Here is a 55,353-nt window from a genome sequence, read left to right on the forward strand (position 1 = left end):
ACGTTGGGATGGCCCGAAGACACACCCGAGCTCGACAAATACTTCCCGACGTCCGTCCTTGTCACCGGCTTCGATATCCTGTTTTTCTGGGTCGCCCGGATGATGATGATGCAGCTGGCCGTCACCGACCAATCCAGGCCCGTCGCAGACCGCATTCCTTTCAAAGACGTTTACGTGCATGCGCTTGTGCGGGACGCCAAGGGTGTGAAAATGTCGAAAAGTCTCGGCAATGTCGTCGACCCGCTGGAACTGATCGACGAATTCGGGGCCGACGCCGTGCGTTTCACCCTGTCCTCCATGGCCTCGATGGGTCGGGAGCTGAAACTGTCGACGGCACGCGTCACCGGCTATCGCAATTTCTCGACCAAGCTGTGGAACGCGGTCCGGTTTGCCGGAATGTATGACGTGGAATTTGCGTTAACCAGCGGTGCGGACTTACCCCAAAACGTGAACATGACGGTCAACCGCTGGATCATCGGCGAAACTGTGCGTGTCCGCGAAGACGTCGATGCCGCCCTTGCCGCATACCGGTTCGACGATGCCTCCAGCGCGCTCTACAAGTTCGTCTGGAACGTGGTCTGCGACTGGTATGTCGAATTCTCCAAGCCTGTGTTGCAGGGCGAAGCCTCTGACGAAAAAGCGGAAACGCAGACCGTCATGGGGTGGGTTCTGAACAACTGCATGACCCTGCTGCACCCGTTCATGCCTTTCGTGACCGAGGAATTGTGGCGCGTCACCGGTCACGACGGCATGCTGGTCCATGGCACATGGCCTGAGAACGTCACCTCGAAAGTCATTGATACCGCTTCAGAAACAGAAATCCGCTGGGCCATCGCCTTTATCGAGGCAGTGCGTTCTGCACGCGCGCAGATGAACGTCCCGGCCGGAGCCTACGTCCCGGTGGTTGCGGTCGATTGGGATGATACAGCAAGAAAGTCCTATGAAACCAATGCGGTGATGATTTCTGCCTTGGCCCGGATCGAAGGCCTGACCGAAGGCGCGGCCCCGAAGGGATCGATCGCCGTGACCGCCATGGGCAGCCGCTTTGCCTTGCCGTTGGACGGCATCATCGACGTTGCAGCGGAACGGGCGCGACTGGATAAGTTATTGGCCAAGCTCGATAAGGAAATCAAAGGCATAGAGGGTAGAGTTAACAATCCGAAATTCGCCGGATCCGCCCCGCCCGTGGTGGTGGAGGAGACCAGGGCCAACCTTGCCGAACGACAGTCGGAACGGGACGCGGTGCAGACCGCGCTCTACAGTCTGGCGGAGCTGGGCTGAGGCTCGGGATGACCTTCAATATCATGACCGTCGGTCAGCGCGGCCGCCTGACCCACGAAGCCTGCCTCTTCGCCGCGACCCTGCGCCACAACGCGCCGGGCTGGGACGGAAGGCTGATCGTGGCCGAGCCGCAGCCGGGCGATCGCTGGTCAGACGACCCGCGCATACCGGCCGGGCCGCAGCGTGATCTTCTGGAGTCGCTGGGCGCTGAGATCGTGCCATTCGAGAGCCGGCATTTCGGAAGCTATTATCCCAACGGCAACAAGATCGAAGGTCTGGTAACATTGCCTGACGGGCCGTTCATGTTCTTCGATACGGATACTGTGATCACAAGTGACATCTCGACGCTTGATATTGATTTCTCGCGTCCTGCCGCCAGCATGAAGCGCGAGGGGACCTGGCCTGAAATCGAGATTTACGGGCCTGGTTACAACGATATATGGGGCGTTCTTCATGCAAGACGTGGCGGACGGCTGGCAGATACGCTGGATCTGAACTGGCCTGACGAATACTGGCAGCGCTATCTCTATTTCAATGCGGGGTGGTTCTTCGGACAACATCCGGACGCGTTTCGCAGAGCCTTTTTGGACGCCGCCCTGATGATCCGTGACGACCCGCCCGACGAGGTCGCCTGTCAGGTGCTGGATCCCTGGCTGGATCAGGCCGCGCTCCCCCTGGCGATTCACGAGTTGGGCGGCGGGCGACCCGGTGACAAGGGCGGGATCGACGATGGCCTGCTGGATGGCAGCCACAGCTTTCATTACCGCTTTCTGCCGTTGATGTACGCGACCGCGCCAGACCATGTGATCACAGCGGTCCAGGCGGCGACGGCCCCCAACCCGGTCAAGAAAGTTCTCAAGGACTACGAACCGTTCAAGCGGTTCCTGTATCAGCCCAAGGGCGGCAAGGCGCGGGCGCTGTTCGACCGCAGCGACCTGCCCCGCAAGGAACAGGCAATCCGCAACCGGCTGAAGCGCGAAGGTCTCTGGCTTCGTTGAAGCGACTGCGGGCTAAAGGTCCGACAGGGCGTTGGTTGCAAGCCAGTCGCGGGCCCGGCAGGCCGCTGCCTGATAGATCGGGCGATCGCGCTGACCCGCCGCATGGTCCCAGTCGCGCATACTTTCAGGCAGGGTTTCGTCGGCAAGCAACGCGCAGCGCTCGGGCGTCAGGTCGAAGCGTGGATCGTCAGAGGCAAGAACCGCCAGCCCTTCGTTCAGCCAGGCCGGCATATCGCCGGTCAGCAGCCGCCAGGACGACACCCGCGATGCCAGCGCCGCATGGCTGAGTTCATGGGCGATAATCGCCCGGCGCAGGTCCGCGGCCTCGGTGCTCAGCCGGGAATGCAGAATCAGAAGATACTGATCGTAGGCCTGTGCATAGGGTCCGACGCCGCCAAGCGACCCGTCGCACCCGGTATCGCCACAGATGAGGATGCGGGGCCGTTCAGTCGCGCCGCCCCACCACTCTTCGATTCTGGTTTCGGCCCAGTCGAGTTCGTTCAATACCTCAACGGGGTCGCGCGCGCCGGGCTGCATCCAGACGCGCGGCGCGATCTCGCGGAACCCGTGCGCGCCGGGCAACAGCACGGTGCGCGGAAACGAGAAGCTGGCAAGGACCAGCACCGGCAGGGCAAGGGCAATCACGCGGATGGGACGCATCAGAAGTTCGACAGGCTCGAGTTGGCGGCGGCCGAGAAACGGTCCAGCACCGCATCCCATAGGTCCGCCGTCCGGGTCGTGTCGGTATCCTGGGTCAAGGTCAAGCGTGACCCCCCGTCCTGGGGCGTGAAAACGACGGTCACGACAGAGCCGTCCACCGTCTCCAGCCGCCAGTCCAGTTGCAGGTAGCCGGGCGCACGCGCCGTGATGACCGTGGCCCAAATGCCGCGTGATCCGTCAAACAGCACCTCTTGCAGATGGCCACCGGGGCGCGCGTCCAGGGTAACGATCTGCGGCAGCGCACCACCGGATTGCGCCGACAGCGACACGCGGGCGACGGGCCACCAGATCGACAGGTCGTCGCAAAACAGGGCCCATGCCTCGGACGGTGTCAGGCGGGTTGTCAGGCTGCGGCGCAGGGTGCCGTCCGCGGTATCGGTCACGGCACTATCCGGTTGAGCATCGGCCGGATCGGTCCGCAGACTGCCCAGCCAATCGCCCAGCGGGCCAGCGCCGCCCGGCACCAATGCATAGAGATTTCGCGTCCCCTGTGCCCGAACCGACACCAGCCCCGCGTCCAGAAGAACCTTCAGATGCTGCGATACGGCGGGACGGGAAACCGGAAGATCGTCGGCAATGCGACCGACCGGCTGGGGTCCGCGCCGCAGACGGTCCAATACGGCGCGGCGCGTCGGGTCGGCCAGCGCGGTCAGGATTGTCTCGTAACTCATGTCCGATCCTATTCACCGCACGGCTGCGCGGGTCAATCGCGTCGGTCTGACAATGCCTTGCGCGGCGCATCCCCGCCCGTGATCGTCGGAACCCTGCCCACGGCCCGATCCCGGCCGATCCCGGTTGCCGCAGAAGGCCGATCCCGGTTGTCGCAGAAGTAAGACAGGTTGGACAGATCGGCTTGAAGGCCCCGCCCCCCGCGCATAGGTTCCTGCCAAGCCCGCCCGCGACAGTCGTGGAGGCGGTGGCAGAAGGGGCAGTGCCATGATCGACCCGGTCGATAATTTTCAGAACAATCTCGTGCCGATGGTGGTCGAGCAGACCAGTCGCGGTGAGCGGGCGTACGATATCTTCAGCCGTCTGCTGAAAGAGCGGATCATCTTCGTGAACGGCCCGGTCCACGATGGCATGAGCCAGCTTGTCGTGGCGCAATTGCTGCATCTGGAGGCGGAGAACCCGTCGAAGGAAATCAGCATGTATATCAATTCGCCCGGTGGCGTCGTGACCTCCGGCCTGTCGATCTACGACACGATGCAATACATCCGCCCCGCCGTCAGCACGCTGGTCGTCGGTCAGGCCGCTTCGATGGGATCGGTCCTGTCGGCGGCAGGCGAAAAGGGTCTGCGCTTCTCGCTGCCCAACAGCCGGATCATGGTTCACCAGCCTTCGGGCGGATATCAGGGTCAGGCAACCGATATCATGATCCATGCGCGCGAGACCGAAAAGATCCGCAAGCAGCTGTATGACATCTACGTCAAGCACACCGGCCAGACCTATGAAGAGGTCGAGCGGGCGCTGGAGCGGGACAATTTCATGTCGCCGCAGGAAGCCAAGGACTGGGGTCACATCGACGAGATCGTCGAAAACCGGGGCGACGCGAAACCCGACGAGAAACCGACGACCAAGAAGTGACACGGTGGGGTTTCCCAGACGACGGGCCGCGAAACGCTATTCGCGGCCCGATCCATGCCCACTCGGGGTGCGGAACAGGTTAACGTGAAGGCCACCGACGAACAGGGATTTTGCCGCCGATTTTGCCATTGTGGCCCCCGGACGATCCGCCTAGGCTTTGGGTCAGATATTCGGAATTCATGAGCGGCGGGGTGCGCCCCGCTGTCGGCGGCCACAGGCAAGGCGGCACGACGAGGAGGCTAATATGGCCAACACTTCCACTTCAGGTGACGGTAAAAATACGCTGTATTGCAGCTTTTGCGGCAAGTCACAGCACGAGGTTCGCAAGCTGATTGCGGGTCCGACGGTGTTCATCTGCGACGAATGCGTCGAACTGTGCATGGATATCATCCGCGAGGAGACCAAGGCCGCGGGCCTGAAATCCTCCGAAGGGACGCCGACGCCGCGCGAAATCTGCCAGGTGCTGGACGACTATGTGATCGGTCAGGAACATGCCAAGCGTGTGTTGTCGGTCGCTGTCCACAATCACTACAAGCGCCTTGATAATGCCGGGAAATCCGACATCGAGTTGGCCAAGTCCAACATTATGCTGATCGGCCCCACCGGCTGCGGCAAGACGCTGCTGGCGCAGACGCTGGCGCGGATTCTGGATGTGCCGTTCACCATGGCCGACGCGACCACGCTGACCGAAGCGGGTTACGTGGGCGAAGACGTCGAGAACATCATCCTCAAGCTGTTGCAGGCGTCCGAATACAACGTCGAGCGGGCACAGCGCGGCATCGTCTATATCGACGAGGTCGACAAGATCACCCGCAAGTCCGACAACCCGTCGATCACCCGCGACGTATCGGGCGAAGGCGTGCAGCAGGCCCTGTTGAAGATCATGGAAGGCACCGTCGCCTCCGTACCGCCGCAGGGCGGGCGCAAGCATCCGCAGCAGGAATTCCTGCAGGTCGACACGACGAACATCCTGTTCGTCTGCGGCGGGGCCTTTGCCGGTCTCGACAAGATCATCGCGCAGCGCGGCAAGGCGTCCAGCATGGGCTTCGGTGCCGACGTGAAGGCCCCTGACGAAAAGACCGTGGGTGAATACTTCAAGGATCTGGAGCCGGAAGACCTGTTGAAATTCGGCCTGATCCCGGAATTTGTCGGACGTCTGCCGGTTATCGCGACGCTGACCGATCTGGATCTGGAGGCGCTGGTGACGATCCTGACGCAGCCGAAGAACGCGCTGGTCAAACAGTATCAGCGCCTGTTCGATCTGGAGGGCGTGGCCCTGACCTTTACCGATGATGCGTTGCAGGCCATCGGCAAGCGCGCCATCGAACGCAAGACCGGCGCGCGCGGGTTGCGGTCGATCATGGAAGATATCCTGCTCGACACGATGTTCGAACTGCCCGGCATGGATACGGTCGAGGAAGTCGTCGTGAACGAGGAGGCCGTCCGCCGCGAGGTCAAGCCGCTGCTGATCCACTCCGACAAGAAGGTGGAGGAACCGGCCTCGGCCGGGTGATCCTATCGCTATCGTATCGACGCGCCGCCCCCCTGGGGCGGCGTTTCGGTTTGCGCGGCATCGCTTCTCTTTCTCTCGTCATCCATCCGCGGCATTGCGCCCGTCAGAACGTGGCGCCATGACCGCCATCAGCCTGGGCCCGGAGAGCAGGTTCACCCCGGCTGACCGCATGCCGGAAACCGACAGGCCACATGACCCCACGCCGCGGCGGGTCGGTTCAGTCTGAAGATGCGAGCCCCCGACATATTGGCCACGATTCCGCAAGATATGGTGGGCTGAACACAGCAGGCTTCACAGGTTTGGGAATATGCGCTAGGGTCCCGTCAAGGCAGGTCCGATCAACGAACCGCCATCGGCAGTAAACAGTCTTGGGGCAGATGACAGTGCGACAGGCATTTCACGGGGCGCTTGCCTCCAGAACCATCCGATTCACATCATCCGTCGCGCTGATCGCCCTGATCGCGGGCTGCCAGTCCGCGCTCAATGGCGGCAGCGATGCGACCCGTGCGGCCCCGGCCTTTGACAGCGTCCAGCTGATCGAACGCGACGTCGAGGCGCCCGAAGTCTTCAAGGCACAGGATCGCGCGCTCTGGGATGGACGACCCAGTCTTGGCGGCGTCTGGGTCGCGGCTCCTGGTGTGCGTGACCCGGAGCGGGTCATCATCCGCAATTCCGACAATGGCAAATTTGTCATAGGCGCTTTGTTCAAGCGTGAACGGGACAACCCCGGCCCGGCTCTGCAACTGTCGTCCGATGCGGCCGCCGCGCTTGGCATCATCGCCGGGGCCCCCACGATCATCGACGTCGTCGCCCTGCGCCGGGAAGAAGTGTCCGAGCCGGTCGCCGCCCCCGCCGCCAGTGCCCCGCTGACCGAGACCGAAACCGTGCCGTTGACCGAAGAAACGGTCCAGACTGCCGTCGTTCCCGCCACACCGCACCCCGATGCCATCGCCGCAGCCGCAACGGCCATCGACACTGACGAACCCGATACCATGGCTGTAATCGGGTCCGAAGGCGCAGAGGTGTCCGTCGCCGCATCCGTCGAACAACCTGCGCGCCGCCGCAATGTCTTCCAGCGCCTGTTCGGCCGCAAGACACCCGCCAGCACCCCCCTGTCCGCTGCACCGTCAGACCCGTCGACCACAGCATTGTCAGACGCCGGGCCCGCCGCTTCCAGCGCGATCAGCCCCACCGTGACCGCCACCTCGCTGGATGCACCGCCGGTGCGAACCGCTTCCGCCGCACCGGCACCCGCGCGCAGCACAGGCCTTGACCGGGCCTATGTCCAGATCGGCATCTTCTCGGTCGAGGAAAACGCCCGCAACACGGCGACGTCGCTGTCCACTGCCGGGGTCGTGCCGACGGTGCTGGAACAGGAAAGCCAGGGCCGCCGATTCTGGCGTGTCGTGGTCGGACCCTCGACAACCGCATCGGACCGGGCGGCGGTTATCCGCAAGGCCAAGGGGCTTGGCTTCACCGATGCTTTTGCTGTCGGCGGCTAACATCCTATATCGACCGAAGACTATTCCCAATATCCGGAGAACCCTGCCCATGCTCCGCCCTCTGATCGCGGCCCTGCTACTGTCCACTTTCACTTTCGCCAGCAGTGCGCTGGCACAGGAATTCGCGACCCAGGCCGGGGCCGCCGTCGTCGTAGACCACAATACCGGACAGATCCTGCTGTCGAAGAACGCCGACGTGCCTTTGCCGCCCGCATCCATGTCCAAATTGATGACCCTGAACATGACGTTCGAGGCACTGGCCAGTGGCCAGCTGACGTTGGAAACGGAACTTCCGGTCTCGCAGGAAGCGGCCAGCTATGGCGGATCGACGATGTTTCTGGACCCGCGCGACCGCGTATCGGTCGAGGATCTGATCCGCGGTGTCGTGGTCCTGTCGGGCAACGACGCCAGCGCCGTTCTGGCCGAAGCCCTGTCGCCGGACGGGACCGAGGCCGGGTTCGGAAGGATGATGACCGAACGCGCGCGCGAATTGGGCATGGTCAATTCGGTGTTCCGCAATTCGAACGGCTGGCCCGCACCGGGGCACGTCATGTCGATGAACGACCTGGCGATTCTGGCTGAACGTCTGATTACCGAATTTCCTGTATATTACAAATACTTCGCCGAAACCGAGTTCGCCTTCGACGGTCGATCGCCCTCCAACCGTTATAATCGCAACCCCTTGCTGCGGCTGAACATCGGGGCCGATGGCCTGAAAACGGGACACACGCAGGAAGCGGGCTTCGGCCTTGTCGGCAGCGCCGTTCAGGGTGACCGCCGCGTGACTTTCGTAATCTCGGGCCTGGACTCCGAGGCGGCACGCGCCGAGGAAAGCGAACGCATCGTCAACTGGGCGTTCCGCCAGTTCGCCGAAGTCGAGCTTCTGGCCGATCAGAAAGCAATACTGCAGGCCGATGTTTTCATGGGCGAAGCTGAGACTGTCGACCTGATCCCGGAAAATGCGGTGACACTGTTGCTGCCGGTCACGGGCCGCAAGGCGGTGACAGGCGAAATCACTTACGACGGCCCGATCAAGGCTCCGGTCACGGCGGGAACGCGACTGGGTACGCTGACCCTGTCGCATCCGGGTGTGCCACCGGTCGAGGTGCCGCTGATCGCGGCAGCCGACGTGGAGCGGGCCGGACCCATGCGCCGGCTCGAGATCGCGGGCGGGCGCGTCGCAGGCGATCTGCTGGGATCGGCGATGGAACGATTCCAGTAAAGGGTCCGTTCTCCGTGGTCGTTTTCTCCCTTGGCACGAATACCTGCCGAGCCAAGAAAAGCGGCGGCATCGCCTATCGTCTTTTCCCTTTGAACGGGGCCTGCTAGGCCGATTTCATGTTTATTTCGTTCGAAGGCATCGACGGGTCAGGCAAGTCGACGCAAGCGCGGCGGCTGGCCGATTTTCTGCGCGCACGCGGCCACGATGTCGTCCTGACGCGGGAGCCGGGCGGTTCCGACGGGGCCGAGGCCATCCGCCGCCTGCTGGTCGAAGGCGATCCTGATCGCTGGTCACCCGAGACGGAGCTTCTGCTGTTCAATGCGGCGCGGCGCGATCATCTGGAGCGGTTGATCCTTCCCGTGCTGGATCGCGGTGCCTGGGTCGTATCCGACAGGTTTGCGGATTCGACGCGCGTCTATCAGGGCGCGACGCGCGGCGATCTGCGCGAACTGGTCGATGCGCTGCACGGGTTGGTCATCCGGCGCGAACCGGACCTGACCGTCGTGATCGACATGGACCCCGAAGTCGCACTGTCGCGCGGGTTGGCACGCGGATCTGGCGAAGATCGGTTCGAGGATTTCGGCCTGCCGTTCCAGCAGAAATTGCGCGCCGGATTCCTGGCGCTGGCCGGTGATTTCCCCGATCGCATCCGCATCGTCGACGGCATGGCCGGGGCGGACGAGGTCGCACGCCGGGTCGAGGCCCTGGTGTGAGCGACATTCCCGAAGCCGACCGCTCGGGCGAGGCGCCGCATCCGCGCGAAACGACGCAATTATTCGGTCAATCTGCGGCGGAAGCTGAGTTTCTGGACGCCTGGAATACGGGGCGTCTGCACCATGGCTGGCTGTTGACCGGGGCGAACGGCGTTGGCAAGGCGACGCTGGCGTGGCGTATCGCCCGGTTTCTGCTGACAGACCCGCCCGCGCAGGCCGACACGCTGGACGCCCCTCCGGGCCACGCCGCCCTGCCCCGTATCCGCGCTCTGTCCGAGCCGTCTCTGATGCTGATCCGGCGTCCCTGGGACGAGAAGGCGAAGAAGCTGAAGACGCAGATCACCGTCGATGAAGTCCGCCGCCTCGGCAGCTTCTTCGGCCTGTCCGCCGGGGGGCGCCGCGTCGTGATCGTGGACCCGGCGGACGAGTTGAACCCCTCGGCGGCCAATGCGATCCTGAAACTGCTGGAGGAGCCGCCTGCGAAAGCCACGCTGCTGCTGATTTCGCACCGACCCGCCCGGCTGTTGCCGACGATCCGGTCGCGGTGCCGGGTGCTGCGACTGGCCCCACTGGAGCCGGATGCACTGGAGGCCGCAGTCGTGCAGGCCGGGGGTCACCCCGCCGCCGCCAACCCGTTGGCCGAAGGATCGGTCGGCGCGGCGCTGGAATTGGCCGATGGGGGTGCCGACACCTACGAGGCACTGGTCAACCTGTTGTCCAAACCGCAGATGGACCGCGCCCGCGCCCGCGCCATGGCCGATGCCTGCGCGGGCAAGGCAGGCGCGGCACGCCTGGATGCGACCGTCACCGCCATCGCCCGCCTGCTGCACCGCGCCGCGCGCACCGGTCTGCTGGGCCCGCCCCCGGATGCGCCAGACGCCGAAGTCCGCACCCTGACGCGGCTGGCCCCGCACGACGCCGCCGCCCGCGTCTGGGCGAGATTGGCGCAGGACATCGGCGACCGCGTGGCCCATGCGCGTGCCGTCAACGTCGACCCCGCCGCAATCGTCTGGGACGCACTTGCCCGGATCGACGCGCAGGCACGACAGATCTGACCGCGCGCGCCCTTGAGTCCGGACCGCCCGTGGCCTAATCCGCGCGACATGGAACCCAAAGTCACCGACAGTCACTGCCACCTCGACTTTCCGCAGTTCGAGGGCGAGCTTCCCGACCTTCTGGATCGCGCCGCGAAAGTGGGCGTCCATCGCATGGTCACGATCTGCACCAAGCTGAAGAATGCGCCCGCCGTGCGCGCCCTGTCAGATGCCCACGCCCCTGTCTTCTGGGCCGCCGGAACGCATCCGATGAGCGCCGCTGACGAGCCACTGGCCACCGTCGAAGACCTGGTCGCCCTGGCCATACACCCCAAGATGGTCGGCATCGGCGAGACGGGGCTGGACTATCACTATACGGCCGACAGCATGGCCGTTCAGCAGGAAAGTCTGCGCATTCACATCGAAGCCGCGCGCCGCACCGGCCTGCCGCTGATCATCCACGCCCGCGATGCCGATGAAGACATGGCGCGCATTCTGGCCGAGGAACATCGCGCGGGCACCTATACCTGCGTCATGCACTGCTTCAGCAGCGGGCCTGCGTTGGCCCAAGCTGCGATCGACCTGGGGTTCTACCTGTCGATGTCGGGTATCGCGACCTTCCCCCGCTCGCAGGAGGTACGCGATATCTTCGCCGCCGCACCACTGGATCGCGTGCTGGTCGAGACCGACAGCCCCTATCTGGCCCCGCCCCCCCATCGCGGCAGACGCAACGAGCCGTCGTTCGTCAATCTGACGGCGCGCAAGGGGGCGGAGGTCTTCGGCATGGAGTATGCCGACTTCGCCGCCGCGACCGAGGCGAATTTCGAACGCTTGTTCACCAAGGCGGCCTGATCCGGATCATGCCAGCGGATCGGACGGCAGGACGCACCCCTCCCGCGCCTCAATCTGGGCGATGCAGGCCGACAGGCTGCGGTCCGGGTGGGGGTCGAAGCCGTCGTCCAGCGGCTCCAGAACACCGATCCGGTCAATACGGAACATGCGGAAATCGCTGCGCAATTCGCACCACGCCACCAAGGTCCAGACGCGGCCCCAGAACCAGAGGCCCAAGGGCTGCACCCTGCGGTTCGTATGATTTCCATCCGGCGTGACGTAGACCATTCGCACCAGACACCGGTCCCGAATTTGACGGTCCAGCACATCAAGGCGTTCTCGATCGGACGCCGCCATCCCGTCCATGGGTGCGCTCAGACGCGACAGCGCGTCCTGCACGTCCTGCGCGCGGGGCACAACGGCTTCGATCTTCGACAAGGCGTCGCGCGCGCCACCGGCCATGTCATGTCCGCCCCAGGCCGACACCATGCGCGCGCCCAAGGCCAGGGCCGTCACCTCGGCTTCGGTGAACATCAGCGGCGGCAGGTCGAAGCCGGAGCGCATGACATATCCGACGCCCGCCGCCCCCTCGACAGGGACGCCGGACGCCTGCAGGTCCGCGATGTCGCGATAGATCGTGCGTTCCGACACCTCGGCGATTTCCGACAACCGCGCCGCCGTCCACAGCTTGCCGCCGCGCAGGGTCTGCACCAGACGGAAAAGGCGGTCGGCGCGGCGCATGGGCGTCAGCCCTCGAACAGGCCGACGGAATTGCCGTCGGGGTCGATTGCATAAAAGAAGCGCCCCACCGGGATCGGGATCGCATCGCTGACCACCTGGCCCCCGGCCCCGCGAACACGGTCCATGATCGCCTCCAGCTTGCCCGGCGCGGCCAGATGAATGGTGTTGCCCGTGCCCTCGGGCGCCGGCTTGCCGGGATAGAGATGCCCGGCCACGCCGGGATCGTCCATGCTGGTCCCCAGCGGGACCATCGGGTTCGGCCCGCTCTCGTCCAGGCGCAGTTCGCGCTCCAGCACGGCGGCATAGAACGCCCGGCCGCGTTCCATGTCAGTGACGGGTATCTCGGCCCACACGACGACATTTGTTGGATCAGACATTTTTGTTCTCCGGTTTACGGCCCCGACCGTCGGGGCACCGGACATATCCTGACACCCCCCTCCTGACAGCATACTGTCAGGAGCGTTCAGGAGGCGGTGGATTTCTCCAGCCCGCCCTCGCGCTGGATGAACGCGACGATCTGATCCACGCCCTGCCCCTGTCGCAGCGCCGCCAAGACATAAGGCCGGGTACCGCGCGCCGTGTCCAGATCAATGCGCGCGCGATCCAGGTCGACGCCGACATGCGGGGCCAGATCGGTCTTGTTCAGCACCAGAAGGTCCGACCGTGTCACCCCCGGCCCGCGTTTGCGTGGAATGTCCTGCCCGGCGGCGGTGTCGATCAGATAGATCGTCAGATCCGCAAGTTCCGGGCTGAAGGTCGCGGCCAGATTGTCGCCACCGCTCTCGATCAGCACGACATCCAGATCGGGGTGCGCCGTCCGCAAGTCGGCAATTGCGGCCAGATTGATCGACGCATCCTCGCGGATCGCGGTGTGCGGGCAGCCACCTGTTTCCACCCCCCGGATGCGGTCCAGCGGCAAGACCTGCGCGCGCATGAGGTGTTCGGCATCCTCGCGCGTGTAGATGTCGTTGGTGATGACCGCCACAGATAGATCGCGCGATAATTCGCGGGCCAGATGTTCAGTCAGCGTGGTCTTGCCCGCGCCCACGGGGCCACCGATGCCGATGCGCAGAGGGCCGTTCACGCTAATCATATCGTAATTATTTCAAGCAATTGAAATACGTTCTTCATGTCCGAAAGATCCTCGGTTGCAGCGTCTCATGCGCCATCGCGTCCATCTCGGCCAGCACCGCCGCAGACCCCGGTGGGTCAATCTCATCGCGCGCCGCCGTCACGGCGACATCGGCATGCAGGCCACGCAACACGGTCTGCGCCGTGCTCTGGCCAAGCGGCAGGAACCGCGCGGCAGCCGACACCATCTGGCCCGCGAAGCCTTGCAGAAACAACAGCGCGACGACGCCCGCGTCCATTCCCAGCGCCCGCACGCCCAAAGCTACGGGCAGCGGCAAATCGTCCAGTGGCATATCGCCCATCACGGTGGTCACTTCGCAGAAGGCCGCACCCTGGTCGCGCGCCTCCTGCCAGCGTTCGGGACTGCCCGCGCGGGCGCGCAGGATCGCGGTCAGATGGGCCGGGTCGTCGCCAGCCATGCTGCGGCGGATGGCCCAGACATCCAGCGGGCCGGTCCCGTGGGTCAGAACGGCGCGAACCCAGGCCGTCAGGCTGGCCGCGTCGGTCACGTGGCCCCCGGCCATCGCCGTCTCCAGCCCGTGCGAATAGGCATAGCCCGACACCGGGAACGCGGGCGACAGCCACTGCGTCAGGCGCAAAAGGTCAGTGGTCATGGGGATCATGGCCAAACGTGCGCCCGTGACCGTAAGCTCCGCCTTCGGGATGGAAGGGCCGTGTGTCCGCCGTAACCTGCGCCCCAAGCCCCTCCAGCATCGCGCGCAACACGTGATCGTCGCGGATTACCAGCGTGTCACCGTCGATCTGACAGGGCGTGTGCCGATTGCCGATATGCCACGCCAGACTGGGCAGATTTCCCTTGATAACAAGAACAGGCTCCGCCGCCGCCTCCAGCGCGATCTCGGTCCCGTCATCCAGACGCAGGCCCGCGTGATGCGACAGGTCGGTCAATTCAGGGAGGTCTAGCATCACCGCCATCCCCCGCTCGGTCATCAGCCGTTTACGACGCACGAGCCGCGCGTCGTAGTCGAGCCGGATCGTGTCGGTGGGGGCGTGGAGGTGGGACAGGAGGACAATCACTTTGATAGCCCGTCGAAATCAGAGCCCCGAAGGCTTCGCACCTTGGGTTCGATGATGGTCAGAAATGCAGCGAGCCAATGTTCCATCGCAAGTGAACGCAAATCCACATGTGCAGCGTTGCCTGCCGCGTCAAGAACCCAGACAAAAGGCCGATTAAGTTCGGATCGGCTGACATGGTAACGGAACAGGCCTCCGCGATAGGAGTGATGAAGGCCGTACCACTTCATCAAGTCTTTCGCAGAATTGATAGCCGACACATCTAAACTAGGACTTGTGGCTTTTCCGGAGAGCTGCTCGGCGGCTTCTTGCAACGTCAGTCCATATGGTGGAACCGCGGCGAGGGTTTGGAACATCCGGCTTTCCGCTTCCAGAGATTCCGGATGATCTTCAATACGAGCATATAACTTCGACAGGTCGTGCCCGCCCGTATGTGGTTCGAACTGTTTATCAACAGCGATGAGTAGTGCCTTCAACGCAAGTTCAACGCCTTGCGACAGGCAGTTGTCAGGGACAGCACCGTAAGACAGCCTGATTTGATCGTCTTCAACGGCACTCCGCAGGAACTGGCTGGAACGTTGGTAGTCCCCAGCCATGGTCAGGAAACCACCGGCGAGTTCGGCTCTGTTCATCTCCGACAGATGAACGCCCAAGTCGTTGAAAGGCGGTTGCGCTTTCTTCAAAACAGAAAATACCGCTGCGCCATCGGCAGCACATCCGCCGGCTCGCACGTCAACAACTCGCCATCCGCGCGCACCTCATATGTCTCCGGGTCGACCTCAATCTGCGGCAATGCATCATTCAACACCATGTCCCGCTTGCCGATGCCGCGCGTCCCCTTCACCGCGACCAGCTCCTTCGCCAGCCCCAACTGCCCACCGACGCCCGCATCAATCGACGCCTGCGAGGCGAAGATCACCGCACCGCGTTCGACACTGCGCCCGTAACTGCCCCACATGGGCCGCGAATAGACCGGCTGCGGTGTCGGGATCGAGGCATTGGGATCGCCCATCTGGGCCACGGCAATGGTGCCGCCGACCAGCACCATTTCAGGCTTCACGCCAAAGAATGCGGGGTTCCACAGGACCAGATCGGCGCGCTTGCCGACCTCGACCGAGCCGATTTCGTGTCCGATGCCATGCGCAATCGCCGGATTGATGGTGTATTTCGCGATATATCGCCGGACGCGCAGGTTGTCGTTGTCGCCCGTCTCGCCCTCCAGTCGTCCGCGCTGGCGCTTCATCTTGTCGGCGGTCTGCCACGTGCGAATGGCGACTTCTCCGACGCGGCCCATTGCCTGCGAATCCGATGCGATGATGCTCATCGCACCCATGTCGTGCAGAATATCCTCGGCGGCGATGGTTTCGCGGCGGATGCGCGACTCGGCGAAGGCCACATCCTCGGGGATCGACTTGTCGAGGTGGTGGCACACCATCAGCATGTCGAGGTGTTCCTCCAGCGTGTTCACAGTATAGGGCCGCGTCGGATTGGTGGATGACGGGATGATATGGCTCAACCCGCAGACCTTGATGATATCGGGTGCATGGCCCCCGCCCGCGCCTTCGGTATGAAAGGCATGGATCGTGCGGCCCCTTATGGCGGCGATGGTGTTCTCGACGAACCCGCTCTCGTTCAACGTATCGGTGTGGATCATCACCTGCACGTCCATATCGTCGGCCACGCTCAGGCAGGTGTCGATGGCGGCGGGGGTCGTGCCCCAGTCTTCGTGCAGCTTCAGGGCGCAGGCCCCGGCGCGCACCATTTCCTCAAGTGGCGCAGCACGCGATGCATTGCCCTTGCCCGACAACGCCAGGTTCACCGGGAACGCATCGAAACTCTGCATCATACGTCCGATATGCCACGATCCCGGTGTGCAGGTCGTGGCCAGTGTGCCGTGCGCCGGTCCGGTGCCGCCGCCCAGCATCGTGGTCATGCCGGAATGAAGCGCATCCTCGATCTGCTGCGGGCAGATGAAGTGGATATGGCAGTCGAAGCCCCCGGCGGTCAGGATGCGCCCCTCGCCCGCGATGGCCTCGGTCCCCGGTCCGATATCGATATCGACGCCCGGCTGCGTATCCGGGTTGCCCGCCTTGCCGATGGCCACGATACGCCCGTCGCGCAGGCCAACGTCGGCCTTCACGATGCCGGTGTGATCGACGATCAGGGCATTGGTGATGACGGTATCGACCGCCCCTTCTGCGCGCGTGCGTTGCGATTGGCCCATGCCGTCGCGGATCACCTTGCCGCCGCCGAATTTGACCTCCTCGCCATAAATGGTCAGATCGCGTTCGACTTCGATGAACAACTCGGTATCGGCCAGACGGATGCGATCGCCGGTCGTGGGACCATACATATCGGCATAGGCACGGCGGGAAATCGTTGCGGGCATCGGGTCTCCTGTCGGTAGACGACAGATGTCCCGCCGCCCCTGCCGCTTGTCAAACCGGGACGGCGCTAGGGCTATGCGCAAATCACATCCTGCCTAAATTCAGGGCACTGTGCGTAGCAGACTGCCGAAAAATATATCAACCGGACCGCCGGTCCCATCCCATCGGCAGTGATGCGACCGGCCACGCGATCAACCGGCGCGCAGGAATGGGCTGAATGGATGGAAACTGCACATCCGGGCGCGGGTCATGTCATGGACCGCACCTGTCACCTGCATGGTCCGCACAGGGATCACAGGTCAGAGGCGAAGGTCCGAAGTTCCTCGGTGCGCTCGACAGTCCTGCGGGCAAGGCAGATCGTCCCGACGACCGGCGCGTCAGTCCCGTCACGAAAAATCACGGCCTCGGCCTCGCAGGCGCTGTTGCGGAAGGCGATCCAGTCGCGCTGCGACTGACGCAGCGCCTCCTCCAGCGTGATCGGCCCGCTCTGGTCCAGCACCGCCACCTCCTGGTCGAAGACCTGGGCGCGGGCGATCGCCAGGCGGTAGACCTGGTTGAGTTCGGCATCCGCCTCCTCGTACGCCTGACTGGCACAAAATCTGTATTCCGGTGCCGTCAGATCGCTGGCCATGCAGTCGATCTGCGGCGCGATCTGGGCCGCGACCGGAGCGGCCAGAACAAGCAGGATCGCGATCAGGGTCTTCACGGCGATTTCCATTTCACCAGACGCCGCGAATTGGCCCGCGTCGTCCGCCCGATGGGTGTCAGCGCGACCCCATAGGCCTGTGCCGCCGATTTGCCCGCCATCAGCGCACCCATCGCGGCGCGACCCGATTCCATGAAAGCGGTCTGCTTTTCGGTCACCATCCGCTTCATTTCTCCGGCATCCGACGAGATTACCCCTGCCATGCCCAGCATCCGTATGTTGATCACACTGGAGGCCTCGACCAGCATCTGCGCGGTCCGCATCTGCAGGCGGAACAATTCCATCATCCGAGATCTCCCATTATCTTGCCATTGAAGCCGAACACCCGGCGATCTCCGGACAGCGGCACGAGTGTAACGCGCCGGGACTGTCCGGGTTCAAAACGAATTGCGGTGCCTGCGGCGATATTCAGCCGCTGGCCCCGCGCCGCGTCCCGGTCAAAGTCGAGCGCGGGGTTGGTTTCGGCGAAATGATAATGGCTGCCGACCTGCACCGGGCGGTCACCGGTGTTGGAAACTTCGATCGTCGTGACCACTGCCCCATCGTTCAGTGTGATATCACCGGGCGCGGTCAGGATCTCGCCGGGGACCAGGCCACTCATTCCGCCGCCTCCGCCACGCGGATCGGATGATGCACGGTGACCAGTTTGGTGCCGTCGGGAAACGTCGCCTCGACCTGCACATCGTGAATCATGGCGGGAATACCCTCCATGCACTGATCGGCGGTAATCACATGTGCGCCCGCCTGCATCAGATCGGCCACCGACCGACCGTCCCGCGCGCCTTCCACCACGAAATCGGTGATCAGGGCGATCGCTTCGGGGTGGTTCAGCCTGACGCCGCGCGCCAGCCTGCCGCGCGCCACCATCGCGGCCATGCTGACCAGCAGCTTGTCCTTTTCACGGGGGGTCAGGTTCATGTCGTCACCTCGCACTGCCAGACGCGTGGCATCGGTCTGCCGCGCAACGTCAAGATGGCCGAGACAAGCGCCCGACGCAACGGGGCCGGATGCCGCGACAGGAAGCGCGCGACCAGCCGTCCGTCCCAGGCGCTGGCATGAGCGGTCACGTCCTGAGCGGACAGAACGGCGCGCAGCGGTTCGAGTGCATCCGACACCGCCGGGCCGGCCATCACCAGCGTGGCCATCGCGCGGGCACCGCCCAGACAGGCCGGATCATTCAGCATATCCGGTCCCAGCGTCAGATGTTCGATATGCAACGGCACGCCGTCTCGCGTGATCCTCCGCAAATCGTCCAATCGCGCCGCACGCAGCGTCTCGCCATGCGCTTCGCGGCCCAGAACCACCGTGTCGACACCCAGAAACGTGGCATCGCCCGCCATCTCGACCTGCGTGATACGCGACAGGTCGCAGCCTTCGAATGCGATGATCTCCTGCGGCAACCAATCCAGATGCGCGCCCGCGCCCAGCTTCAGTGTCGTGACAACGCGACCGGGGCCGTCTGTCGCGCGGTACGCCCTTTCTGCCGTCTGTGTCCCCGCCGTCGCCCGCGCGCCCGATCCAAGCGTCAGCATATAATCCAGCCGGTCCCCCGATGTGATCCCTCCCGCCGTGTTCAGGAACACCACCTCCGGCTCGGGCGCATCGGTGCGCGGCAGGATCGCCTTGGCCGACCCGGCCTGCCGCAGATCGCGCAGCCCGTGGCGGCCAAGGGTGACATGCGCCTCGCCACGGACACGCTGCATAAGGGAAGTATCAGGCATCCGCGCACCCTGACCCTCTGGCCAAGGCGGCGCAAGGGGACTAGTCCGGGGCATATGAACAGCCTCACGATCCGCCGTCCCGATGACTGGCACCTGCATCTGCGCGATGGCGACATGCTGCGCGCCGTCGCCCCCGAAAGCCGCCATTTCGGGCGCGCGATCATCATGCCCAATCTGGTGCCGCCCGTCGTTACCGGCGCGCAGGCCGCATCGTATCGGGATCGCGTGATCGCCGCCGGGTTCGCGCGACCCCTGATGACGCTGTATCTGACCGAAACGACCGACCCGGCGGACGTCGTGCAGGCCCACGCCGACGGCATCATCACCGCGGTGAAGCTTTACCCGGCGGGGGCCACGACGAACTCGGCCTCCGGTGTATCGAATTTCGAAAACGTACGTGACGTGCTGACGGCGATGGAGGCGGCGGGCGTGCCGCTCTGCCTGCACGGCGAAGTCACCGATGCCGATATCGACATCTTCGACCGCGAAGCCCGCTTTCTGGACCGCGTGCTGACGCCCCTGCGCGCCGCGCATCCGGACCTGAAACTGACGCTGGAACATGTCACCACGTCCGAGGCCGTTGACTGGGTCCGCGCTCATCCCGGCGTCGGTGCTACGATCACGGTTCAGCACCTGATGGCGAACCGCAACGACATGCTGGCCGGGGGGATGCGTCCGCATTTCTACTGCCTTCCGATCCTGAAACGCGGCACGCACCAGACAGCGCTGCGTCAGGCCGCGACCTCGGGCGAGGCACAGTTTTTCCTCGGCACCGACAGTGCCCCGCATCCCACGCATGCCAAGGAATCGGCCTGCTGTTCCGCCGGGTGCTTCACCGCAACGCATGCCCTGCCCCTGCTGGCGCATGTATTCGAGGAGGAGGATGCGCTGGACCGGTTGGAGGGCTTCGTCTCGCTTCACGGACCCGCGCATTACGGGCTTCCGGTCAATGACGACACGATCACGCTTTCAAAGGGCAGCCATTTGGATTTCCCTGCCAGAATCGAGGCTTACGGTCAGTCCGTCACCCTGTTCGACCCGGGCCATCCGATCCACTGGCATGTCGTCGATTAATCAAACTTAAACGCCTGTTACTAAATCGTTATTTCCCTGCGGGGAACAGCCCCCGGAGACCCGCATGATCCCGACAACCTTCCCGCCAGCTGCCGAAATCGCCCGCCTGACTGCCCGCGCCTTGCTGGAGGTCGAAGCCGTTCACTTCAATTCGCGCGAGCCATTTACACTTGCCTCCGGCCTGCCCAGCCCGACCTACATCGACTGCCGCAAGCTGATCTCCTACCCGCGCCTGCGCTCCACGTTGATGGATTTCCTGGCCGTCACGGTGATGCGCGACGCGGGGTTCGAGGCTTTCGACAATGTCGCGGGTGGCGAAACCGCCGGCATCCCCTTTGCAGCTTTCATCGCAGAACGTCTGGCCCTGCCGATGACCTATGTGCGCAAGAAACCCAAGGGATACGGCCGCAATGCCCGCATCGAGGGGCTGATGACCGAGGGCCAGCGCGTCCTGCTGATCGAGGACATGACGACGGATGGCGGCAGCAAATTGTCCTTCGTCGACGCGATCCGCGAAACCGGGGCGACCTGTGCCCATACCGGCGTCATCTTCAGCTATGGCATCTTCCCCGAAATCACCAAGACGCTGGGTGACCATGGTGTGACGCTGCATGCGCTGGCAACATGGTGGGATGTTCTGGCCGAGGCGCGCGCGCAAGGCAGCTTCGATGCCGAAACGCTGGCCGGGGTCGAAAACTTCCTGAACGATCCGCGCAGGTGGCAGGAAAAGCACAAGAAGTGACGCCGCGGGCCGGTTTCACCACCAAGCTTGACGCCTTTGCAAAAACCCGGTCCCACTGAACAAGTGACCCTGAATCTTCTCCGCCTGCCTTCGGGAGTATCGAGATGATGCGCGTTCTTCTGCTTCTGCCATTGCTTACCGCCTGCGGTGCTTTTGTCGTAACGCCCGAGACCGCGCGCGACGAAGCGCGGCGCATAAACGCGCTGGACACCGCCACGCTCTGGCGGGTTCAGGCATCGACACGGGATATGGTCGAGCTGTCGCAGGTCGAGGCGGAGCTGGGCAGCCGGGATCAGTTCTCGTCCAGCATCGGCTATCTGGGCCGCCGGACACTGGCGCAGGCCGCGCGCGGGCGCTATCGCCGCCCGTCACAGGACGACCCGGCCCTCGACGGGGTCAACTGCGACGACTTTCTGACCGATGCCGCCGCGCAGGTGGAGTTCATGGGCTCCGGCGGGCCACGCAACGACCGCCACAAGCTGGACGACGACGGCGACGGGCTGGCCTGCAACTGGATCGACGATTTGCGTCAATCCGTGGCTCGGGCGACGCAAAGCTGATTTCCGTTCATTTTATTTCAGCACCTTACAAGACGACATTCACACCGCTCCCGCTTTCCACAGGCGACCCCCGTTGTCGTATAGCCCCCCTTGGCCTAGGGTGATGGCGAGGTCGCAGGGGCAGAACAATGAACGAGATTGCAAGGGTGGACTCAGGCGTTCCAGCCAGGATCGAGATTTCCGGCGATGCGACGTTGCCGCATAACATCGAAGCCGAACAACAGCTTCTGGGCGCGTTGCTGACCGACAACGATCTGTATGACCGGGCTGCATCGGTCATCCGGTCCGAGCATTTCTACGACCCGGTTCACGCCCGAATCTATGACATCTGCGCCGCGCGCATCCAGAAAAACGCGCTGGCCTCGCCGGTCACGCTCAAGCCGTTTCTGGAGGAGGACGAAGGTCTGCGCGCCCTTGGCGGGCCATCCTATCTGGTAACGCTGGCCGCATCGGCCATCGCGGCCTATGCGGTGCGCGATTATGCCCAGATGATCTATGACCTCGCTATCCGGCGCGAGTTGATCGCATTGGGCCGGGACATCAGCGCGCAGGCAAACGACGTGACAGTCGAACGGGAACCCGCCGATCAGATCGTCGAAGCCGAAGCGAAGCTTTATGCCCTGGCCGAACAGGGCCGGTCCGAAAGCGGTTTCCAGTCTTTTCTGTCGGCCATCAAACAGGCCGTCGACGTGGCCAATGCCGCCTATCAGCGTGATGGCGGGCTTGCGGGCATTCCGACCGGTCTGGTCGATATGGACAAGAAGCTGGGGGGCCTGCACCGCTCGGACCTTCTGATCCTTGCCGGGCGCCCGTCGATGGGCAAGACCTCGCTGGCCACGAACATCGCGTTCAACGTCGCCAAGGCCTACAAACGCGGCACCACCTATGACGGGCGCGACGGCGCGGTCGAAGGCGGCGTCGTGGGGTTCTATTCGCTGGAGATGTCCGCCGAGCAGCTGGCGGCGCGGGTCCTGTCCGAGGCCTCCGAGGTGCCATCCGAGCAGATCCGTCGGGGCGACATGACCGAGGCCGAGTTCCGCCGCTTCGTCGAGGCCGCGAAAGCGCTGGAATCCTGCCCGCTTTATATCGACGACACGCCCGCCCTGCCCATCGCGCAGCTGGCCGCGCGGGCGCGGCGGCAAAAGCGGACGCATGGGCTGGACCTGCTGATCATCGACTATCTGCAACTGGTCACGGCACCGGGCAAGGGCGACAACCGCGTCAACGAAGTGTCGGCGATTACCCAGGGTCTCAAGGCCATCGCCAAGGAACTGGATATCCCCGTCATTGCCCTGTCGCAGCTCTCGCGTCAGGTCGAATCGCGCGAAGACAAGCGTCCGCAACTGTCCGACCTGCGGGAATCGGGTTCGATCGAGCAGGATGCGGACGTCGTGATGTTCGTCTACCGCGATGAATATTATAAAGAACGCGAAAAACCGGGCGATCACCAACTGGACAAGATGGCCGAATGGCAGGCCACGATGGAAGCCGTGCACGGCAAGGCGGAAGTCATCATCGGCAAGCAAAGGCATGGTCCGATCGGCACGGTGGAATTGAGCTTCGAAGGGCGGTTCACCCGCTTCGGCAACCTTGTGAAACCATGGCAGGACGGCAATCGGTGATCGGGACCGCTTGACGGCGACGTCAGGCCTGACCATCACGCCGCATATGCCCACCGGAATCCTACATATCGACCTCGAAGCCATCGCCGCCAACTGGCGCGCGCTGGATGCCCTGTCGTCCTACGATTGCGAAACGGCGGCAACCGTCAAGGCGGATGCCTATGGCCTTGGCGTCACGCAGGTCGCGCCCCGTCTGTTCGCGGAAGGCTGCCGCGCGTTCTTCGTGGCCACAGCTGATGAGGGGCTGGAACTGCGCCGTGCGTTGGGACCGGAGCCGCGGATCTATGCGTATTACGGCCATATGACCGGAGATACGGCGACCTTGGCGCGCGCTGACGTTGTGCCGCTGATCTGTTCGCTGGAGCAGTTGATGCGCCATCTGGAGGCGTTGCCGCGTCATCCCTTCGGGCTGCAACTTGATACGGGCATGAACCGTCTGGGCCTGAAGATGGAGGAATGGGCGGCCGTCGCCGAACTTGCGCTGCGGGCCGAACCGGTTCTGGTGACAACGCATCTGGCCTCGTCCGACGTGCCGGATGCGGCACAGAACACCGATCAGCTGGCCCGGTTTCACGAAATGACCGATGGCATTTCGGTGCCGCGCAGTCTTGCGGCGACAGGTGGCATCCTGCTGGGCGGTGAGTATCATTTCGACATGACACGACCGGGCATCGGCCTGTTCGGCGGCCTGCCCTTCGCCAAGGCGGACCCGGTGGTCGCACTGGATCTGCCGGTCATATCCTGCTTCGACATCGCTGCGGGCGAGGCGGTGGGATACAGCGCGACCTGGACCGCGCGCGCACCTTCGCGCATTGCGACGGTCGGTGGAGGCTATGCCGACGGGTTGCTGCGCAGCCTGTCACAGGGGATGGAGGTGATGGTCGGCCCGGTGCCCTGTAATGTCGTGGGGCGTGTGTCGATGGATCTGCTGACCGTGGATATCAGTCATCTGGACCGCGACCCCGAGTCGGTTCGCGTTCTGGACGCGCACCGGGGCGTCGACACCTTGGCCGCCTCGGCGGGAACGATCGGCTATGAAGTGCTGACGTCGATGGGGCGGCGATACAAGCGCCAGTATCGCGGCGGCCAGTAACGCGGCAGATTGTCCTGATCTGGGCAAAGGTGGCGGCAATGCGATGCCGGTTTGCTACAATCCTGTAACAGTCCACGCGAAAGGCTCCGCCAGACGGAACTTTTCAAGAATTGATTGCATTTGTAGCGTAAGTGTCTGCTATAGTTTGAATCGAGCAGCCAAAAACCCGATCATCACCGCCAAACAAGGGTTCGGCTACATGAACAACATATCGCCTCCGGTCGCCGTCGCGACAAGCTTTCTGCAGCAGGTGAGCACTTTCTTGCTTGTCCTTATCGCCCTGAGCCTGACGGGCCTCACAGTCGCTTCACTCATGGGGCTTCTTCCCTGGCTCGACCTGCCGCTGGCCATTGGCGAGACCGAAGTGGCGCAGGCCGGGATGATCGCGCAAATCGGCCTGACGGTGCTGGTACTGTTGCTGGTCGGTTTCCTGCCCGCCAATTCCCGCGTCCGCCGTCTGGAAGTCACGAACCGTGATTTTCACCTTTCTATGGACGACGTTACGCAGGCCTATGCCATGGTTCATGCAGCCGACCGCGAAGGCACATTCCAGTTGAGCCGCGAATTCGATGCCATGCGCGACCGGATCGAATGGATGCGCGCGCATCCGGATCTGGCGGGGATGGAGCATGATGTCCTTGAGGTCGCGGCCCAGATGTCCGTCGAGAGCCGCGAACTGGCCGAAGTCTATTCCGACGAAAAGGTCGACCGCGCCCGCAGCTTCCTGCGTCAGCGCCAGAAAGAAGTCGAGGATTACCGGCAGCGTATCTCGATGGCGCAGGCAACCGTGCAGGAGATCAAGCGCTGGATGCAGGCCGTGTCGGTCGAGGAGGGTCTGGCCGAGAAACAGCTGGAGCGTCTGCAGATGGATCTGGCCGAGGTGACTGATGCACTGAAACTGACCGGCCATGACAGGCCGAAGAATGTCGTGGGCCTGTCCCGGCGCGATGGCATGGGCGACAAGATGGCGGCCCCGGCGGAATAGGCCCGCCATGCCGAAACGAAAAAGGGACGCGCCTGTGACGGGCGCGTCCCTTTTCTGTTCAGTGGCTTATGATCAGAACTTCATGTTCAAAGTCAGACCTGCGGCAACGTCCTTGGTGCCGGTGCCCAGACCGCCGACCGACATCGAGGTCCGCAGGTTCAGGCGTTGCGTGATGGCGGCGTTTACACCCAGTTCGATCCGACCCGCGAAACCGGTGTCGTCGTCGAAGCCCGCGACCAGATCGGTATCGCCGTTGCTGTAGTCGTAGTCGGCGTGCAGGCCTACAAAGGCGGTGCCCGAGTCGAAAGCCGTGCTCAGACGTGCACCCACCGACGCGCGACCGAAACTGGTGGTGTCTTTCCCGGTCCCAGCCAGTGTTCCGCCGGTGCCCTCGGACTCCTCCTCGCCATACGACAGCGATGCCATCGGCGACAGGGTCTGGCCAGTCGACAGCGCCATGTCATAGGCCCCCGAGACCGTGGCGGCGATCAGCGTCGTGTCCGCCTGCCCGGTGCCGCCCAGCGACACCTGTTCGAAATCGCCGCGTCCGTAGATCAGCGAGGCTTCAGCGCGCATCGGGCCGCTGACATAGGCCGCGTAGGGTTGCAGGAACGTCAGATCGCCCGACAGGTCGAACCCGCCCGCGTCGGAGTTCACCTGATCCCGGCCCAGCGACAGGCCAAGGGCGAGGTTCGGCGTCACATGCACATCACCACCCAGCTGGAAGCCGGTGGCGGTCTGGCGAAGATCGTTGCCGTTGACGACAAAGCCCGTGAACTCGACCCAGGTGTTGACGCCTTTGGACTTGGTGCCGCGGGTCGAGGCAGTGGTGTTGGTGCCAAGCGACAGCCCGCTCTGCGCCTGCGTGGCGGCCACGCCCCCGGCTTGTGCGACAAGGCCACGCGTGACGGCTGCGGTGCCTTGGGAAAGGGCGGAGAGCTGGGTGGTGGCGGCGGGGCCTTTTGGGGGTGGTGGTGGTGTGTAACAACTGTTTTCAAAGTCGCAGGCCCATGCAGCGCTACCCAACATTGTCGTCGCCACCAGGACCGTTGCACCCGTGATACCGGAAAAAATCGTTCTGCTCATATTTTACACTTTCTTGTCATAGCCCGTACCAAGCCGTTGTCGTGCAGCCGCTCTGACATGAACGTCACGAAGCTGCGAGTGACGCGCGGTGCCCCTAGGTCAATTATTGGATTCGCGTGGCGAAATCGTCACGGACAATGGCAGAAAGATGACGCGCCGACTTCCCACCCCGTCCCTACTTGCGCCCACCCCGCGCATGGACCAAAAGGCGAACATGGCCAAACCCGTCACCCAGTTCGCCTGCACCGATTGCGGCGCCATTCATAAAAAATGGATCGGGCGCTGCGACGGGTGTGGCGCGTGGAACACCATTCAGGAAGAAGTCCCGCTAAGCCACGGGCCGTCGAAGAAATCGCTCGGCACGGCCAAGGGCAAGCGCATGGCGCTGACCGACCTGTCGTCCGAAGAATCGCCGCCGCCGCGCACCCTGTCGGGCATGGGCGAGCTGGACCGTGTGCTGGGCGGGGGACTGGTGCCTGCCTCCGCGACGCTGGTGGGCGGCGATCCGGGGATCGGCAAGTCGACCCTGCTGTTGCAGGCCGCTGCCGCCTTCGCGAATGCCGGTCACAGCGTCGTATATGTGTCGGGCGAGGAGGCGACCGCGCAGGTGCGGATGCGCGCGCAGCGGTTGGGGCTGGCCGACAGCACCGTCAGGCTGGCGTCCGAGACCAATCTGCGCGACATCCTGACCACGCTGGAAGCGGAGAAACCCGACCTCTGCATTATCGATTCGATACAGACGATGTGGGCGGACACTGTGGATTCGGCACCGGGATCGGTTTCTCAGGTCCGCGCCTGCGCGCATGAGCTGACCAGTTTCGCCAAACGGTTCGGCACATCGGTCATTCTGGTCGGCCATGTTACAAAGGACGGTCAGATCGCAGGACCGCGCGTGGTCGAGCATATGGTCGACACGGTGCTGTATTTCGAAGGCGAGCGCGGGCACCAGTTCCGTATCCTGCGCGCCGTCAAGAACCGCTTCGGCCCCGCCGACGAGATCGGCGTATTCGAGATGACGGGCATGGGTCTGGCCGAAGTCGCCAACCCCTCGGCCCTGTTTCTGGGCGACCGGGATGCCCCCGCGCCAGGGTCTGTCGTATTCGCGGGCATCGAAGGCACGCGACCGGTTCTGGTGGAGATTCAGGCGCTTGTCGCCCCCTCACAGTTGAGTCAGCCGCGCCGCGCCGTGGTCGGATGGGATGGCAGCCGCCTGTCGATGGTTCTGGCCGTGCTGGAGGCGCGGACCGGGATAAGCTTCCAGGGTCTCGACGTTTACCTGAATGTGGCGGGCGGAATTCGTATTTCGGAACCTGCCGCCGACCTTGCCGTGGCCTGCGCGTTGCTGTCCTCGCGGGAGGACGCAGCGATCCCCCCGGAAACCGTCGTTTTTGGCGAGTTGTCGCTCTCCGGCGCCCTGCGTCCGGTGACGCAGGCGGAAAATCGGTTGAAAGAGGCGGCTAAACTTGGTTTTACCGCCGCCATGGCACCCAAAGGGTGCAAGACGGGGAATGCATCGGGAATATCGGTGCGCCTTTTGCCGGACCTGATCACCCTTGTGGGTGACGTGTTCGGTGCGGGATAAGCGCCTCAAGCGGGCGACACGAGGGGAAGCATGGACGGATTTACCATCGTGGACGGCGCGGTCGCGGCCGTCATCCTGATCTCTGCGATCCTTGCCTATTCCCGCGGACTGGTGCGTGAAACGATGGCCATCGTCGGCTGGATCGCGGCCGGTTTCCTGGCGTTCACCTTCGCCGGGGCGGCGGAACCGCTGGTCCGCGAGATTCCCTACGTTGGCGAAATGCTTGGCGACAATTGCGAACTGGCCATTCTGTCGGCTTTCGCGCTGGTCTTCATACTGGCGCTGGTGCTGACGAGTTTCTTCACACCGCTTCTGTCGGGGGCGATCCGTCATTCCGCCTTCGGTCCGTCCGATCGGGGCCTGGGCTTCCTGTTCGGTGTGCTGCGCGGCGTTCTGCTGGTGGCGGTGGGCTTCGTCGTCTATGACCGCGTGACCGTCAGCGAGGGCGTGCCCATGGTCGAGAACAGCCGCTCCGCCGTCGTGTTCAGCCGTGCCAAGACGGGCATCGAACAGCAGATCCCCGAAGATGCGCCGGGTTGGATCCTGACCCGCTATGAATCGCTGGTCGGCGAATGCGGCGCGCCCACCCAGTCGGTCGAGGCAGCAGCGGCGGTCAACTGACACGACGATCCGGCCTCAAGATGTGAAGGCCGGGTGACATCGCCGCGCGACGGGCTTATGTGACGCGCATTCGCATCGACCCATGCAGGATTCGTTCCCGATGACCGACTGGCGCAGCACTCCTTTCGACGACGACAAGCTCAAGGAAGAATGCGGCGTGTTCGGCGTCGTCGGTGTAAGTTCCGCCGCGAATTTCACTGCACTCGGGTTGCACGCATTGCAGCACCGGGGCCAGGAGGCAGGCGGCATCGTCGTGCACGACCCCGAACAGGGGTTCAACTCGGTCCGCCGCTTTGGCTATGTGCGCGATACCTTCACACAACAGGACGTGATGGACACCCTGCCCGGCCCCATCGGCATCGGGCATGTGCGGTATTCCACCTCCGGGTCCAAGGGCGCGACAGCGATTCGCGACGTGCAGCCGTTCTTCGGCGAATTCGCGATGGGCGGGGCTGCGATCGCGCATAACGGCAACATCACCAATGCCGCCAGCCTGCGCCGAGAGTTGATCGAACGCGGATCGATCTTCCAGTCCAGCAGCGATTCCGAGTGCATCATCCACCTGATGGCCCGGTCGCTGCAGCGCAACATCCCCGAGCGGATGAAGGATGCGCTGCGCCGGGTCGAGGGCGCGTTTTCCATCGTCGCCATGACGCGCACAAAACTGATCGGCGTGCGCGATCCGCTGGGCGTGCGCCCCCTGATGCTGGGGCAAGTGGGCGATGGCTGGGTTCTGGCGTCGGAGACTTGCGCACTGGATATCATCGGCGCGGAATTCCTTCGCGAGGTGGAGCCGGGCGAAATGGTCGTCATCACCGCCGATGGCGTGACGTCGCACCGCCCGTTCGAGCAGAAGAAATCGCGGTTCTGCATATTCGAGCATGTCTATTTCAGCCGCCCCGACAGCATTCTGGGCGGCCAGTCGGTCTATTCCACCCGCGAAGCCATCGGACGCGAACTGGCCAAGGAGGCCCCGGTAGACGCCGATATGGTCTGCCCCGTCCCGGATTCGGGCACACCAGCGGCGATCGGATATTCGCTGGAATCGGGCATCCCCTATGCGATGGGCATCATCCGCAACCAGTACATGGGCCGGACGTTCATCGAACCCAGCGAGTCGATCCGGAACATGGGCGTGCGTCTGAAACTGAACGTGAACCGGGCGCTGGTGCGGGGCAAGCGCATCATCCTGGTGGACGACAGCGTTGTGCGGGGCACGACCAGCCGTAAGATCAAGGAAATGATACTGGATGCCGGCGCGGCGGAGGTTCACTTCCGCATCGCTTCGCCGCCGACGGCCTGGCCCTGTTTTTATGGCGTCGACACGCCGCAGCGCGAAAAGCTGCTGGCCGCGACCATGACCGCCGAGGAAATGCGCACCCATCTGGGCGTCGACAGCCTCAAGTTCATTTCGCTCGACGGGTTGTACCGCGCGGTCGGGGAAAAGAACGGGCGCGATCCGGCCAGCCCGCAATATTGCGACGCCTGTTTCTCGGGCGATTATCCGGTCGAGCCGTCCGATCAGGTCCAGAACGGATTTCAATTGAAGGCTGCCGAATAAGACGTATGACGTGGCAAAACTTGTGTCGTGCGCTCATTTGGCAGACACAGGCGTCCATGACAGTCCGATTGCGACCTCACCACGTTCTTTGCTCCCTTGGATTCGAGGGCAAAGGCTATGACAGCGCCTTCATCGCAAATATGGCGAACATCGTCTTTGGCCAGCTCATGGCACCGGGGGGAGAGAAGGCCCAGGTTCACATCACGCTGGAGGCCGATTCGTTTTGCGCGCCCTGCCCCCACCGGATCGGTCTGGGATGCGCGTCGCAGCATGATATCGCCCGATTGGACGCGGCCCATGCCCAGGCGCTGAACCTGAGGGCGGGCGACACATTGTCGTGGGGCGAATGCGTCGAACGGGTCCGGGCGCGCATCACGCCCGATGACCTCGATGATATCTGCGTGGGCTGCCAGTGGCTGCCGTTGGGTATGTGCAAAACAGCCGTCGCCGGATTGCTGGCCCAGACGTAAAACGCCGCCCCGAACGGGACGGCGCATGACCTTGCGGTCCGGTTTTGCAGGCGGATCAGCCGTTGCGGCGCAGCGCGGCAAAGCCCCCCGACACCAGCAGCGCGGCCAGCACCGCCTTGACCGCATCGCCCAGCAGGAACTTGGCGGCAAAGGCATCGAACAGCGCCGGGAAGGCAAGATCGCTGCCCCAGACCTGAACACCGACCAGTTCGGCCAGGCCCATCGGCCAGGCCAGACCGGGAATATACAGAAGCGCGGAGGCCAGCAGGCCGATCCCCGCCATCGCGGCCAGACCGCGTTCACTGGCCAGACCGGCAAGGAATGCCATGCCGATGAAGCCGATCAGGAAGCCCGCTGTCGGACCGAAGAAGGCCGCGCCGTTCATGGCATTGGCGAAGACCGGTGCGCCGAGCGCGCCTTCCAGCAGCCAAGCAAGGACCGTCAGCGCGCCCAGACGGGCGCCATAGGCGAAGCCGATCGACAGGACGGCAAAGGTCGTCATCGTCATCGGAACCGGGTAGAACGGAACCGCCACCTGACTAGCCAGCGCCAGAACGACCGTCCCGCCCAGCACGAGGGCTGCCTGCTTCATCACGGTCATGCGGCCAAGGGCCGTTGCGGTCAGTGTCATGTCGTTCTCCAATCGGATGCCTGCTGTCGTGTATCTTTTCCGCGCCCGCCGCGCGGGTGTCAACTTGAACCCGCGCAAAGGACTGCCGACTTGATCCCGCACGCGGGACATGGCACCGGAGCGGTCATGAGTGATTACCCCCCCCTTGCGCTTGTCACGGGCGCCTCTCGCGGCCTTGGCGCGGCCATCGCCGAACATCTGGCCGCGCGGGGCTGCCACGTCGTCGCCGTCGCCCGCACCCAAGGCGCGCTGGAAGAGCTGGACGACCGCATTCAGGCGGCGGGTGGCGCGACCACGCTGGCCCCGATGGATGTGACGAAGGCGGATGCGATGCAGCATCTGTGCCGCGGCATCCACGACCGCTGGGGCGCTTTGCCGCTGTGGGTGCATACCGCTGTCCACGTGCCTCCGCTGTCGCCCGCCGACATGGCCGACGAAAGGGACTTCGCCAAATCGCTGGCCACCAATGTGACGGCTTTGCAGCGGCTGATCCCATATGTGTCGCCGCTGTTGCAGGCCGCGGCGCGCGACAGGGGGAAGGCGCGCGCGGTGTTCTTCGACGATGATCGCCCGGTCAAGTTCGCCGGGGCCTATCTGGCGACCAAGGCCGCGCAGCGTGCCCTGATCGCTGCATGGCAGGCGGAGGCGACAACCGAAGCCGCACCCGATGTGCATCTGATGACGCCCCGCCCGATGCCGACCGCCGTCCGCGCCCGGTTCCATCCCGGCGAGGACCGCGCGGCCCTGAGCGATACCCGGTCCGAGGCGGCGCGGCTGATGGGCGAGATCGGGCTTTAGTCCGGCACAAGGCCCCGCCTGCGCCTAGCCTGCCGCGCGCGCCCTGGTCCTGGCGGCCAGATCTTCGGCCTTGTCCGCCAGCGCGTTCAGGCGGGCCAGCGCGGCATCGGGCACGATCTCCTTGACGACTTCGACGGTCTTCGGCGCGGCGGCCTGGCGGGCCTGCATTTCGTCCAGAAGCTGGGTCTGCTGGGCCAGCCGCCGGTCCAGCGCGCGCAATTCCTCCTCGGCCGAGATCGACTTGTCGGCCAGCATCAGCCCGGCCATCAGCAGCATCCGGTCCTGTGTCAGACGATTGCCCGTGGACGCCAGCACCTTTGCCTCGCGGTCCAGCAGTTCGGCAGCGGCCGACAGGTAACCCTCCTCGCCGTCCTGACAGGCGACGGCAAAGCTGCGCTCGCCAATTACGATGGTCATATCAGGCATTCGACGTCTCCAGCATGGGTTCCAGTTCGGCCAGAAGGGCCTTCATCTCGGCAAGATCCTGCGCGCGGGCGGTGCGCAATTCCGCGATTTCGGTCTCAAGCGCGGCGGTGTTGTCCGAAGGTGCAGAGGACGCGGCTTCGACCGACCGGTCTTCGGCGGTCCTGGCGCGGGTCAGCGCGGTGTCCAGCGCCGCCTCCCGATCGCGGTCCAACTGTTCCAGCGTGGCGATCTTCTGATGTGCCTGCGCCAACTCGTCCTCAAGCCGCTTCACGTCCGCACCCTTGTCAGCAACCGCCTCCGCCTGCTCCAGCGCGTCGACCGCGACGGTCAGTGCCGCCTCCAGTCGCGCCAGTGCGCTGTCCATATCCGCCTGTTCTGCCATGTCCTGATCCCCAAAATACGTCTTTGCGCCCAAGGGACCGCAAATGCGCGCCCATGTCAAAGGCCGGACGTCCCGTCCTTGCACGCGGGCGACAGCCTGCTAGGAACATGACAAAGCCACAGAAGCCAAATCCGAGAGACCCAAGCCATGACCGATCAGCACCCCGACCTCGACGCCCTGCGCGCCGCGAACCCCGATCACTGGCGCCGGGCCACTGCGATCCGAGCCCTGACGCTGGACGCCGTCGCCGCCGCGAATTCGGGCCACTCTGGCATGCCGATGGGCATGGCGGACGTAGCTACGGTGCTGTTCGAGAAGCATCTGAAGTTCGATGCCAGCCGTCCCGAGTGGCCAGACCGCGACAGGTTCGTCCTGTCTGTCGGACACGGGTCGATGCTGTTGTATTCGCTGCTGCATCTGACCGGCTACCCGGAGATGACGCTGGACCAGATCCGCAACTTCCGCCAGCTGGGTTCGATCACTGCAGGTCATCCCGAATATGGTCATGCGCCGGGGATCGAGGTCACGACCGGGCCGTTGGGTCAGGGCATCGCCAACAGCGTCGGAATGGCCATCGCCGAGGAAATCCTGCGCGAGCGCTATGGCCGCAAGATCGTCGACCACTACACCTGGGTCATGGCCGGTGACGGCTGCCTGATGGAGGGTGTCAGCCAGGAAGCCATCACGCTGGCAGGACATCTGGAATTGTCGCATCTGATCGTGATGTGGGATGACAACGGCATCACCATCGACGGCAAGGTGTCCCTGTCCGACAGCACCGACCAGAAGCAGCGATTCAAGGCCGCGAACTGGGATGTGATCGAAGTCGACGGCCATGATCCGGTCGCCATCGACGCCGCCCTGACAGATGCCAAGAAGGGCAAGAAGCCCACGATGGTGGCCTGCAAGACGCATATCGCCCTCGGCTCCTCGGCGCAGGATACGTCGAAAGGCCACGGCGCGCTGACCGATGAAAAGGTGATTGCGGATACCAAGCGGGCCTATGGCTGGGATCAGGCGCCGTTCGAGATACCTGCCGATCTGAAGGCCGAATGGGAGGCCATCGGCGCCCGCGGGTCCGAGGCGCGGGCCGAATGGGAAGTGCGCTTCGCCGATCTGGGTCAGGGCAAACGCGGCGAGTTCGAGCGGACGTTGCGCGGCGATCCGGCCCGCAAGCTCTCGGCCACGATCAAGGCGATGAAGCGCCAGTTGGCCGAAAGCCAGCCCAAGGTCGCGACCCGCAAATCGTCGGAAATGGTGCTGGAGGTGGTGAACCCGATCATGCAGGAAACCGTCGGCGGATCGGCGGACCTGACCGGATCGAACAACACGCTGACCGAAGGCATGGGCATCTTTTCGGCCGAGAACCGCGCGGGCCGCTACATCTACTATGGCATCCGGGAACACGGCATGGCCGCCGCGCTCAACGGCTTGGCACTGCATGGTGGCATCCGGCCCTATGGCGGGACCTTCTTCTGCTTCACCGACTATGCCCGTCCTGCGATGCGCCTTTCGGCCCTGATGGGCGTGCCGGTCACTTACGTCATGACCCACGACAGCATCGGTCTGGGCGAGGACGGCCCGACTCACCAGCCGGTCGAGCATCTGGCGATCTGCCGCGCGACGCCCAACACCAACGTCTTCCGTCCCTGTGACACGGTAGAGACAGCAGAAGCCTGGGAACTGGCGTTGACCTCGGCACGCACACCATCGGTTCTGGCGCTGACGCGACAGGGAGTGCCGACGCTTCGGACGACCTTCTCGAACAAGAACCTCGTGGCGCAGGGGGCCTATACATTGGCCGACACGACCGAAGGCAAACGTCTGGTCATCCTGATGGCCACCGGGTCCGAGGTCGAAATCGCGATGAAGGCCCGCGACATCCTGCAGGCCGACGGCATCGGCACGCGCGTGGTTTCCATGCCATGCTGGGAGTTGTTCGAGGCTCAGGACGAGCAGTATCGCAAGAAAATCCTGCCCCCCGGCCCCGTCCGCGTGGCAGTCGAGGCGGGCGCGCGCATGGGCTGGGACCGCTGGCTGTTCGGCGAGCGGGGCAAGCGCGACAAGGGCGCTTTCGTCGGAATGGAAGGCTTCGGCGCGTCGGCCCCGTCGGACGAGTTGTTCGAGCATTTCGGCATCACCGCTGAGGCCGTCGTCAAGGCCGCGCGCGCGATGTTGTGACCGACCGGCCGGTCGACCTGCTGTTTGAGCCACTCACCCTGCCCTGTGGCGCGGTGCTGGCCAACCGGCTGGTGAAGTCGGCAATGTCGGATTCGCTGGGCGACGGACGCGGAAACCCCGGCCCCGGACAGGCACGTCTGTATGAACGCTGGGCCGAGGGCGGGATCGCCGCCACCATCGTGGGCGAGGTCCAGGGCGACCCGTTTGCGGCGGAAAAGCCGGGCAACCTGGTGCTGGGGCCGCTGTCGGACCGCGCCGCCCTGACGGAGCTGACGCGGTGCGGATCGACGGGCGACACGATCATCTGGGCACAATTGGGTCACGCCGGCGCGATGACGCATCCGCCCATCGGCACGCCCAGGGGGCCCTCTGCGCTGGACATGCCCGGTCTGACCTGCGCCGCGCTGACCCGCGACGAGATCGCCGCGCTGCCCGCTACGTTCGCACGAACGGCGCGTATGGCTGTGGAGGTCGGGTTCGGTGGCGTTCAGGTTCACGCGGCGCATGGTTTCCTGCTGAGCCAGTTTCTGTCGCCTTTGTTCAACAAGCGCACCGATGCCTATGGTGGCAGTCTGTCCAACCGGATGCGCCTGACGCTGGAAGTGATCGCCGCCGTGCGCGATGCAGTCGGGCCATCTGTGCCGGTGGCAGTGAAGCTGAACGCGACGGACCAGCTTGAGGGCGGCTTTTCCGAGGACGAGGCGGTGCAGGTCGTCGCCGCGCTGGACGCGACATCGGTCGATCTGATCGACATCAGCGGCGGCACGTATTTTCCGGGCGCGGCCTCGGCGTCCGACGGGACGGCAAAGGGGGCCTATTTCCTGCCGTTTGCACACCGGGCGCGTGCGGTGACGTCCAAGCCGCTGATGCTGACCGGTGGGATCAAGACGCGGGCGCAGGCGGTCGAAGTTCTGGCGTCGGGCGCGGTCGATGTGATCGGTATGGCGCGCGCCATGGTGTTGGACCCGTCCCTGCCGCAGACATGGGCAACCGACGGTCCCGACCCAGCGTTTCCGCGTTTCGACTCTCCGCCCGAGGGTGGCATCACCGCATGGTACACGATGCGGTTGACTGCATTGTCGCGTGACGAATTTGGCCCTGCGCCCGAGGATTTGCCCGCGATGGTGGATGCCTATGAGACCCGTGACGCGGAGCGCGCCGTGCATTGGCGGCGGCAGTTCGGGTAGAGACGACGGCATCTGCGTCCCTTTTCCGCGCCATCGCCCAAGTGCCGCCATACTTGGACGGACATGATCGGCGCATGTCTTTCCACGATCCCCACCTTGTAAAAAGCCGTGTTGCCGTCTTCGTAGATGGCGACAACATAAGCGCGGCTTATGCCGACGAAATCATGGGCTGAAGAAATCGAGGCCAAAGTGATCGCGGTGATCAAGGAACACGCCCACCCGCAACGTGGCCTGCCGATTCAAGAGCTGGGAAATCACATGTCTCAAATCCACGCGCTCACCACGAAGAACATTCCCGAAAGCGGCTGGGCGAAATATGCAGAGCACCGGCCGCGATTATTTCGTCTTGAGAAGAAAGGCACCCAGCAAGTCGTGTACTATGTTGGCGCGCAGTAAGAGCCACCAACACCGCCTAATGCGCCTCGGCATCCTTCCCGCCCGGCAGCAAAGCAACCACCGGCATCAGCAACAGACCCAGAGCCAGCCCGACGATGCCGTCCAGCACTGCCGTCACCGTCCATTCGACAAAGCCCGCCGCCGCAGGTACCGCCTGCGCCGCCGCGCCCGCGATGCCCTTGATGGTTTCATAGGGAAGATACCAGACGATCTCTCTGATGGCGTGAACCACGATATTCCCCCCGACCCAGATCATCGCCGCCGTGCCGACGACCGTCAGTACCAGCAGGAACGTCGGCATCCCCTTGACCACGGCACGACCCATGGAGCGGGTGACGGAAAGCCGACCCCCTTCGGCCATGGCAAGGCCCATGTCGTCTGCTTTCACGATCAGGGCCACGGCCCCGTAGACGGCAAGGGTGATGACAAGTGCGGCCAGCGCCAGAATCGCCGCCTCCATCCAAGCGGACAGGCCGGGCTCGATATTGGACAGGATGATCGTCATGATTTCCGCCGACAGGATGAAGTCGGTCTTGATTGCGCCCTTGACGCGCTGTTCCTCCAGATGGGTGGCGTCGAGAGTGGTCGTTTCCGGGTCTATGTCGCTCAGATCATCTTTCGGGACCAGCCAGTGCCAGACTTTCTCGGCCCCTTCGAAACACAGATACAGCCCCCCCAGCAGCAACAGATACGGGATCGCCCAGGGCGCGAACCGCGACAGCAGCATCGCGATCGGCAAAAGGATCACCAGCTTGTTGAAAACGCTCGCGCGGGCGATCTTGAACACGATCGGCAATTCGCGCGCGGCCTGAAAGCCCTGAACATACTTCGGCGTGACGGCGGCATCGTCGATCACCGCGCCAGCAGCCTTGGTACCCGCTTTCGTCGCCTGGGCCGCGATGTCGTCGATGGAGGCCGATGCCACTTTGGCGATGGCCGCCACGTCGTCCAAAAGCGCGAGAAGTCCACTCATGTCGTTCGAATCCCTGTCGTGTCCGGATAACGATCTAGCGCATGCGGGCCGGGGTCAACGTGTCCCCCCGACCCGATGGCCTGGTCCGCGGGCGCAATCCGGGGCTTGCAAACGGCGACCGGCCTGCGATTGATCGGGCCATGAGCAATGCAACCGCCGCCGTCGTCGCCATTCTCCTCGTGTCTGTGATCGGGGCGGACTGGCTGTTCAACGATGCGCAGGGACTGAACTTCATGGGCCGACGCCTGATGGACCTGATCGAATACATCGCCTTCTGGCGGTAAGCCGCCCGCACCGGAGATCGCGCGCTGTTGCACCGAATGCCACCGCCATGATAGCGCCGGAGCCGTTAGCGGTCACGACAGGTTGCGGCCTGACGCCGACATCGGTTCTATGCGAGATGGCTGAGAATATTCCCCGGAGGTGACATCATGGTCAAAGTGGCAATCAACGGCTTCGGTCGGATCGGACGCAATGTCCTGCGTGGCATCATCGAGTCGGGGCGCACCGATATCGAGGTCATCGCGATCAACGACCTGGGCCCGGTCGAGACCAACGCCCATCTTCTGCAATACGACAGCGTGCATGGCCGTTTCCCGTCCGAGGTTACCACCGGCGACGACTGGATCGATGCGGGACGCGGCAGGATGCGCGTCACCGCCATTCGTAACCCCGCCGACCTGCCATGGTCGGACGTGGACATCGTGATGGAATGCACCGGTATCTTCACCAGCAAGGAAAAATGTCAGGCGCATCTGGACAACGGGTCCAAGCGGGTGCTGATTTCGGCCCCCGGTTCGGACGCCGACAAGACCATCGTCTATGGCGTCAACCACGACACGCTGACGGCGGACGACATCATCGTGTCGAACGCGTCCTGCACCACCAATTGCCTGTCGCCGGTGGCCTATGTCCTTGATGACGTCATTGGAATCGAGCGCGGCTTCATGACCACGATCCACAGCTATACCGGCGATCAGCCGACGCTGGATACCATGCACAAGGACCTGTATCGCGCCCGTGCCGCGGCGCTCAGCATGATCCCGACGTCGACCGGTGCCGCCAAGGCCGTCGGGCTGGTCCTGCCGCAGTTGAATGGCAAGCTGGACGGTGTGGCGATCCGGGTGCCCACGCCGAACGTGTCGGTTGTGGACCTGACGTTCACGGCATCGCGCGAGACCTCGGTCGAGGAGATCAACGAGGCGATCCGCAAGGCCGCGGACGGCAAGTTGAAGGGTATCCTCGGTTATACCGACAAGCCGCTGGTCAGCAGCGATTTCAACCACGACCCGCATTCGTCGATCTTCCACATGGATCAGACCAAGGTGATGGAGAAGGGCAAGATGTGCCGCATCCTGTCGTGGTATGATAACGAATGGGGCTTCTCGAACCGGATGGCGGATACCGCCGTCGCGATGGGCAAACTGATTTAGCGAGAGTCGCGAAGACGATACTCTCGTGGCGGCAAGGTGATGGTTTCCCATGGAAACCGTCACTGCCGCACAGAAGTTATCCAGGCACCAACACCCACAGTTATCCAGGCACCACCCCACTCTCACCTCAGCCGGAGTCCCCCATGACCTTCAAGACGCTCGACGACATGGACCTGGACGGAAAGATCGTGCTGACCCGCGTGGACATCAACGTGCCGGTCGAGGACGGGCGCGTGACCGACACCACCCGGATCGACCGCATCGTTCCGACCATCAAGGAGATCCTGTCCAAGGGTGGCACGCCGGTGATGCTGGCGCATTTCGGACGGCCCAAGGGCAAGCCGGTGCTTGAGATGTCGCTGCGTCAGGTCGTGCCCGCACTGGAGGCCGCGCTGGGCCGCGATGTGATCTTCGTGGAGCGCCCGGACCGCGCGACGCTGGAGGCGGCGGACGGCCCGGTCCTGATCGAGAACACGCGCTTTTCCCCGATGGAGGAGGCGAACGATCCGAAAATGGCGCAATTCCTTGCCTCGCTGGGCGATATTTACTGTAATGACGCATTTTCGGCGGCACATCGGGCGCATGCCTCGACCGAAGGCGTTGCGCGGCTTTTGCCGTCCTGCGCAGGTCGGTCGATGGAAGCGGAACTGACGGCGCTGGACGCGGCCCTCGGAACACCGAAACCGCCCGTTGCGGCGCTGGTCGGCGGGGCCAAGGTGTCGTCCAAGCTGGACCTGCTGGGCAACCTCGTGACCAAGGTGCAGCACCTGATCATCGGTGGCGGCATGGCAAATACATTTCTGGCCGCCCAAGGCGTGAACGTACAGAAATCGCTGTGCGAACATGACCTTCTGGACATCGCGCGCGGGATCGTGGCCAAGGCCGAAGCCGCCGGTTGCGCGATCCTGCTGCCGCGCGATGTGGTGGTGGCCGCAGAATTCCGTGCTGATCCGCCGACGCAGGTGGTCGCCGCCGATGCGGTGCCCGAGGGACATATGATCCTGGACGCGGGGCCGGATTCGGTCGCGCATATCAACACGCTGCTCGATGGGTGCGCCACACTGGTCTGGAACGGCCCGCTGGGCGCATTCGAGATGACGCCATTCGACGCGGCAACCGTCGCCGCCGCCCGCCATGCCGCCGAACTGACGCGCGCGGGCAAGCTGGTGTCGGTCGCGGGTGGGGGCGATACCGTCTCGGCCCTGAACCACGCCGGGGTCGCCGACGATTTCACTTATATCTCCACTGCCGGCGGCGCGTTTCTGGAATGGATGGAGGGCAAGGAATTGCCCGGTGTCGCCGCCTTGTCGGATTGACGCGCCTTCGAAGACTGTCCGAAGCCGCGATTGCCCGGCACGGGATCTTGCCTCTGGGCTGAGGATATTCAGCCAGCGAGGAGGCCTTCCATGAAGCACCTGTTGTTCTGCTCCGCCCTGCTTGCTCCCGCCACCCTGCCCGCGTCCGCGCAGGACAGGTCGCTCTGAAATCTGGTTCATCTGCAGCGGGTCTGCGTAGCCCTTCTGGAACGCGAGATGCCCTTTGCCACCCGACTGCGCCTTCAATCCGCCGCGCCTGACCCGAACGAGGCGGACCTGAGCGGCCCGCCCGCCGAACTGCGTCACCCTGCACGGGCGTATCTGCGCGGCGTCAACGCGCCCCGGTCGCTGGCCAATGCGCTGATCTATGCCAGTGTCGCGGCAGCCCGTGGCGACAGGCGAGTACCCGCCCTGCTGGACCGCATCGACCACACCCTTCCGAAGGACGGGGCGAAGGTCTGGCAACCTGTCGCGGATGACGTTGCCGGGCGGGCGACCGCCTTCTGGCTGACGCAGGGGGACCGTTAGCGCAACCAGTCACTTGCGGCAATCCGGAGGGCGGCTTACTGCCGGGGGACCATTCATTCGCACCCCCCCGGAGGCCCCCATGTTCGATCCAGATAAAGCCGCGAAAATCCGTGCCGGTCAGGGTTTCATCGCGGCGCTGGATCAATCGGGCGGGTCGACCCCAAAGGCACTGCGGCTCTATGGGGTGTCCGAGGATCGCTATGCCTCGGACGCCGAGATGTTCGACCTGATCCACAACATGCGTGAACGCATCGTCCGCGCGCCTGCTTTCACCGGCGACAAGGTGGTCGGCGCGATCCTGTTCGAACAGACGATGGACCGCGAGTTCGAAGGCCACCCCGCGCCTGTTTATCTGTGGGAACAGCGCGGCGTAGTGCCCTTCCTGAAGATCGACAAGGGACTGGAGGAGACGGCGAACGGCGTGAAGCTGATGAAGCCGATCCCTGGCCTGGATGCAACGCTGGAACGTGCACGCGCGGCAGGCATGTTCGGCACCAAGGAACGCTCGGTCATCGATGCCGCCGACGCGGCCGGGATCGAGGCCATCGTGGCCCAGCAGTTCGATGTCGGCCGTCAAGTTCTGGCGCATGACATGGTGCCTATCCTGGAGCCGGAAATCAGCATCGGCATGAACGACAAGGCCCGTGCCGAGACGATGCTGCGCGATGCCATTCTGCGGCATCTGGACGATCTGCCGGTGGGGCAGGAAATCATGCTGAAACTGACCCTGCCGGAAGAGGCGGGGCTTTACGCACCGCTGGTCGACCACCCGAAGGTCATGCGGGTCGTGGCCCTGTCGGGCGGCTATTCCCGCGACGAGGCGAATGCCCGTCTGGCGCGCAATCGGGGTGTTATCGCCAGTTTCAGCCGCGCCCTGACCGAAGGCCTGTCGGACGCCCAGGACGATGCGGAGTTCGAGGCCGCACTGGCCCGGACCATCGACAGCATTCAGGCGGCATCGGTCGCGGACTGACCGGGACGGACAACCGGACGGCAATATCGCCGCCCCGTGTCATTCCGGGCGTTCAGATCAGCAGGGAGCGCAGGCCTGTTCGGGCGGGTTCGCATCGTTGCAGGTGCAGCAGTCGGTCGATGCGGCCACATCCATCGTTCCGGTTACCAGCGGGATCGCCCCGTTGATGTCGGTGACACCGAAATGCAGCGGCCATGCGCCGATTTTTCCGCTGCCCACCATGTCCTTGAGCATCGGCAGTTTGTAGGCGTGTTCGACCATCACGGCGCGCGCCTCGTGCCCGTGGCTTACCTTGCGACCTTTGAGCCAGGCCTCGCTGGCCGTGATCTTGATAAATGTGCGGGACTTTTCGCGGTGATTGCGATCGTCGTCGTGCTGTCCTGGGATTTGGTGAAATCAGGCATCTAGACCCTCCTGAAATAGACTCTCCTGGAAAATGAATTCTCGATGGATTTTCCGCCCCGCAAATGGCCCGGCGCCCGGATCAATTCCGGTGCCCTTTCATACGACGGGTTCGGTCAGCGTCAGATATGGGATCGCTTACTCCGGATCGTGAGGCGGGGGATTCCCACCGGCGTCCAAATGTGCCATCCTGCCCGCGAGCGCCCGCGAGAGGTGCTGGAGCAGGTATAGACGCATGGCATCAAATCGCAGACGCGGAGGCTACAGCCTTATCATTCCGTTCTTGCTCATGGGGTTCGGGGGCTATTTCGTCTTTGCCGCCGTGCAGGGCGAATACGGGGTGTTCCGCCGTGTTGAACTGGAAGCGCAGCGCGAGGTGCTGCTGGCGGAACTGGCGCTGCTGGATAGCGAGACCGACAAGATGCGCGATCGCACGCGGCGGCTGTCGGATGACTACCTGGACCTCGACCTGCTGGACGAACGGGCGCGGATGATTCTGGGCATGGCCCGTTCCGACGAAATCATCGTCGAATAACCTTTATAAAAACGGATTCGCTGTCGAAGACATTTCGTTCGGCATGTGTTTGCCCTTTTCTGCCGGAACCCTATGCGTTAGCGATTGTTTAACATTGAACGATTCCTGTGTCCGGAGGAGACGCGCCCTATGGCCACCCGCAAGACCGCCGCGAAAGCGAAGCCGAATGTATCGAAGGAGGACCTCCTCCAATACTATCGAGACATGCTTCTGATCCGCCGTTTCGAAGAAAAGGCGGGGCAACTTTACGGGATGGGTCTGATCGGGGGCTTCTGTCACCTTTATATCGGTCAGGAAGCCGTGGTCGTCGGACTGGAAGCTGCGGCTAAGGAAGGTGACAAACGCGTCACCTCGTACCGCGATCACGGTCACATGCTGGCTTGTGGCATGGACCCCAAGGGCGTCATGGCCGAGTTGACGGGCCGCGAGGGGGGGTACTCCAAGGGCAAGGGCGGCTCGATGCACATGTTCTCCAAGGAGAAGCACTTCTACGGCGGTCACGGCATCGTCGCAGCACAGGTGCCGATCGGCGCGGGGCTGGCGTTTTCCGACAAGTATCGCGGCAATGACAACGTCACCTTCACCTATTTCGGCGACGGCGCAGCCAATCAAGGCCAGGTCTACGAATCCTACAACATGGCCGAGCTGTGGGATTTGCCGGTTATCTTCGTGATCGAAAACAACCAGTATGCCATGGGCACCTCGACCAAGCGGTCGACCAAATCGAATTCCTACTGGGAGCGGGGTGCAGCCTACGGCATCGAGGGCGAAGAGGTCGACGGCATGGACGTTCTGGCGGTCAAGGATGCCGGAATGCGGGCCGTTGAATACTGCCGCGCGGGCAAGGGTCCGTATATCCTCGAGGTCAAGACCTATCGCTATCGCGGGCATTCCATGTCGGACCCGGCAAAATACCGCACCCGCGACGAGGTTCAGAAGATGCGTGAAGAGCGCGACAGCATTGAACAGGTCCGTCAGTTACTTCTGACCGGCAAACACGCCAGCGAAGAAGATCTGAAAGCCATCGACAAGGAGATTAAAGACGTGGTCAACGCCTCGGCTGAATTCGCCAAGGAAAGCCCGGAGCCCGCGCTCGAAGAGCTGTGGACCGATATCTATGCCAAGGAAATTCCGCAGGAGGCCGTGTAATATGGCGACCGAAATCCTGATGCCCGCCCTGTCCCCCACCATGGAGGACGGCACCCTTGCCAAGTGGATGGTCAAGGAAGGCGATACCGTCAAATCCGGTGACATTCTGGCCGAGATCGAAACCGACAAGGCCACGATGGAATTCGAGGCGGTCGACGAAGGCACCATCGGCAAGATCATCGTCTCTGAAGGCACCGAAGGGGTGAAGGTGAATTCGCCCATAGCCGTTTTGCTTGAGGAAGGCGAAAGCGCGGACGACATCGACACCAAATCCGAAACCCCGAAGGCCGAAGCGGAGGTAAATGCCGAGGCTCCAGCTCCGAAGCCTGCCGCAGCTGCATCGGATGACACGCCCGCGCCGAAGTCCAATGCCTCGCCCGATTGGCCAGAAGGTACCGAGATGGTCACGATGACCGTCCGCGAAGCCATTCGCGAAGCCATGTCAGAAGAAATGCGCCGCGACGGTGACGTATTCCTGATGGGCGAAGAAGTCGCGGAATATCAGGGCGCGTACAAGATTTCGCAGGGCATGCTGGACGAATTCGGATCGAAGCGCGTCATCGACACGCCGATCACCGAACACGGGTTCACCGGCATCGCCGTCGGTGCTGCCTTTGGCGGGTTAAAGCCGATTGTCGAGTTCATGACGTTCAACTTCGCCATGCAAGCCATTGACCAGATTATCAACTCTGCTGCCAAAACGCTCTATATGTCGGGTGGACAGATGGGTGCGCCGATGGTGTTCCGCGGTCCCAACGGAGCAGCCGCGCGCGTCGGCGCGCAGCACAGTCAGGATTATGCGGCGTGGTATGCTTCGGTCCCCGGCCTGAAGGTCGTGATGCCGTATTCTGCAGCGGATGCGAAGGGTTTGATGAAAACGGCCATTCGCGATGCGAACCCGGTCATTTTCCTTGAAAACGAGATTCTGTACGGAAAGTCGTTCGAGGTGCCGAAACTGGATGATTTCACCGTTCCGTTCGGCAAGGCGAAGGTCTGGCGCGAAGGCAAGGACGTGACCATCGTCAGCTGGAGCATCGGCATGACCTATGCCTTGGCCGCAGCCGACAAGCTGGCCGAAGACGGAATCGAAGCGGAGGTCATCGACCTGCGGACCCTGCGCCCTGTTGACTACGACACGGTGTTGGCCTCGGTGATGAAAACCAACCGCTGCATTCTGGTCGAAGAAGGTTACCCGGTCGCCAGCTTCTCGGACCATATGGCCAGCACGATCATGCAGCGCGCCTTCGATTATCTGGACGCGCCCGTCATCACCTGCACCGGCAAGGACGTGCCGATGCCATATGCCGCGAACCTTGAGAAACTGGCGTTGGTCACCACCGACGAGGTCGTCGAGGCCGTCCGCAAAGTCACCTACCGCTAAGGGGAAACCGACATGGCTACCGAGATTCTGATGCCCGCCCTGTCCCCGACGATGGAGGAAGGCACGCTGGCGAAATGGCTGGTCAAGGAAGGAGATACGGTTTCATCCGGTGACTTGCTGGCCGAAATCGAGACCGACAAGGCGACGATGGAGTTTGAAGCCGTTGACGAAGGAGTGATCGGCAAGATTATCGTCGCCGAAGGCACCGAGGGCGTCAAAGTGAACTCTCCCATCGCGGTCTTGCTGGAGGAAGGCGAGGATGCGGCGGCTATCGATAGCGCCGCGTCATCTGCACCTGTGGCTTCGTCCGAGACGCCTGCGCCGGAGCCCGAAAAAGGCTATGGCCGCGAAGCCGCGCCGAAGTCGGACGATGATAGCGGCGCCAAGGTCGACGGCGAACAGGCCGAGTCTACCCCTGCCCGGACGGCCACATCCGGCGACCGGGTCTTCGCCACTCCCGTCGCCCGTCGCATCGCTAAGGACAAGGGCCTCGATCTGAGCCAAATTAAAGGTTCCGGCCCTCGTGGACGCATCGTGAAAATGGATGTCGAGACCGCAAAGCCTGGAGAGACAAAACCCGCCGCAACCGCCGCAGAGGCACCTAGGACCGCGACCGAAGGCCAAAAGCCGACCGCCCCAGCGGGCATGACCGCGGATCAGGTTGCCAAAATGTACGAAGACCGTGAGTTTGAGGAGGTCAAGCTGGACGGGATGCGCAAGACTATCGCCGCCCGTCTGACCGAAGCAAAGCAGACTATTCCGCATTTCTACCTGCGCCGTGACATCCAGCTGGATGCATTGCTCAAGTTCCGCAGCCAGCTCAACAAGCAGCTTGAGGGTCGCGGCGTGAAGCTGTCGGTAAACGATTTCATCATCAAGGCCAGTGCCCTGGCTCTACAACAGGTGCCCGATGCGAACGCTGTCTGGGCCGGTGACCGGATGCTGAAGCTCAAGCCGTCGGACGTAGCCGTGGCTGTGGCCATCGAAGGTGGATTGTTCACGCCGGTTCTGAAAGACGCGCATCTGAAGTCCCTCTCGGCGTTATCGGCCGAAATGAAAGATCTCGCGGCCCGCGCGCGCGACCGCAAGCTTGCACCTCATGAATATCAGGGCGGCAGCTTCGCTATCTCCAACCTGGGGATGTTCGGCATCACCAATTTCGATGCCGTCATCAACCCGCCGCATGGCTCCATTCTCGCCGTTGGCGCAGGCGTCAAACAGCCAGTGATCGGCGCCGATGGCGAAATCACCGCAGCGACTGTCATGTCGGTTACACTCAGCGTCGATCACCGGGTCATCGATGGTGCACTTGGTGCGAATTTTCTGAATGCGATTGCAGAAAATCTGGAAAATCCGATCACGATGCTTGCCTGATGCTCGCTACATTGGCGCAAACAAAAAGCCGCCCCCGAAGGGGCGGTTTTTCCGATTCAGAATGTTCTAGGTATTCAGACGTCCGGTGCCCTGATCCCAATCAGTTGATCCATCATCACCGACGGATGCGCGCACCCTGCCTCGCCAACGATGCGAGCAGGTACACCGGCCACAGTCGTTTTCGGCGGCACATCCTCCAGCACGACTGATCCTGCTGCGATCCTAGAGCATTGCCCGATTGTAATATTTCCAAGAACTTTCGCGCCTGCACCTATCAAAACGCCATCACCGATCTTGGGATGCCGGTCATCGTCTTCCTTGCCGGTTCCACCAAGCGTAACAGAATGCAGCATCGACACGTTGTCACCCACCACAGCCGTCTCGCCGATGACGATCGAATGTGCATGATCGATCATGATGCCACGCCCAATGCGAGCGCCAGGATGAATATCCACGCCGAATAACTCGCTGACACGCATCTGAACGAAATACGAAAGATCCTTGCGCCCCTGCCGCCAAAGCCAGCTTCCGATCCGGCTGGCCTGTATTGCCTTGAAGCCTTTGAAAAACATCATCGGCTGAAGGAATCGATCACAGGCCGGATCGCGTTCGAACGTGGCCACGATGTCGGCGCGCGCGGCCGTCGCAATAGCCGGATCACTGGTCAACGCTTCATCGGCCAATCCGCGAAGGATCTGTTCGCTCATTTCGCCGGATGCGAGTTTCTGCGCGAAACGATAAGCCAAAGCCATCTCGATCGTCGGATGGTGCAGGATCGAAGAATGGATCAACCCCGCTAAGACAGGTTCGTCACGAATGGCATTCTGCGCTTCCTCTGTGATCCGATCCCAGACGGGATCGATCGCATGCACGTGTCTGTTCGCCAAGGTCATGTCGCCGCGCTCCGCGTTATTATCTATCTGATATAGGGTAAATCAGGGCGGTCTTCAAACGCGACATCAAGATATCGTCAAGGTTGCAAATGTGCCAGGGCCTACATCCTCGGAAATTTGCGCGACGGCGATGGTCGCGCCTTCCGCCATCAGTTGCGCGCGTTCCGGGATCGACGCACCCAAAAGGATGGCTGAACCACTGGTCGCCGTTTCCGAAAGTATCGTTCCATCTTCCCGCAATACCCTCACGATATAAGATTCCCTGGCCTCCCCCAACGGGACGTCCGCCACGTCCCAGCCGTCCCCTCCAAGGCGCGAGCGGCGAATCCAGCCGACTGCTAGACCATCGCTGTTCCACCGTGCTGTCAGATGCACAGGCGCATAGGGCCGCAGCCCCTCTCCGAAAACGGTTAAGGCTTCATATTCGAAGGCGGCATTGTCGAAACTCAGGTTTGCAGGCCCGGTGCGATAATGTCGCTCAAGTCCGAGAGATCCCTTTGCCAACTCCAGTTGCGGCAAACCACTTTGCAAGAATACGACCTGACTTCCGATCGGCCGCTCTGATGCCATCGCCCACTCTGTCCCACGCTGTCCCCGCAGCCGCGACGACAGTCCCCAGACACCTTTTGAGATCAGACGTGCCGTCCGGAACTGAAACACTTCCCAGCCCCAAGGTGACCCATCGTTGATGGCTGCGGCATTCACGCCCGCCAGCAGTGCTTCCACCGAGACCGACTCCAGTTCTCCGGCAGCCAGCCGTACTATTAGCTCCGGTCCCTCGTCGAACAAACCTGGCATGGCGGGAGATAGGATCGTTTCGGTCACTCCGACCTGCGCCGGAGCGCCAATCAAAATGTTCAGGCCATAATTACTGTCCTCGACCGAGGAATAGACCGCGACTGATCCCGGCCAAGGCGATGCCGAAACCGCAGCATATGGGGCATGCGCCACCTCCTCACCTGTTAACAACGGCAGGTCCAGATAGGTCACGTCGACCGGCAGCGGCGCAAGGGGACGAATCCGTCCCGATCCGTCTTCGACTGCATCGCTTGGCTCGAACAGCCCCAATTCAGTGCGCACGGCCTGAACCTTTCGCGGACCGGCGTCTTCCAATCGATCGATCCGCCAAAGATCGGTGGTCCCATCCAGCCGGATAACGTCCCCGGCCTTTTCATGACGACGCGACGGCGGCAGCTCGAACTCGATCGTATCGCGCACGACAGTGGTTTCCGTCAGATATCGCTCTGCAAGTCCGTGTGCCTCGCCTTTTGTCAAGGCGACGGGAAGCTCCTGTTCCGAAACCGGAACAACAGTGATCCCCGGCACTACCGCGTCGGCTACCCGGACCTCGAAATCGCCCTCAGCGTCTAAATGATGGACGATAACCCGCTTTGGTGTTTCTGCTTCGGCGGCGCGTTGCCATCCGATCACTGGCCCGTCTTGCCGAACAAGGAATTCCGGATCAATAGCATGTTCTTCCGCCAAAGCGCGCATCGAGAAAACAAGCTTGCCCTCCCGCTCACTTGCCTCGACGCCATAGGCCATCATCAATGGTTGAAGATCGGCCCGCGCCGCCTGCATGTTCGTCATCGCATAGCCGCGGACCACACCGTAAACGCCGGACACATCGACTTGCGTCAGGCCGCTCGCCTCGCAAATTTCGCGGATCACAGTCGCAAGCGGCTGGTTCCCGCTTCGTCCCGATATCCAGTGCCCACGCTGATGATTCACGCCGTCGGACCAGACCTCCTCCAACTCGGGGAAATACGGCCAGGGCCGCGCGTCCCAAGCCCAGGCAAAGCTGTGCCCAAGGTCGAGCATTGGCCCCGAATACCGGTCAGATGCAACATTCGCCTCGGGACCCTGCCAATAGGACAGCAGCGCCCGCAGATATTGCATCTGCATCGCATCGTCCCGACGACCGTTGGAATATCGTGGCAGACGCGATTCGGACGACTTCACATCGACAAAACTGTTAGGCTCGTTTGCCCCTTTATCGATCGCGGCGCAGCCATATTCCGTGAACCGGATCGGCTTCAGGCGCGGCTCCCAAAGAGTCGGCAGGTCGGTCCGTACGCCATCAATCCGATCATGGTGGGTATTGCCCCACCAGTTTCGGATATCTTTGTAACGCCAGACCCAGGGTTCGTCGTATGCTCCATCCGTAATCGGCTCGCGGCGCTGTGCATTGCGTGCCTCGGAGGTTTCATAAAACCAATCGAAACCCTCACCACCTTCGATCTGACTGTGCAGATAATCAATGTTCAGGCAGGTTTTCGCCGCGACATCTGCATGGTCTTTACCCTCGCGCCAATCGGCCATTGGCATGTAATTGTCGATCCCGATAAAGTCGATGTTGTCGTCGGACCAAAGCGGGTCCAGATGATAATGCAGGCTGTCCGCATCCGCAGGCTGATACCCGAAGTATTCCGTCCAATCAGCAGCATAGCTGATTTTAGCATCAGGCAGAATTCTGCGGACCTCCGCCGCCAATGCAATCAGTTCTGACACTGCCGGGAACGTGTCGCCCGCCCCTCTGATCTGCGTCAGGCCGCGCATTTCGGAGCCAATGCAGAATGCTTCGACGCCACCCGCTTCCGCGCAGAGTGTCGCATAGTGCAAGATGAAGCGGCGATAAGACCAGTCGCCATCCGGCCCCTGCATAATCACCTGTTGGCCGGCTGCGGAATTGTCGACATTGCGCAAGGAAAAATCACCGCTAACCGTTGTGCCAAAAAACGACGCTACTTCGGATTCGGCAGCTTCCGTCCTGTCGGTCGACCCGTATAGGCTAGGTCCAACGTCCGTTGTAATTCGTCCGCGCCACGGCAACGCCGGCTGCTCGCCCTGCCCCCAAGGATTGGGCAACCCGTTGCCTGCCAATTGCTGCATCAGGATGAAGGGGTAAAACGTGACGTCCAGACCCCGCGCGTTCAGGTCGCGTATCGCCTCGATCACCGAGCTATCGCAAGGTGTGCCTCCGTAAACCGACCGCCCGTCAAGTTTTGGAACGATGTCTGCCGCTGCTCGGTCAACGCCTGAGACATTCCATCTCAACGGCTTGCCGTCCGAACCGGCCTGTTCGACTTTCGGACGAATGGTACAACTCCCACATCGCAAGTCGTCCCCGAACCACGACACGATCAGAGAGACCGACTTCAAGTTCGGAAATTCTTCAGTCAGATCATCCATCGAGACGGTGAAATCCGGAATGCCCTGCTCGGTGTTCACGTTCGCGGAATCTTTCTGCCCGCGCCCCAGATCGTAATGAACCGCAGTCGTGGCAAGAGTGTATTCCCCGGTGCCCGGAATGATAGCTACCCCCTCGATCAAGTCCATGGGGGCCGGGATTTCGCCGAGCGCACGCGCTGTGCGCACGACCTCGAATGACAGTTGCGGCATACGGTTGCCGAACGGCGTCAAATCCAGACCCTCGACCACGACATAGGCAATGCCGCGATACGCTGGGGCATTGCCCGCGCCTTCCACAGCCTCGATCAATGCATCAGGCATCTGGTCTTCTGTGCCGCGATAGATCCGCATCTGGATTGACGATTTCGAGATTTCGCTGCCATCCGCCCAGACGCGACCCACACGAGTGATCTCGCCCTCGCTCAGAGCCAGCGCGAACGATATGGAATAGCTGTATTGCGTCTGTGTCGGCGCTTTGGGCGCGCCCTTGCCGCCCCCTCCTCCGCCTGTCGTTTGCCGGTTTTCCATGAACCGCGTCGCCCAGATCACCTGACCTGAGACGCGAACGCGCCCCACCACCCGTGGAATTACCGCGCCTTCCGACGCCCCCGTCAGACGCAGTCGATCCAGCCGACCGTATTCCACCGCATCTGCACCACCGCCCAGGATCGATTGGTCGATGGTCCGACCCAAAGTCGCGCCGACTGCACGTCCGATCACGGCACCGCTCAAACCGATGAACGATCCGCCCAGACTTCCCCCGACGGCCGCACCGACCGCACCAAGTATCAGTGTTGCCATTTTTCAGGTCTCCTTGATCGGCGCAGTCGGAAAATCGAAACGTGCGGATACGCGCCGCAGCCACGCCGCGGACAGATGGCTTTCGACGACACCGTGTCCGCTATAGGCATGGATAAACGTAGGGCTGCTCCCGCCGACCCCGACAACACCCAGATGTTTCGCCACGGATCCGTCGCGCATCCGAAACAACAACATCTCGCCCGAATGGACATCGCGACCGCGTAACACGCGTATGAAATGCCTGTCTGCGGCAGCCGTCAGGACTTCGTCGCCTTGTGGCTCCGACCAGTCGCGTGAATATTCGGGAACGGCTTCCGGCTCGTGGTCGTACAACTCGCGCCAGACACCGCGGATCAACCCAAGGCAGTCCGTCCCGCCACCCTGCACCGAAGCCTGATGCACATAGGGCGTCCCGATCCAGCGCCGTGCAATATCCGCGACGCGGCTCACAGCCGACCTCCATCGTTCCGACCTGCCTTCACCGGATAGCTCATTAACCAGTCTTCGCCCGGAATGCTCGGAAATCCCCGAAAGTTCAGAAGGTTGTCAAACTTCAAGCGGCAGGTTTCCATCCGCTTGTCGCATCCCGCCTCCAGCCGCACCCGGTCTCCGACGACAAGATTCCGACGCAGTGATGTCCACAGGTCGATTTGCCGAACATCTCCGTCGATACGGTCCACCTTGATGCGCTCGGACGCACCCTCCGCTTTACCCGAAAGCACGATCAGACGCCCGCGCTCGAACCATTTCGGTGCATACTCACGCAGAACGGGAAACCGCAGCTTCTGATCCGCTTCGACGGCAAGAATTTCACTGTCGACGGCAAACAATGGTCCCAGATCCTTGCGACATCGACCGTCACCTAGCACCGCATCGCAACGTGCCTGGTAAACTCGCCCTCGCGTCGTGTTCAAAGCCTCCGCCAGTCCGCGCAACTCGGCGGAAAACGCGCCCTCACCCCAGGAAATCTCGCCCAGGGAGCCACGGAACTGAATCTCATGCGCCGTCGGATCGGTCCAGTTGACCAGGTAGGCCGTGACCTCGGCCGCGTCCCAAAGTCCGGCACGCAGATCCTCGGCACGGATTGCATCGTGACTTAACGCGCCCTGTGCCTCGGCGTTGTCGACGGCCAGACCCGACGTGGCCTGTAGTGCACCTGCCGTCATGCCTGACGCCGCAAGACACTCGACACCTTCCACGACCAATGTTTGATCGTGATCGGTGAACCCCAGCACGACTTCATCGGCACGACGGACAATCCAGACGCGACAGACAGTCGCGGTGCCCCCGGCCAGATGTTTAGAAAGCGCGCTCATACCCGCAACTCCACCACTGGCACGTCCGGCACTTCGCCCGCGTGGAAACTGGCGACTGATGTCATGATGGCGTCGGCATCGAACCGCACCGGGACGTCGAACTCAAATCCAGCAGTTACTTCAACGCCGACATCGGGTGGCTCAGCGAAGGTGATCAAACCTGTCGCCGCATCGACAGTAAAGTGCCGGGTCTCATCCAGTTCGTCATCCTGAACCCCGGCGCGGATGGTTCCGGTTATCGGCTTGCTGATCGGACGAATATAAGTCTGCTCACCGGACCGATATGTCTTCGATAGCTGAAACACCGTGGTCGCGCCGTCCCCCGTCCCGATCCGCTGATCGATGTAGCTCACCCGATCCGCCGACAGGCTGGTCTTGAAGTCCGCCCAATCCTTCCAGCGAAAGCCGTGCAACCGTCCGCGCCGCGCCTCGAAGAACGCGATCAATTCGCTTACATCGTCCAGAGATCGCATGCCCACCCCGGCATCATACCGACGACGCGAATGCGCCCAGGGCGTATTCCGCTCCTCGAAGCCGTTGGCCAACGTCACGACTTCGGTCAACCGTTCCGGCCCGCCAACCGACCCAAAGGACAACCGCGACGGGAAGCGTATTTCGTGAAATGACATATCGAATACCTCAGCGGTTGCGGGTGCCGCGCGACAAGGCGCGGGACATTTCAGCGGCGATCTGACTGCGCGACCGGCGGAAACTCTGAGCGTCGGGGGTGGAGATATTCATCTGCACCGTCACAGCACCGCTCGATCCGCCATTCGTCTGCACGCCCAACCGCCCGTCCGGACCGCGTGCCAACGGCATGATCGCCTCGGGTCCGGCCTCCCCCATCAATCCGGTGCCGCCGCGCATTGGAAACTGGGTCGCCGCACTGATCACGCCACCCTTGGCGAACGGCATCACGCGGCCCTGTGCAAAGCTCGCCCCGTTCGCAAACGGCAGAACCGCATTCAGTCCGCCTGCCAGCAGGCCTCCAAAGGCTTGGCTGACGGGTTTGACAGCCGTGTTGTAGGTCGCGTTGATCATCGATTGCGCCAGTCCGGTCAGCGCATCAGACAGCTTCGCGCCATCGAAAATCACGCCGTCGAACGCCCGTTTCAGTGACCCGCCAAAGGTGCGTGACAAACCCTGCACCTCCCGTTGGGTATGCAACATCTGTCCCTCCAGCGTTCCCAGTTCCGCCGTAAACTGCGCAACAACCACCTCCGATCCGCCCAACCGCGCTTCAAGCGCGTCGAGCGAGGCGTCGATACCCGCCTCGTCCAGATCCCTGTCATACATTCCGTGTCTCCACCTTATCGGGGAACCGGGCGGCAAGGGCATCAAGCCCCGCCCGGTCCATTGGCAATCGCCCGTCGCCATGCCCCAGAAGGAACGCCAGTTCCGCCGGGGTCAGCGCCCAGAATTCCGCCGGTTTCAGGCCCAGACCGCGCAATCCCGCGGCCATCAACGCGGGCCAGTCGAAGGCTTCGTCACCCGCCTTGCCGCTCATCGCTCCGGCAAGGCGAACGCCCGTCCCAGCAACAGCGCGGCAACCCGGGTGGCCTCGATCGGCCCGCCCTCGATCTCAGCGGATAAAAGTCGGCTGGCGTCCTCTTGCCAACCGCCCCCCCGCAACCCTGCCAGCAACAACCGGGCGACATCGCGCGCCCGAAACCCGCCGTTCTCGAACCGACGCACCAGACCGACCAGACTATCCGCCTGCATATCGGTCTCCAGCTCGGCCAGGGCACCCAGCGTCAGTTTCAGCAGGTGACGCTCCCCATCCAAGACCAGCGCCACTTCGCCCGCATAGGGGTTTCCATCGCCCATCAAAGCGGCGTGAACGTCAGTTCCCCGGCCGAGGCGAGCGCGATTTCATAGGTCGCCTCGCCATCGTGCGTACCGCCGTATTCCAGCGACGTGATCTGAAATGCCCCCTGCACGATGCCGAAGTCGGGAATAATCACCTGAAATGCGGGGACTTCGCCGTCGAAGAACAACTGCCGCGCACGCGCATCTGTATCCTCGTCCCGAAAGATGCCCGATCCGCTGACCTGCGCCGATTTCACACCGCCGCCAGACAGCAACTCGCGCCAGCCCCCGGCGCTTTCCGTCGACGTCACATCGACGCTTCCCGCGTTGAACGTCAGCCGCGTTGCGCGCAGCCCGGCCAGCGTCACGAAAACGCCGGTGCCATCCTGATCGACCTTCAGCAGAAGGTCCTTACCTGCCTGAACACTCATGTTTCACACTCCTGAAATTGCGACCTAGACGGCCTGATCATCGGTCCGGGCGCGGAACCAGAGGTCGATCCTGCGGATGCCCTCGCCCTCGTCTCGCCGGGCGTCCGCCCGCAAGAACCGCATTGAAACCAGCCGCCCCCGCGTCAGCGGCAACTCGTCCCCCACCAATGCGTCCGAAACCGCTGCAGCCACCTTTTTGGCGGCGATATAACCCTCGCGCCGCGTCACCACACTGACGCGCATTCGGTGAATGGCCCCCTGTCCCGACGCGTCGGAAATGCCCACGGCCCGCTCGTGCCCCAGAGCTACGAACAGGTCCGGGGCGGCTTCG

Annotated in this window: 62 protein-coding genes (2 of these 62 only partly in view); 32 read left to right on the forward strand and 30 right to left on the reverse strand. The window is 63.0% G+C overall.

The genetic code is table 11. The features are described 5' to 3' along the window. On the forward strand, positions 1-1,281 hold the 3' portion of the coding sequence (locus BMY38_RS11040; RefSeq protein WP_092762807.1) for a valine--tRNA ligase. 1,857 nt of this gene lie to the left of the window's left edge; the window shows 1,281 of its 3,138 coding nt (coding positions 1,858-3,138); its start codon lies beyond the left edge, outside the window; the stop codon is at positions 1,279-1,281. Positions 1,282-1,289: 8 nt separating this feature from the next. Next, a complete protein-coding gene (locus tag BMY38_RS11045; protein WP_092762809.1) occupies positions 1,290-2,279 on the forward strand; it encodes a GT-B fold glycosyltransferase domain-containing protein in 990 nt (329 codons plus the stop codon). A gap of 12 nt (positions 2,280-2,291) precedes the next feature. Here the strand turns inward: BMY38_RS11045 and BMY38_RS11050 are convergent, their stop codons facing one another. Then, the gene (locus BMY38_RS11050; protein ID WP_139204700.1) at positions 2,292-2,939 is read right to left on the reverse strand and encodes a hypothetical protein; all 648 of its coding nucleotides are present in this window, start codon (positions 2,937-2,939) and stop codon (positions 2,292-2,294) included. Then, a complete protein-coding gene (locus BMY38_RS11055; protein WP_092762813.1) occupies positions 2,939-3,670 on the reverse strand; it encodes an ArsR/SmtB family transcription factor in 732 nt (243 codons plus the stop codon). Before BMY38_RS11055 ends, BMY38_RS11050 begins: the two co-directional genes overlap by 1 nt. A gap of 265 nt (positions 3,671-3,935) precedes the next feature. On the opposite strand from BMY38_RS11055, the gene BMY38_RS11060 reads away from it, so the two are divergent. From BMY38_RS11060 to BMY38_RS11095, 7 genes are all read left to right on the forward strand, one after another. Next, positions 3,936-4,583 carry an ATP-dependent Clp protease proteolytic subunit gene (locus BMY38_RS11060; protein WP_092762814.1) on the forward strand — a complete coding sequence of 216 codons (648 nt, stop codon included), beginning with the start codon at positions 3,936-3,938 and terminating at the stop codon, positions 4,581-4,583. A gap of 244 nt (positions 4,584-4,827) precedes the next feature. Then, positions 4,828-6,096: an ATP-dependent Clp protease ATP-binding subunit ClpX gene (gene clpX, locus BMY38_RS11065; protein ID WP_092762816.1), complete on the forward strand. Its 1,269-nt coding sequence runs from the start codon at positions 4,828-4,830 to the stop codon at positions 6,094-6,096. Positions 6,097-6,473: 377 nt separating this feature from the next. Continuing rightward, positions 6,474-7,598, forward strand: a complete 1,125-nt coding sequence (locus BMY38_RS18415) for an SPOR domain-containing protein (RefSeq protein WP_425431632.1) — start codon at positions 6,474-6,476, stop codon at positions 7,596-7,598. A gap of 49 nt (positions 7,599-7,647) precedes the next feature. Continuing rightward, the gene (locus BMY38_RS11080; protein ID WP_092762818.1) at positions 7,648-8,820 is read left to right on the forward strand and encodes a D-alanyl-D-alanine carboxypeptidase family protein; all 1,173 of its coding nucleotides are present in this window, start codon (positions 7,648-7,650) and stop codon (positions 8,818-8,820) included. Between the two features lie 116 nt (positions 8,821-8,936). Beyond that, positions 8,937-9,533, forward strand: coding sequence for a dTMP kinase (gene tmk, locus BMY38_RS11085; protein ID WP_092762820.1), 597 nt, complete (start codon positions 8,937-8,939; stop codon positions 9,531-9,533). Next, a complete protein-coding gene (locus BMY38_RS11090) occupies positions 9,530-10,588 on the forward strand; it encodes a DNA polymerase III subunit delta' (protein ID WP_092762822.1) in 1,059 nt (352 codons plus the stop codon). The genes tmk and BMY38_RS11090 overlap by 4 nt, the downstream gene beginning before the upstream one ends. Before the next feature lie 48 nt (positions 10,589-10,636). Then, positions 10,637-11,419, forward strand: a complete 783-nt coding sequence (locus BMY38_RS11095) for a TatD family hydrolase (protein ID WP_092762824.1) — start codon at positions 10,637-10,639, stop codon at positions 11,417-11,419. A gap of 6 nt (positions 11,420-11,425) precedes the next feature. On the opposite strand, the gene BMY38_RS11100 is transcribed toward BMY38_RS11095, so the two are convergent. The 12 genes from BMY38_RS11100 to BMY38_RS11155 form a co-directional block, all read right to left on the reverse strand. Next, a complete protein-coding gene (locus tag BMY38_RS11100) occupies positions 11,426-12,139 on the reverse strand; it encodes a helix-turn-helix transcriptional regulator (RefSeq protein ID WP_092762826.1) in 714 nt (237 codons plus the stop codon). A gap of 5 nt (positions 12,140-12,144) precedes the next feature. Continuing rightward, positions 12,145-12,516, reverse strand: coding sequence for a VOC family protein (locus tag BMY38_RS11105; protein ID WP_092762828.1), 372 nt, complete (start codon positions 12,514-12,516; stop codon positions 12,145-12,147). An 86-nt stretch (positions 12,517-12,602) separates the two neighbouring features. Continuing rightward, a complete protein-coding gene (gene ureG / locus BMY38_RS11110; protein WP_092762830.1) occupies positions 12,603-13,232 on the reverse strand; it encodes an urease accessory protein UreG in 630 nt (209 codons plus the stop codon). 34 nt (positions 13,233-13,266) lie between these two features. Further along, complete coding sequence (locus BMY38_RS11115; RefSeq protein WP_092762832.1) at positions 13,267-13,884, reverse strand: urease accessory protein UreF; 618 nt, start codon at positions 13,882-13,884, stop codon at positions 13,267-13,269. Continuing rightward, on the reverse strand, positions 13,874-14,308 hold the full coding sequence (locus tag BMY38_RS11120) for an urease accessory protein UreE (RefSeq protein WP_245737578.1): 435 nt from the start codon (positions 14,306-14,308) through the stop codon (positions 13,874-13,876). Before BMY38_RS11120 ends, BMY38_RS11115 begins: the two co-directional genes overlap by 11 nt. Further along, positions 14,305-15,036 carry a HEPN domain-containing protein gene (locus BMY38_RS11125; protein ID WP_139204701.1) on the reverse strand — a complete coding sequence of 244 codons (732 nt, stop codon included), beginning with the start codon at positions 15,034-15,036 and terminating at the stop codon, positions 14,305-14,307. Before BMY38_RS11125 ends, BMY38_RS11120 begins: the two co-directional genes overlap by 4 nt. After that, a complete protein-coding gene (gene ureC, locus BMY38_RS11130) occupies positions 14,985-16,694 on the reverse strand; it encodes an urease subunit alpha (protein ID WP_092762836.1) in 1,710 nt (569 codons plus the stop codon). The genes BMY38_RS11125 and ureC overlap by 52 nt, the downstream gene beginning before the upstream one ends. Before the next feature lie 290 nt (positions 16,695-16,984). Beyond that, positions 16,985-17,398, reverse strand: coding sequence for a lysozyme inhibitor LprI family protein (locus BMY38_RS11135; protein WP_245737579.1), 414 nt, complete (start codon positions 17,396-17,398; stop codon positions 16,985-16,987). Beyond that, a complete protein-coding gene (locus BMY38_RS11140) occupies positions 17,395-17,685 on the reverse strand; it encodes a hypothetical protein (protein WP_092762840.1) in 291 nt (96 codons plus the stop codon). Before BMY38_RS11140 ends, BMY38_RS11135 begins: the two co-directional genes overlap by 4 nt. Then, positions 17,682-17,990, reverse strand: a complete 309-nt coding sequence (locus BMY38_RS11145) for an urease subunit beta (protein ID WP_092763332.1) — start codon at positions 17,988-17,990, stop codon at positions 17,682-17,684. Before BMY38_RS11145 ends, BMY38_RS11140 begins: the two co-directional genes overlap by 4 nt. 5 nt (positions 17,991-17,995) lie before the next feature. Further along, positions 17,996-18,316, reverse strand: a complete 321-nt coding sequence (locus BMY38_RS11150) for an urease subunit gamma (RefSeq protein ID WP_092762842.1) — start codon at positions 18,314-18,316, stop codon at positions 17,996-17,998. Continuing rightward, positions 18,313-19,119, reverse strand: a complete 807-nt coding sequence (locus BMY38_RS11155) for an urease accessory protein UreD (RefSeq protein WP_092762845.1) — start codon at positions 19,117-19,119, stop codon at positions 18,313-18,315. Before BMY38_RS11155 ends, BMY38_RS11150 begins: the two co-directional genes overlap by 4 nt. Positions 19,120-19,173: 54 nt before the next feature. On the opposite strand from BMY38_RS11155, the gene pyrC reads away from it, so the two are divergent. From pyrC to BMY38_RS11185, 6 genes are all read left to right on the forward strand, one after another. Beyond that, a complete protein-coding gene (gene pyrC, locus BMY38_RS11160) occupies positions 19,174-20,193 on the forward strand; it encodes a dihydroorotase (RefSeq protein ID WP_092762847.1) in 1,020 nt (339 codons plus the stop codon). Positions 20,194-20,257: 64 nt separating this feature from the next. Then, the gene (locus BMY38_RS11165) at positions 20,258-20,935 is read left to right on the forward strand and encodes an orotate phosphoribosyltransferase (protein ID WP_092762849.1); all 678 of its coding nucleotides are present in this window, start codon (positions 20,258-20,260) and stop codon (positions 20,933-20,935) included. A gap of 104 nt (positions 20,936-21,039) precedes the next feature. Beyond that, the gene (locus BMY38_RS11170; protein WP_092762851.1) at positions 21,040-21,495 is read left to right on the forward strand and encodes a hypothetical protein; all 456 of its coding nucleotides are present in this window, start codon (positions 21,040-21,042) and stop codon (positions 21,493-21,495) included. 128 nt (positions 21,496-21,623) lie between these two features. Beyond that, positions 21,624-23,117 carry a replicative DNA helicase gene (locus BMY38_RS11175; RefSeq protein WP_092762854.1) on the forward strand — a complete coding sequence of 498 codons (1,494 nt, stop codon included), beginning with the start codon at positions 21,624-21,626 and terminating at the stop codon, positions 23,115-23,117. A gap of 46 nt (positions 23,118-23,163) precedes the next feature. Then, entirely contained in the window at positions 23,164-24,210 is a 1,047-nt protein-coding gene (gene alr, locus BMY38_RS11180) for an alanine racemase (protein WP_092763334.1), read from the forward strand. Between the two features lie 199 nt (positions 24,211-24,409). Further along, positions 24,410-25,195 carry a hypothetical protein gene (locus tag BMY38_RS11185; protein WP_092762856.1) on the forward strand — a complete coding sequence of 262 codons (786 nt, stop codon included), beginning with the start codon at positions 24,410-24,412 and terminating at the stop codon, positions 25,193-25,195. Between the two features lie 72 nt (positions 25,196-25,267). Here the strand turns inward: BMY38_RS11185 and BMY38_RS11190 are convergent, their stop codons facing one another. Then, positions 25,268-26,281, reverse strand: coding sequence for an autotransporter outer membrane beta-barrel domain-containing protein (locus tag BMY38_RS11190; protein ID WP_092762858.1), 1,014 nt, complete (start codon positions 26,279-26,281; stop codon positions 25,268-25,270). 214 nt (positions 26,282-26,495) lie between these two features. On the opposite strand from BMY38_RS11190, the gene radA reads away from it, so the two are divergent. The 4 genes from radA to BMY38_RS11210 all read left to right on the forward strand — a co-directional run bounded on the left by radA (position 26,496) and on the right by BMY38_RS11210 (position 30,515). Continuing rightward, positions 26,496-27,863 (forward strand): DNA repair protein RadA, encoded by a 1,368-nt coding sequence (gene radA, locus BMY38_RS11195; protein ID WP_092763336.1) that lies wholly within the window; start codon positions 26,496-26,498, stop codon positions 27,861-27,863. A 30-nt stretch (positions 27,864-27,893) separates the two neighbouring features. After that, a complete protein-coding gene (locus BMY38_RS11200; RefSeq protein WP_092762860.1) occupies positions 27,894-28,484 on the forward strand; it encodes a CvpA family protein in 591 nt (196 codons plus the stop codon). 100 nt (positions 28,485-28,584) lie between these two features. Next, the gene (gene purF / locus BMY38_RS11205) at positions 28,585-30,045 is read left to right on the forward strand and encodes an amidophosphoribosyltransferase (protein WP_175495849.1); all 1,461 of its coding nucleotides are present in this window, start codon (positions 28,585-28,587) and stop codon (positions 30,043-30,045) included. Between the two features lie 56 nt (positions 30,046-30,101). Next, a complete protein-coding gene (locus tag BMY38_RS11210) occupies positions 30,102-30,515 on the forward strand; it encodes a DUF1284 domain-containing protein (RefSeq protein ID WP_092763339.1) in 414 nt (137 codons plus the stop codon). A gap of 55 nt (positions 30,516-30,570) precedes the next feature. Here BMY38_RS11210 and BMY38_RS11215 read toward each other — a convergent pair whose 3' ends face one another. Further along, on the reverse strand, positions 30,571-31,146 hold the full coding sequence (locus BMY38_RS11215) for a biotin transporter BioY (protein WP_092763341.1): 576 nt from the start codon (positions 31,144-31,146) through the stop codon (positions 30,571-30,573). A gap of 126 nt (positions 31,147-31,272) precedes the next feature. Here BMY38_RS11215 and BMY38_RS11220 point away from each other — a divergent pair, with 126 nt between their 5' ends. Next, the gene (locus BMY38_RS11220) at positions 31,273-31,944 is read left to right on the forward strand and encodes an SDR family NAD(P)-dependent oxidoreductase (protein WP_092762864.1); all 672 of its coding nucleotides are present in this window, start codon (positions 31,273-31,275) and stop codon (positions 31,942-31,944) included. A 24-nt stretch (positions 31,945-31,968) separates the two neighbouring features. Here BMY38_RS11220 and BMY38_RS11225 read toward each other — a convergent pair whose 3' ends face one another. Both BMY38_RS11225 and BMY38_RS11230 read right to left on the reverse strand, forming a co-directional pair. Then, positions 31,969-32,370 carry a cell division protein ZapA gene (locus tag BMY38_RS11225; protein ID WP_092762866.1) on the reverse strand — a complete coding sequence of 134 codons (402 nt, stop codon included), beginning with the start codon at positions 32,368-32,370 and terminating at the stop codon, positions 31,969-31,971. Then, a complete protein-coding gene (locus tag BMY38_RS11230) occupies positions 32,363-32,752 on the reverse strand; it encodes a hypothetical protein (protein ID WP_092762868.1) in 390 nt (129 codons plus the stop codon). The genes BMY38_RS11225 and BMY38_RS11230 overlap by 8 nt, the downstream gene beginning before the upstream one ends. Before the next feature lie 147 nt (positions 32,753-32,899). Here BMY38_RS11230 and tkt point away from each other — a divergent pair, with 147 nt between their 5' ends. From tkt to BMY38_RS11245, 3 genes are all read left to right on the forward strand, one after another. After that, a complete protein-coding gene (tkt, locus tag BMY38_RS11235; protein WP_092762870.1) occupies positions 32,900-34,933 on the forward strand; it encodes a transketolase in 2,034 nt (677 codons plus the stop codon). After that, on the forward strand, positions 34,930-36,120 hold the full coding sequence (locus tag BMY38_RS11240) for an NADH:flavin oxidoreductase/NADH oxidase family protein (protein WP_092762872.1): 1,191 nt from the start codon (positions 34,930-34,932) through the stop codon (positions 36,118-36,120). The genes tkt and BMY38_RS11240 overlap by 4 nt, the downstream gene beginning before the upstream one ends. A 150-nt stretch (positions 36,121-36,270) precedes the next feature. Further along, positions 36,271-36,516: a hypothetical protein gene (locus tag BMY38_RS11245; RefSeq protein ID WP_092762874.1), complete on the forward strand. Its 246-nt coding sequence runs from the start codon at positions 36,271-36,273 to the stop codon at positions 36,514-36,516. Positions 36,517-36,532: 16 nt separating this feature from the next. Here BMY38_RS11245 and BMY38_RS11250 read toward each other — a convergent pair whose 3' ends face one another. Further along, positions 36,533-37,489 (reverse strand): DUF808 domain-containing protein, encoded by a 957-nt coding sequence (locus tag BMY38_RS11250; protein WP_092762876.1) that lies wholly within the window; start codon positions 37,487-37,489, stop codon positions 36,533-36,535. Positions 37,490-37,629: 140 nt separating this feature from the next. On the opposite strand from BMY38_RS11250, the gene BMY38_RS18125 reads away from it, so the two are divergent. From BMY38_RS18125 to BMY38_RS11275, 5 genes are all read left to right on the forward strand, one after another. Next, a complete protein-coding gene (locus BMY38_RS18125) occupies positions 37,630-37,773 on the forward strand; it encodes a hypothetical protein (protein ID WP_175495850.1) in 144 nt (47 codons plus the stop codon). Between the two features lie 144 nt (positions 37,774-37,917). Then, complete coding sequence (gene gap / locus BMY38_RS11260; protein WP_092762880.1) at positions 37,918-38,922, forward strand: type I glyceraldehyde-3-phosphate dehydrogenase; 1,005 nt, start codon at positions 37,918-37,920, stop codon at positions 38,920-38,922. Positions 38,923-39,065: 143 nt separating this feature from the next. After that, positions 39,066-40,238, forward strand: coding sequence for a phosphoglycerate kinase (locus BMY38_RS11265; protein WP_092762882.1), 1,173 nt, complete (start codon positions 39,066-39,068; stop codon positions 40,236-40,238). Between the two features lie 216 nt (positions 40,239-40,454). Further along, positions 40,455-40,766 carry a hypothetical protein gene (locus BMY38_RS11270; protein WP_092762884.1) on the forward strand — a complete coding sequence of 104 codons (312 nt, stop codon included), beginning with the start codon at positions 40,455-40,457 and terminating at the stop codon, positions 40,764-40,766. Positions 40,767-40,845: 79 nt separating this feature from the next. Beyond that, positions 40,846-41,739: a fructose bisphosphate aldolase gene (locus BMY38_RS11275; protein WP_092762886.1), complete on the forward strand. Its 894-nt coding sequence runs from the start codon at positions 40,846-40,848 to the stop codon at positions 41,737-41,739. Positions 41,740-41,796: 57 nt separating this feature from the next. Here the strand turns inward: BMY38_RS11275 and BMY38_RS11280 are convergent, their stop codons facing one another. Beyond that, positions 41,797-42,003, reverse strand: a complete 207-nt coding sequence (locus BMY38_RS11280; RefSeq protein ID WP_139204703.1) for a hypothetical protein — start codon at positions 42,001-42,003, stop codon at positions 41,797-41,799. 373 nt (positions 42,004-42,376) lie between these two features. On the opposite strand from BMY38_RS11280, the gene BMY38_RS11285 reads away from it, so the two are divergent. The 4 genes from BMY38_RS11285 (at position 42,377) to BMY38_RS11300 (ending at position 46,580) form a co-directional block, all read left to right on the forward strand. Further along, positions 42,377-42,676 (forward strand): FtsB family cell division protein, encoded by a 300-nt coding sequence (locus BMY38_RS11285; protein WP_092762890.1) that lies wholly within the window; start codon positions 42,377-42,379, stop codon positions 42,674-42,676. A gap of 129 nt (positions 42,677-42,805) precedes the next feature. Continuing rightward, positions 42,806-43,825: a pyruvate dehydrogenase (acetyl-transferring) E1 component subunit alpha gene (gene pdhA, locus BMY38_RS11290; RefSeq protein WP_092762892.1), complete on the forward strand. Its 1,020-nt coding sequence runs from the start codon at positions 42,806-42,808 to the stop codon at positions 43,823-43,825. 1 nt (position 43,826) lies between these two features. Further along, on the forward strand, positions 43,827-45,206 hold the full coding sequence (locus BMY38_RS11295) for a pyruvate dehydrogenase complex E1 component subunit beta (protein WP_092762894.1): 1,380 nt from the start codon (positions 43,827-43,829) through the stop codon (positions 45,204-45,206). Positions 45,207-45,218: 12 nt separating this feature from the next. Further along, positions 45,219-46,580: a pyruvate dehydrogenase complex dihydrolipoamide acetyltransferase gene (locus tag BMY38_RS11300; RefSeq protein WP_092762896.1), complete on the forward strand. Its 1,362-nt coding sequence runs from the start codon at positions 45,219-45,221 to the stop codon at positions 46,578-46,580. A gap of 74 nt (positions 46,581-46,654) precedes the next feature. Here the strand turns inward: BMY38_RS11300 and cysE are convergent, their stop codons facing one another. The 10 genes from cysE to BMY38_RS11350 form a co-directional block, all read right to left on the reverse strand. Further along, a complete protein-coding gene (cysE, locus tag BMY38_RS11305) occupies positions 46,655-47,473 on the reverse strand; it encodes a serine O-acetyltransferase (RefSeq protein WP_092762898.1) in 819 nt (272 codons plus the stop codon). Positions 47,474-47,539: 66 nt separating this feature from the next. Then, complete coding sequence (locus tag BMY38_RS11310) at positions 47,540-51,466, reverse strand: baseplate multidomain protein megatron (RefSeq protein WP_092762900.1); 3,927 nt, start codon at positions 51,464-51,466, stop codon at positions 47,540-47,542. Between the two features lie 3 nt (positions 51,467-51,469). Then, positions 51,470-51,916: a C40 family peptidase gene (locus tag BMY38_RS11315; protein WP_092762902.1), complete on the reverse strand. Its 447-nt coding sequence runs from the start codon at positions 51,914-51,916 to the stop codon at positions 51,470-51,472. Continuing rightward, entirely contained in the window at positions 51,913-52,782 is an 870-nt protein-coding gene (locus BMY38_RS11320) for a phage/gene transfer agent baseplate hub protein (RefSeq protein WP_092762904.1), read from the reverse strand. The genes BMY38_RS11315 and BMY38_RS11320 overlap by 4 nt, the downstream gene beginning before the upstream one ends. Continuing rightward, the gene (locus BMY38_RS11325) at positions 52,779-53,411 is read right to left on the reverse strand and encodes a DUF2460 domain-containing protein (protein ID WP_092762906.1); all 633 of its coding nucleotides are present in this window, start codon (positions 53,409-53,411) and stop codon (positions 52,779-52,781) included. The genes BMY38_RS11320 and BMY38_RS11325 overlap by 4 nt, the downstream gene beginning before the upstream one ends. A 10-nt stretch (positions 53,412-53,421) precedes the next feature. Next, the gene (locus BMY38_RS11330) at positions 53,422-54,078 is read right to left on the reverse strand and encodes an RcGTA-type gene transfer agent tail tape measure protein (protein ID WP_092762908.1); all 657 of its coding nucleotides are present in this window, start codon (positions 54,076-54,078) and stop codon (positions 53,422-53,424) included. After that, complete coding sequence (locus BMY38_RS11335) at positions 54,071-54,289, reverse strand: rcc01693 family protein (RefSeq protein WP_092762910.1); 219 nt, start codon at positions 54,287-54,289, stop codon at positions 54,071-54,073. The genes BMY38_RS11330 and BMY38_RS11335 overlap by 8 nt, the downstream gene beginning before the upstream one ends. Continuing rightward, on the reverse strand, positions 54,286-54,609 hold the full coding sequence (locus BMY38_RS11340) for a gene transfer agent family protein (protein WP_092762912.1): 324 nt from the start codon (positions 54,607-54,609) through the stop codon (positions 54,286-54,288). Before BMY38_RS11340 ends, BMY38_RS11335 begins: the two co-directional genes overlap by 4 nt. Beyond that, positions 54,609-55,022: a phage major tail protein, TP901-1 family gene (locus BMY38_RS11345; RefSeq protein WP_092762914.1), complete on the reverse strand. Its 414-nt coding sequence runs from the start codon at positions 55,020-55,022 to the stop codon at positions 54,609-54,611. Before BMY38_RS11345 ends, BMY38_RS11340 begins: the two co-directional genes overlap by 1 nt. 24 nt (positions 55,023-55,046) lie before the next feature. After that, positions 55,047-55,353 carry the 3' portion of a DUF3168 domain-containing protein gene (locus BMY38_RS11350; protein ID WP_092762916.1) on the reverse strand. Its footprint extends 107 nt past the window's final position, so the window shows 307 of its 414 coding nt (coding positions 108-414); the start codon falls outside the window, past its right edge; its stop codon occupies positions 55,047-55,049.

Origin of the sequence: Jannaschia helgolandensis, from assembly GCF_900109285.1 — a bacterium.
Taxonomy (GTDB): Bacteria; Pseudomonadota; Alphaproteobacteria; order Rhodobacterales; family Rhodobacteraceae; genus Jannaschia; species Jannaschia helgolandensis.

Excerpts from the sequence above, each read along its gene's own strand:
- BMY38_RS11045 (WP_092762809.1), top strand. The coding sequence starts at position 1,290 with ATGACCTTCAATATCATGACCGTCGGTCAGCGCGGCCGCCTGACCCAC.
- BMY38_RS11050 (WP_139204700.1), bottom strand. The coding sequence starts at position 2,939 with ATGCGTCCCATCCGCGTGATTGCCCTTGCCCTGCCGGTGCTGGTCCTT.
- BMY38_RS11055 (WP_092762813.1), bottom strand. The coding sequence starts at position 3,670 with ATGAGTTACGAGACAATCCTGACCGCGCTGGCCGACCCGACGCGCCGC.
- BMY38_RS11060 (WP_092762814.1), top strand. The coding sequence starts at position 3,936 with ATGATCGACCCGGTCGATAATTTTCAGAACAATCTCGTGCCGATGGTG.
- clpX (WP_092762816.1), top strand. The coding sequence starts at position 4,828 with ATGGCCAACACTTCCACTTCAGGTGACGGTAAAAATACGCTGTATTGC.
- BMY38_RS18415 (WP_425431632.1), top strand. The coding sequence starts at position 6,474 with ATGACAGTGCGACAGGCATTTCACGGGGCGCTTGCCTCCAGAACCATC.
- BMY38_RS11080 (WP_092762818.1), top strand. The coding sequence starts at position 7,648 with ATGCTCCGCCCTCTGATCGCGGCCCTGCTACTGTCCACTTTCACTTTC.
- tmk (WP_092762820.1), top strand. The coding sequence starts at position 8,937 with ATGTTTATTTCGTTCGAAGGCATCGACGGGTCAGGCAAGTCGACGCAA.
- BMY38_RS11095 (WP_092762824.1), top strand. The coding sequence starts at position 10,637 with ATGGAACCCAAAGTCACCGACAGTCACTGCCACCTCGACTTTCCGCAG.
- BMY38_RS11100 (WP_092762826.1), bottom strand. The coding sequence starts at position 12,139 with ATGCGCCGCGCCGACCGCCTTTTCCGTCTGGTGCAGACCCTGCGCGGC.
- BMY38_RS11105 (WP_092762828.1), bottom strand. The coding sequence starts at position 12,516 with ATGTCTGATCCAACAAATGTCGTCGTGTGGGCCGAGATACCCGTCACT.
- ureG (WP_092762830.1), bottom strand. The coding sequence starts at position 13,232 with ATGATTAGCGTGAACGGCCCTCTGCGCATCGGCATCGGTGGCCCCGTG.
- BMY38_RS11115 (WP_092762832.1), bottom strand. The coding sequence starts at position 13,884 with ATGACCACTGACCTTTTGCGCCTGACGCAGTGGCTGTCGCCCGCGTTC.
- ureC (WP_092762836.1), bottom strand. The coding sequence starts at position 16,694 with ATGCCCGCAACGATTTCCCGCCGTGCCTATGCCGATATGTATGGTCCC.
- BMY38_RS11140 (WP_092762840.1), bottom strand. The coding sequence starts at position 17,685 with ATGATGGAATTGTTCCGCCTGCAGATGCGGACCGCGCAGATGCTGGTC.
- BMY38_RS11150 (WP_092762842.1), bottom strand. The coding sequence starts at position 18,316 with ATGAACCTGACCCCCCGTGAAAAGGACAAGCTGCTGGTCAGCATGGCC.
- BMY38_RS11155 (WP_092762845.1), bottom strand. The coding sequence starts at position 19,119 with ATGCCTGATACTTCCCTTATGCAGCGTGTCCGTGGCGAGGCGCATGTC.
- pyrC (WP_092762847.1), top strand. The coding sequence starts at position 19,174 with ATGAACAGCCTCACGATCCGCCGTCCCGATGACTGGCACCTGCATCTG.
- BMY38_RS11165 (WP_092762849.1), top strand. The coding sequence starts at position 20,258 with ATGATCCCGACAACCTTCCCGCCAGCTGCCGAAATCGCCCGCCTGACT.
- BMY38_RS11170 (WP_092762851.1), top strand. The coding sequence starts at position 21,040 with ATGATGCGCGTTCTTCTGCTTCTGCCATTGCTTACCGCCTGCGGTGCT.
- BMY38_RS11175 (WP_092762854.1), top strand. The coding sequence starts at position 21,624 with ATGAACGAGATTGCAAGGGTGGACTCAGGCGTTCCAGCCAGGATCGAG.
- alr (WP_092763334.1), top strand. The coding sequence starts at position 23,164 with ATGCCCACCGGAATCCTACATATCGACCTCGAAGCCATCGCCGCCAAC.
- BMY38_RS11185 (WP_092762856.1), top strand. The coding sequence starts at position 24,410 with ATGAACAACATATCGCCTCCGGTCGCCGTCGCGACAAGCTTTCTGCAG.
- BMY38_RS11190 (WP_092762858.1), bottom strand. The coding sequence starts at position 26,281 with ATGAGCAGAACGATTTTTTCCGGTATCACGGGTGCAACGGTCCTGGTG.
- radA (WP_092763336.1), top strand. The coding sequence starts at position 26,496 with ATGGCCAAACCCGTCACCCAGTTCGCCTGCACCGATTGCGGCGCCATT.
- BMY38_RS11200 (WP_092762860.1), top strand. The coding sequence starts at position 27,894 with ATGGACGGATTTACCATCGTGGACGGCGCGGTCGCGGCCGTCATCCTG.
- purF (WP_175495849.1), top strand. The coding sequence starts at position 28,585 with ATGACCGACTGGCGCAGCACTCCTTTCGACGACGACAAGCTCAAGGAA.
- BMY38_RS11210 (WP_092763339.1), top strand. The coding sequence starts at position 30,102 with ATGACAGTCCGATTGCGACCTCACCACGTTCTTTGCTCCCTTGGATTC.
- BMY38_RS11215 (WP_092763341.1), bottom strand. The coding sequence starts at position 31,146 with ATGACACTGACCGCAACGGCCCTTGGCCGCATGACCGTGATGAAGCAG.
- BMY38_RS11220 (WP_092762864.1), top strand. The coding sequence starts at position 31,273 with ATGAGTGATTACCCCCCCCTTGCGCTTGTCACGGGCGCCTCTCGCGGC.
- BMY38_RS11225 (WP_092762866.1), bottom strand. The coding sequence starts at position 32,370 with ATGCCTGATATGACCATCGTAATTGGCGAGCGCAGCTTTGCCGTCGCC.
- BMY38_RS11230 (WP_092762868.1), bottom strand. The coding sequence starts at position 32,752 with ATGGCAGAACAGGCGGATATGGACAGCGCACTGGCGCGACTGGAGGCG.
- tkt (WP_092762870.1), top strand. The coding sequence starts at position 32,900 with ATGACCGATCAGCACCCCGACCTCGACGCCCTGCGCGCCGCGAACCCC.
- BMY38_RS11245 (WP_092762874.1), top strand. The coding sequence starts at position 36,271 with ATGCCGACGAAATCATGGGCTGAAGAAATCGAGGCCAAAGTGATCGCG.
- BMY38_RS11250 (WP_092762876.1), bottom strand. The coding sequence starts at position 37,489 with ATGAGTGGACTTCTCGCGCTTTTGGACGACGTGGCGGCCATCGCCAAA.
- BMY38_RS18125 (WP_175495850.1), top strand. The coding sequence starts at position 37,630 with ATGAGCAATGCAACCGCCGCCGTCGTCGCCATTCTCCTCGTGTCTGTG.
- BMY38_RS11265 (WP_092762882.1), top strand. The coding sequence starts at position 39,066 with ATGACCTTCAAGACGCTCGACGACATGGACCTGGACGGAAAGATCGTG.
- BMY38_RS11270 (WP_092762884.1), top strand. The coding sequence starts at position 40,455 with ATGCCCTTTGCCACCCGACTGCGCCTTCAATCCGCCGCGCCTGACCCG.
- BMY38_RS11275 (WP_092762886.1), top strand. The coding sequence starts at position 40,846 with ATGTTCGATCCAGATAAAGCCGCGAAAATCCGTGCCGGTCAGGGTTTC.
- BMY38_RS11285 (WP_092762890.1), top strand. The coding sequence starts at position 42,377 with ATGGCATCAAATCGCAGACGCGGAGGCTACAGCCTTATCATTCCGTTC.
- pdhA (WP_092762892.1), top strand. The coding sequence starts at position 42,806 with ATGGCCACCCGCAAGACCGCCGCGAAAGCGAAGCCGAATGTATCGAAG.
- BMY38_RS11295 (WP_092762894.1), top strand. The coding sequence starts at position 43,827 with ATGGCGACCGAAATCCTGATGCCCGCCCTGTCCCCCACCATGGAGGAC.
- BMY38_RS11300 (WP_092762896.1), top strand. The coding sequence starts at position 45,219 with ATGGCTACCGAGATTCTGATGCCCGCCCTGTCCCCGACGATGGAGGAA.
- cysE (WP_092762898.1), bottom strand. The coding sequence starts at position 47,473 with ATGACCTTGGCGAACAGACACGTGCATGCGATCGATCCCGTCTGGGAT.
- BMY38_RS11310 (WP_092762900.1), bottom strand. The coding sequence starts at position 51,466 with ATGGCAACACTGATACTTGGTGCGGTCGGTGCGGCCGTCGGGGGAAGT.
- BMY38_RS11320 (WP_092762904.1), bottom strand. The coding sequence starts at position 52,782 with ATGAGCGCGCTTTCTAAACATCTGGCCGGGGGCACCGCGACTGTCTGT.
- BMY38_RS11325 (WP_092762906.1), bottom strand. The coding sequence starts at position 53,411 with ATGTCATTTCACGAAATACGCTTCCCGTCGCGGTTGTCCTTTGGGTCG.
- BMY38_RS11330 (WP_092762908.1), bottom strand. The coding sequence starts at position 54,078 with ATGTATGACAGGGATCTGGACGAGGCGGGTATCGACGCCTCGCTCGAC.
- BMY38_RS11335 (WP_092762910.1), bottom strand. The coding sequence starts at position 54,289 with ATGAGCGGCAAGGCGGGTGACGAAGCCTTCGACTGGCCCGCGTTGATG.
- BMY38_RS11340 (WP_092762912.1), bottom strand. The coding sequence starts at position 54,609 with ATGGGCGATGGAAACCCCTATGCGGGCGAAGTGGCGCTGGTCTTGGAT.
- BMY38_RS11345 (WP_092762914.1), bottom strand. The coding sequence starts at position 55,022 with ATGAGTGTTCAGGCAGGTAAGGACCTTCTGCTGAAGGTCGATCAGGAT.